This is a genomic window from Streptomyces sp. NPDC060064, from assembly GCF_042736455.1.
Lineage (GTDB): Bacteria > Actinomycetota > Actinomycetes > Streptomycetales > Streptomycetaceae > Streptomyces.
Genome location: NZ_JBHWWF010000025.1, coordinates 56,206 through 113,876, shown reverse-complemented (window position 1 = coordinate 113,876; position 57,671 = coordinate 56,206). Strand labels below are relative to the sequence as shown.

The window sequence follows — 57,671 nt, the reverse complement described above, 5'->3', positions numbered from 1 at the left end:
CGCCACGGCCGGAGCCGGTTCCCTGGAGGCCGCCGGATCCCCGGTGAAGGGCAAGATCGGATACGTACCGGCGCCGGTGGAGAAGACCAAGAGCTCCGGCTGGCTCTACACCTGGGCCTGGGGCATGCAGAAGGCGTCCAAGAAGTCCGACAGCGCCTGGAAGTTCATCTCCTGGGCGTCCAGCAAGAAGTACGAGGCACTGGTCGGCGGCAAGAGCGGCTGGGCCAATGTGCCCGCGGGCAAGCGGGCCTCCACCTACGCCAACCCGGAGTACCGCAAGGCCGCGGGTGCCTTCGCGGACATCACCGAGAAGGCCATCGCGAGCGCCAACCCGGAGAACCCCGGCACCCAGCCCCGCCCCGCGCCCGGAATCCAGTTCGTCGGCATCCCCGAGTTCACCGACCTCGGCACCAAGGTCTCGCAGGAGATCAGCGCGGCCATCGCCGGCCGCCAGTCCGTCGACCAGGCCCTGGCCGCCTCCCAGAAGCTGGCCGAGAAGGTCGGCAAGGAGCAGCAGTGAGTGCCTCCGTCACCACACAGCCGCTGAACCCTCAGGTCCGGTCGAAGCAGGCGCGGCAGCCGAAGAAGCGGAAGGGGGGCGTACGGGCCTGGGCCACCCGGGCCCCGCTCCTGCCGGCCCTCGTCTTCCTGATCGCGGTCACCCAACTGCCGTTCGTGGCAACGCTGGTGATCTCGCTCTTCGACTGGAACTCCCTCAACCCCGACGCGCGCAGCTTCGCCGGACCGTCCAACTACACCTCCGTGGTCACCGACCCCGAGCTGCGCGACTCGGTCCTCACCACCGTCCTGCTCACCGCAAGCGTCGTCGTTGCCACCGTGGTGCTCGGACTGCTGCTCGCCCTGCTCCTCGACCGCTCCTTCTTCGGCCGCGGCATGGTGCGCACCCTGCTCATCACGCCCTTCCTGATCGTGCCCGTCTCCGCGGCGCTGCTGTGGAAGCACGCGCTCTACAACCCGGAGTACGGACTGCTCAACGGGGCACTGACCTGGATCGGCGAGCTGTTCGGCGATACGTCCCCGGCCCAGCCCGACTGGATATCCGGCATGCCGCTCATCGCCGTCGAAGCGGCGCTCGTCTGGCAGTGGACGCCGTTCATGATGCTGATCCTGCTCGCGGGACTGCAGAGCAGGCCCGCCGAGATGATGGAGGCGGCGCGCCTCGACGGAGCGAGCGCCTGGCAGACCTTCCGCTATCTGACCCTGCCGCATCTGCGCCGCTACCTCGAACTGGGCGTCCTGCTCGGCTCGGTGTACATCGTGCAGAACTTCGACGCGGTGTTCACGATCACCTCCGGAGGACTCGGCACCGCCAACCTCCCGTACACGATCTACCAGACCTTCTACCAAGCCCACGAGTACGGACTGGCGTCCGCCGCGGGAGTCGTCGTGGTGATCGGCACGATGATCATCGCGACATTCGCGCTCCGGGTGGTCTCGTCCCTCTTCCGTGAGGAGGGGAACCGCGCATGACCGCCACCACGGCCGCTCCGGCTCCTTCGACACTGCTGCCACCCGCCGCGCGCCGGGCCAGGCGCCGCACCGCAGCGCTCGGCCTGCTGGCCTGGGTGGCGGGCATCGGGTTCTGTCTGCCGGCCGCATGGATGCTGCTGACCTCACTGCACTCGGAGGCGGACGCGGCGACCAATCCGCCCTCGCTCGGCGCGCCCTTGACCCTCGCCGGCTACCGGGAGTTCTTCGGCGCGGGCGGCGGCCCCAGCCCCTGGCCGTCCCTGATCAACTCCCTGACCGCGTCGGCCTTCTCCACGCTGCTGGTGCTCGTCCTCGCCCTCCCGGCGGCGTACGCGCTCTCCATCCGGCGCGTACGCAAGTGGACGGACGTGATGTTCTTCTTCCTGTCCACCAAGATGCTCCCGGTCGTCGCCGGTCTGCTGCCCGTCTACCTCTTCGCGAAGAACGCCGGGATGCTGGACAACATCTGGCTCCTCGTCATTCTCTACACCTCGATGAATCTGCCGATCGCGGTCTGGATGATGCAGTCCTTCCTCGCGGACGTACCCGTCTCCATCATCGAAGCCGCGCAGGTCGACGGCGCCCGGCTGCCGACCGTGCTGGCCCGGGTCGTCGCGCCGGTGGCCGCTCCCGGGATCGCGGCCACCGCCCTGATCTGCTTCATCTTCAGCTGGAACGAGCTGCTCTTCGCCCGCGTGCTCACCGGCGTGGTCGCCCAGACCGCGCCCGTCTATCTGACCGGATTCGTCACCAGCCAGGGCCTGTTCCTCGCCCAGCTGTGCGCCGCGTCCGTCGTTGTGTCCCTGCCGGTGCTCGCCGCCGGTTACGCCGCCCAGGACAAGCTCGTCCAGGGCCTTTCCCTTGGAGCTGTTAAATGAGGGCAGCGATCGTCGAAGCCCCCGGCAAGGTCTCCGTCACGACGGTTCCCGACCCCACCCCGGGACCGCGGGAGGTCGTCGTCTCGGTGGCCTCGTGCGGTCTGTGCGGCACCGATCTGCACATTCTGCAGGGCGAGTTCGCGCCCACGCTGCCGATCCTGCCCGGCCATGAGTTCGCCGGTGAGATCGTGGGCATCGGGAGGGAGGTCACCGAACTGGCCGTCGGCGACAAGGTCGCGGTCGACCCGTCCCTGCACTGTCATGAATGCCGCTACTGCCGGGCGGGACGCGGCAACCTCTGCGACCGCTGGGCCGCCATCGGCGTCACCGTGCCCGGCGGTGCGGCCGAGTTCGCCGTCGCCCCCGTCGCGAACTGCGTACGCCTGCCGGACCACATCGACGTCAGGGACGCGGCGCTGATCGAGCCGCTGTCCTGCGCGGTCCGCGGATACGACGTGCTCAACAGCAGCACCCTCGGCGCCAAGGTGCTGATCTACGGCTCGGGGACCATGGGGCTGATGATGCTGGAGCTCGCCAAACGCACAGGCGCCGCGGGCGTGGACATCCTCGACGTCAATCCGGACCGTCTCGCGACGGCCTCGCTGCTCGGCTGCTCCCGCTCGGCGGCCACCGCCGAGGAGCTGGAGCAGCCGGGCGGCTGGGACTTCGTCATCGACGCGACCGGCAATGCGGGGGCCATCCAGGACGGCCTCGGACGGGTCGCCAAGGGAGGCACCTTCCTGCAGTTCGGGGTCGCCGACTATGCGACGACCGCGGTGATCGAGCCGTACCGGATCTACAACCAGGAGATCACCATCACCGGCTCCATGGCCGTGCTGCACAGCTATGAGCGGGCCGCCGCGCTCTTCGCGACCGGGGTGCTCGACCCGTCCGTCTTCATCAGCGACCGGCTGCCGCTGGACCAGTACCCCGAGGCCATCGACCGGTTCAAGGCGGGCATCGGCCGCAAGATCGTGGTGGAGCCGTGAGCGACGGGCCCGACGGAGTCCTGGTACTGGGCGAAGCGCTCGTCGATCTCGTCCCCGTGCAGAGCGAGCCGGACGTCAGGCGCGCGCAGCCCGGCGGCGCACCCGCCAATGTGGCGGTCGGCCTCGCGCGCCTCGGCACGCCTGTCGCTTTCGCCGGAGCGCTCGGCGGTGACGGCTTCGCGCGGAGCATCGAACGGCGGTTGGCGGACGCCGGTGTGGACCTCACCCGCTGCGCCCGCTCCGACCTCCCCACGGCACTGGCGGTCGCCGATCCGGGGGAGACGGGGACCGGCTACCACTTCCACCTCCAGTCCACGGCGACCTTCCGTTTCCCGGACCGGGCGGCGGACGTCGGCCGCTTCGGCGCGGTGTACGTGGGAGGCCTGGCCGCGGTCGTCGAACCGGCGGCGCAGGCCGTCGCCTCGACCGCGCAGGCGGCCGCCCGGCACTCGCTGCTGGTGGTGGACCCCAATGTGCGCGAGGACCGCACGATCGATCCGCGCCGGGGCCTGGGGCTGCTCCGTGATCTGTGCGCGCTGGCCCATGTGGTGAAGGCGAGCGACGAGGATCTGCTGCGGCTGTGGCCGGACAGGGATCCGGACGAGAGCTGCCGCAGGCTTGCCGGGGACGGGCGCCTGGTGGTGATGACACGCGGCGCCCGCGGCGCCGCCGCCTACACCCCGGCCGGTCCGCCCGTCTCCGTGCCGGCCGTCCCGGTCGATGTGGTCAACACCATCGGCGCCGGGGACGCCTTCATGGCGGGCGTCCTCGCCTGGCTCGGCACCAGGGCCGGCTGGGATCGCACGCTGAGCCAGGACCGTGCGGTGGGCATGCTGGAGTTCGCGGCACAGGTGGCGGCTTCGGTCGTCACCCAGACGGGAACCGAGCCGACGGCCCCTGCCCATGCGTGACCGCTCGCCCCGCCGGATCCCCCTCCGGCGGGGCGAGCCGCTCCCGGTCTCGCCGATGCGTCCGTGTGCGGGGGCGGCCGCGTTCAGCCCGCTGCGGCCACGAGCTCCTTGGTCGTCACCACCGTCGCGAAGCCTCCGCCGTGCAGTGACACGGCCGATGCCTGCGCCAGTTCGTCCGCGGTCCGCCGCCAGCCGAACGGCCCCTCAAGGTCGAACGTGTACGTCGCGTCCAGCGCGAAGAGCACCTCGTACCCAAGGTTTCCACCCATCCGTGCCGTCGTCTCCGCGCACATATTGGTCTGGATCCCGGCCACCACGAACTGCGAGATGCCCTCAGCCCTGAACCACGCGTCCAGGTCCGGCGCCCCGTAGAAGGCCGAATTGACGGTCTTCGTCACAAACAGCTCCGCCGCGGCCCCCTTTCCGCGCCGCTGCTCGACGTACTCCTTGAAGCCGTTCCCCTCCTGTCCCTGCCGCAGCGGCGAGTCCGGCTTCGACGAGTCGTGCCGGACGAAGACGACCGGCCGCCCCGTGGCCTGCCATGCGTCGATGAGCGAGGCGATGTTCTCGTCAGCCTCCGGGTTGTTCCGCCGACCCCAGAAGTCCAGCTCATCGAAGCCCTTCTGTACGTCCACCACGACCAGTGCTGCGCTCTCTGCAATCTTCATGCCCACGATCCTGCCGCCCCGGTCCACTCGGCCCCAGAGGTGCACAAGTCAGCGATCGATGGTTTACTGCCACGGTGTCCGCCAAACCCGTCCCGTACCGTGTCGCCCTGGTCAGCTTCCCGGGCGTACGAGCCTTCGACGTCTCGGTCATCACCGAGGTCTGGGGCACGGATCGCACCGACCGCGGCGTCCCCGCCTTCGACCTGCGCCGCGTCGCCGCCGACACCACGCCCGTCCGCATGCGCGGGGGTCTCAGCCTCACCCCCGACCGCACGCTGGCCTGGCTGGCTCGTGCCGACCTGATCCTGGTCCCCGGCCTGGACGACCATCTCACCCGCGCCCCGGAACCAGTACTCGAGGCCCTGCGCCGCGCACACGTCCGCGGCACCACCATCGCCGCCCTGTGCGGCGGCGCCTTCACACTCGCCCAGGCCGGCCTCCTCGATGGCCGCCGCGCGGTCACACACTGGAACCTCGTCGATCTGCTCCGCGCCCATCACCCTCGCGTCACTGTCGAACCCGACGCGCTCTTCATCGAGGACGGCAGCATCTGGACCGCCGCCGGTACGGCCGCCGGCATCGACCTGTGCCTGCACTTGGTCCGCACGGCTCACGGCGCCGAGGCGGCCGCGACGATCGCCCGCTCAATGGTCACCGCCCCCTTCCGTACCGGAACCCAGGCCCAGTTCATCGAACACCCCACCCCGCGCACCGACCGCGACGCCGACGCCCTCGCATCCGTGCGCGAATACGCCCTCCATCACCTGCACGAACCGCTTGCCGTCGCCGACCTCGCCGCCCACGCGGGCATGTCGGCACGTTCCTTCGCCCGCCACTTCGCCGCGGCCACCGGCGCGACGCCCCTGCGCTGGCTCCTGGACCAGCGCATCGCCGCCGCCCAGAAGCTCCTCGAACACACCGACCTGCCCATGCCCGAGGTCGCCCGCCGTACGGGTTTCGGCAGCGAGATCACGATGCGCCAGCACTTCGCCGCGCGCCTCGCCACCAGCCCGCGCGCCTACCGCGCCTCCTTCGCCGCCCACACGTCGCCCGGACCGCGCACCGAACCCACAGCGCCCGCCCGCGCCTGACGGCTCGCCGCGCCGGATCGTCCTTCCGTGGACGGGGCAGCCGAGCACGTTTCAGCGCAGGGCCACGAGGACGCGGGTGCGCAGGGTCTCGTTCTCGATCGTGTCGGCGTAACGCCAGGCCGCGGCCGTGACTTCTTCGGTTTGCAGATCGACGACATCGGCCGAGGTGCGGAAGAGAAACCGGAAGTCGAAGTGCCGGTGGTCGGGTTCGCCCTTGGCGGGGTTGGCGGGAATGTGGTGGGCGTCGATATGTACAGGGCGGTGTCCGGCAGGGATGACGACCGAGGCGGTGATGCCAGTCTCTTCGGTCAACTCGCGCTGTGCTGCGGCGAGGAGGCTGGTGTCGTCCGGTTCGAGGTGCCCGCCGGGCAGGAGCCAGCGGTTCAGTGCGCGGTGCTTGACGTGGAGCACGCGCCCGGCGGGGTCGGCCAGGATCGCCCCGGCGGTGACGTGACCCCGGAACTCCTTACGGCCGGCGAGGTCGGCGGTGGCGTCGAGGAGCTCCGGGATGGAGGCGAGCCGCCATTTCTCGTCGGGGTGGGCGTCGAGGTACTCATCGAGGGTCTCGCGGATGTGCTCGGCTGTGATGGGCACGGGGTGTCTCCTTACCGGTTGAAGTAGTCGAGCCAGGTCGCGGCGATGGCGGCGCGGTCGGTCGGGCTGATCTCATGCATTCCGGGGTCGAGTCCGCCACGGGCGAGTGCGGCCGAGGCGGCGAGTATCTCGGCCTGGACGAGGAAGATGAACGGGCCCACGCTGGCGCCGTGCAGGAAGTTGACGGCGTTGCCGCCATTGAGCAGATAGAAGTAGTGGCCGGTCGTCAGGTACCGGGTGACGTGCTCGCCGATCGAGGCACGCTCGTACACGTCGGGCAGTCCGGCGAGTTCGAGTTCGTCCTCGCTGCTGGTCACGGTGGCGACATACGCGCCGTTGCGCAGCCGCGGGAAGTCCTCGCCGCGCAGCGAGAGAGCGCCGGTCGCGCAGAGTACGAGTCCGGCTTCCTCAAGCCCGGAGTTGCGGTCGCGAGCCACGGTGAAGCCCTGGGAGAGTGCCTGGGTTCGGCGTACCGGGTCGATGTCGTACACGGTGACGCGTACCCCCTTGGCGTGCAGGAGGCGGGCGATGGAGCTCCCCAACTTGCCGAAGCCGATCACGAGTGCGGTGCGACCGTGCAGGATGTCGCCTCGGCTGCGCATGAGCGCCTCCGTCGAGAACACGACCGACTGTCCGACGAGGAAGTCCTCGGGGTCCTTCAGTGGCGATCGGGCCACCGAGACAACCGGACAGGGCAGCTTTTCGAGGTCGGCGTAGCGCCGGTGGCCGTTCTCGGTGTCCTCGACCACGCCGAATATCCGGCCCGAGAAGCGGTGGCAGAGAGCCTCGAGCGAGGGGGCGAAGTAGCCGCCTACATCGAGGAGAACGACCGGGCGACCGGCGGCTCGCGCCTCGACGTACCGCACGGCTCGGTCAGGGTCGGCGAACAGCTCGCGCGACAGCTTGTCGCAGGCATGCCCGTCCGCCTCAATCTGACGTAAAGCCTCGGCGTGCACGGACTTCGGCTTGGGTAACACCGCGCGCAGTTCGGTCACACCCGCCACGCTCCGGACGAACGCCGGACGCTCCGGCAGTAGATGCGTGATCAGGAACGCGGCAGGCCGCTCGGGCGGAGCGAAGCGCGAGGCGATACGGCCGAAGTAGGCATCCAGACGGGCACGTTCGAAGGCTTCCATTCAGCGGGCTCCTTCTCATGCGGGCGGGATTTTGAATGCGAGCCAGACGGTCTTGCCGACTGCGTGCTCGACGACTCCGTAGTCGTCGGCCAGCTCGTTGACCAGGCGAAGCCCGCGCCCCCTGCTCTCGTCAACGGATAGGTAACGGACCTCGGGGAGCCCGTCACCGCTGTCCCGTACTTCGATTCGCAGGAGTCCATCGTCCGTGGAGAGCTTCACGGAGAACTCCCGGCCCGGCGGCACTGCGTGAAGTAGGGCGTTGGTGGCCAGTTCGGAGACGCACAGCCGTATGTCGTCCTGCCGGTCGGCAACACCCCACTCCGTGACGGTGCCGACAACGAAGGCACGCGCGGCGCCGATGGAGATGCGGGATCGGGGGAATCGTTGCTGCCGGGACAGGGCCACGGTGGGCACCTCCAGGATCAGGGGCTGCAGGCTCGTCGGAACCGTACTGCTATTCATGAAAAGCAGCAAGCTTGTCCCAAGGTGGACACGGTCAGTGATGCGCTTACCGTGTAAAGCAGCAAGGTTCGGAGATCGTCACCTGTGCAGGAGGATGCCGTGGGCGCCAGCGAGTGGGTCAGCACCTCGATGCCCTATCTCACGCCGAGGAAAGAAGGGCAGCCCGACGCCTGGGGGGCCGAGGCAGCGTCCCGAGGACACAGAGGCCGCCAGCGCATCGTTCACGCGGGCGAAGTCGTGGCGCCGCCTGAAGTGGCGGAGCTGCTCGGGGTCGCCGAGGGAACGGATGTCGTCGTACGCCGACGCATCATGTATCTCGACGACCAGCCATACGAATTGACGGATACCTACTACCCTGCGCCTATCGCCCGGGGGACGCGCCTCGCAGGGACGGCCAAGATCCCCGGTGGCGCGGTTACCCTCCTTGCCGAGCTCGGGCACATTGGCGTACGCGTCCGCGAGGACGTGATCGCCCGGATGCCCCGCGCGGAGGAGCGGGAGGCCTTGCAGACCGGGCCGGTTGAGCCGGTCCTGCAGCTGACACGGACCACACTGGACGGCGACGACAGGCCGATTCAGGTGGACAGGATGACCATGCCTGCCGACCGCCAGCGGCTGCGTTACGAGATCAGAATCGGATGACGGTGCCCACGACCGAAGCGAACGCGTTCGACCACCGCTCTCTGCACGAGCGGATTGCCGCCGACCTGCGCGACGAAATCATGAGCGGCGACCTCGGTCCCGGGGCCAAGCTGCCATCGACCGTGCAGCTCAAGGCCAGGTTCGATGCCTCGAACGCCACCGTGCAGAAGGCGTTGCAGCTCCTCAAGGACGAGGGCCTGGTCATCGGACGAGCCGGCGCGGCCGTGACGGTCCGCGAGCACCGGCAGCGGACCATGCGACCCGCGTCGTACATGGCTCCTGCGCCCGCCGGGGAGCCGTACCGCTGGCTCACCGAGGCCGCGAACCACGGCGTGCAGGCGCGGAGCCGGCTGCTCGACGTCGGGGAAGCCGTGCCCCCTGCGGATGTCTCCGCCGCCTTGGACCTCCCCGAGGGCGGTACGGCGCTGCTGCGTCGCCAGGTGCTCATGCTCGACGACGAGCCGGCGGAACTGGTCACGTCCTACTACCCGCTGGACATCGCCCGGGGTACGGCGATGATGGAGCGCCGCAAGATCAAGGGCGGAACGCCGACGCTCCTCGCCGAATTGGGGTACCCGCCTCGGCTGAGCGTGGACAGGATTTCCGCGCGGGTTCCTACGCAGCAGCAGTACACGGCACTTCAACTTCCCAGCGATCTGCCGGTCCTTCGGACCCTGCGGGTGGTGTACAGCGACAATGACCGCCCCATCGAAGCCACCGTCATGGTCAAGGCAGGTCATCTGTACGAGCTTCAGTACGAGTTCACCCCGGAGTGACAGGCCAACCGTTGGGAGCATGCGCGCCAGACCTGGTGACGACTGGACGAGCCACACCTCCCGGCCCTGCTCGGCAAGCTGCCGCGTGAGCGATTCGAGCCCAGCCACGAGCATGCTGAGCTGTCCTCCGAAGGCGGCAGAGTGTTCGCCGTGCTCGGGGGCTCGGTCGGCGCCTACCCCGACCAATCACCCGCGACCACGAAATCGCAGACCTGGCCGCCTCTTGCCCGTGGCCCCTCACCAGGGCGCGACACCCTCTTCCGTGATGAAGGCCCGGTCCGGCAGCTCATCGGGGGCCGCGGTGGCGAAGCGCACAACCGTCCGTGCGCCGTCGCGAACTGTTTTCGTACCCGCGAAGTTGTTCATGTCCGTCGCGACATATCCGGGAGAGACCGAGCAGACGGTGACGCCCGATTCCCTCAGCTGGTCGGCGAGGAGCACTGAGGTCATGTTCAGGGCCACCTTGGACGCACAGTACGGAATGAGGTCCGCTCGTCCCGCCGGACCGCTTCCCGTGGTCCGTGCGAAGGTGGCCAGCGCGCTGGTCACATTCACTACCCGGCCCCCAGCGGTGCGCAGCGCGGGCAGCAACGCCTGCGTGAGCGCGAACGCTCCGACGAAGTTCGTCTCGAGCGTGCTCCTCAGCGTCTCGACGGAAATCTCGTCGAGGGGCAGGCGTTCCCCCCGGACCACTCCGCTCACTCCCGCGTTGTTGACGAGGATGTCGAGACGGCCGAAAAATTCGTCGACGAGCTCGGCGACCGACCGGACCGATTTCTCCTCGGTCACATCCAGCCGTGCGAATCGGATGTCACCGCCCTCGGCCGCGAGTTCGGCCGCAGCGGCTCTGCCCAGCTCGTCGTTCCGGGCGGTGAGCAGAACGCTCATCCCCAGCGCCGCGAGTTGTCGGCTGATCTCCTTGCCGAGCCCCTTGTTGGCGCCGGTCACCAGTGCCGTACGCCGTGGGGTGGCCTCGTGCCGCTCGGAGTCCATCATCCTCGGCTCCGTTCCTCAGCGGCGGGCGACGCCGTCCCGGGCCTGGCAGCGGGGGCGGCCTGCGCTTGCGGCGGCGGGGTGACACGCAGCCAGAACAGGCTGATGAGCAGTGCGACGCCGGCGACGACGGTGGAGAAGGCGAAGACGCCCAGATACGCGTCGAGGTTCGTGCCGCCGCCGTCCTCGGTGCGCTGCTGCACGATCACCGCCAGTGCGGCGATGCCCAGCGCGCCGCCGAATTGCCGCGCGGTGGTGTTCATACCGCTTGCCGCGGCGAACCGGGTGGGCGGAGCGCTCAGCGCCGCCGCAGCCGAGGTCCCCATGGTGGCCGCCCCCATGCCGATGCCGACCAGGCATCCCGCAGGCAGCCAGAAGGTCAGGAACGAGGGGGTGTCGGTGAGCCCGAAGACCATCCAGAGACCGCACGCCACGAAGGCCAGCAACCCGGACAGCGTGGCGCCTCGGGGTCCGCCCAGTCGCGGGGCCAGCCGGCTCATGGCCAGCGCGGCGACGGACGCCGCGACCGCGCCCGGTGTCATGGCAAAGCCCGCCTTGAGCTCGGAGTAGTGCCAGGAGCCGGTCAGGTAGAGCACGCTGACCAGCAGCCACGGGTATTGCGCCATGCCGTACAGAAGCGACACCACGTTCGTGACGGCGAAGGAGCGATTGCCCAGCAGAGACGTCTCGAGGGCAGGCGCCGGATGCTTCCTGGAGCGCAGTACGGCGACGACCGCACCGGCGGCTCCGCCCACCAGGCAGGCCAGTGTCCTGCCGTCCCACCAGCCCCAGGTGCCGCCCTCGGTGACTCCCACGGTCATTGCACCGACCGCGAGAGCGACCAGAAGGGTGCCCAGCGGATCCGGAATCTGCCTCTTGTCCGAGCCGGCGGGACGGGGCAGCAGCCGTACGGCCGCGAAAATCAGCAGGAGACCGAAGGGGAGGTTGACGTAGAACACCGAGCGCCAGCCGAACAGGTCGACCAGCACCCCGCCGACGCTGGGGCCGACCGCCGCGGCGAACGCCGAGGCCGCGCTCCACAAGCCGATCGACTTCACCCGTTGGTCTGCCGGCCCGTCGAGGAGCAGGATCGCCAGCGATGCCGGGATCATCGCGGCGGCGCCCACCCCCTGCAGCCCGCGGGTCGCGATGAGTACAGGGAGGTTGGGCGCAACACCGCACAGCAGCGAGGCCACGGTGAAGATCCCGATGCCGAGAAGGAAGAGACGTCTCCGGCCCAGTACGTCCGACAGCCGCCCGGCCGGCACCAGGAGCGCCGCGAACATCACCGCGTAGGCGCTGATGACCCAGGAGAGGTTGGGCAACGAGGCGGTGGGGAAGTCCTTGGACAGATCCGGCACCGCCAGGTTGGTGACCGTGGAGTCGAGCATCGCGAGGAAGGTGCCCCCTGACGCCGTCAGAGTCACCGCGAGGTATCCCCGCCGCTTGCGGGCCGGTTCGGATGTCGTCACTACTCAGCACTCCCGAAAAAACTGGATGCGGAAAGGCCGGATCCGGCCTTCAGATATGCAGGTTGCGCACCGTCAGACGTCGGCGCCGCCCAGCGTGATCACCTTCTCGACCTGCTCGATCCTGGTGCGGTCGAGATCGCTTGCGATCTTCTCGTCCTGCTCCATGAGGGAGTCGAGATCGTGATGTTCGTAGCCGATGATTCCCATCTCACCGAACGCATGCTTCATCTTCCGTCCGAAGAGGCCGATGTCCTTGAGCGTCGGCACAATGCGGGAGAAGAGATGGCTGCGGAAGGCACGGAAGTGCTCGGAGTTGCGCATGAACTCGATGCACTCGTCCGCATCGATGTCGAGATTGTGCCAGACCTCTTCGCCGACGAACCGCTCCTGCATCTGGTAGCACGCCTCGATGCAGAACTCTTCACGCTCGTCCCGTTCCGCCTGGGTGAGTTCGGGGTAGTACTCGCGAAGCGCGAGCCGGCCGAATGCCACATGCCGGGCCTCGTCCTGCATCACGTAGGTATTGAGTGCCTGGGCGAGCGGCTCCGTGGCGTTGTCCCGGATCAGCCCGAACGCGGCCAGGGCCAGCCCTTCGATGAGAACCTGCATGCCCAGGTATGTCATGTCCCAGCGGGAGTCGGATACGACGTCATTGAGGATGGACTTGAGGCTGGGGTTGATCGGGTATGCCAGCCCCAGTTTCTCTCTGAGGTAGCGCGAATAGACCTCGACGTGCCGGGCCTCGTCCATCACCTGAGTTGCGGCATAGAACTTGGAATCAAGATCGGGCACAGTGTGAACGATCTTCGAAGAGCAGATCAGTGCACCCTGCTCACCGTGCAGGAATTGCGAGAACTGCCAAGAAGCGAGGTGATGGCGAATAACGCCCTTGTCCTTCTGGCTGAGCTTGTCCCATACTCGGGATCCATAGATGGCAATTGTCTGTTCCGGCACGCCCATGGGGTTGCTGATGTCGATGTCGATCGACCAGTCAATCCGCTCGGCCGCATCCCACTGTTTCTGCTTGCCCTTCTCGTACAGACCGAGCAGCCGGTCGCGGCCCTCGTCGTACTCCCAGTCGAACACCGTCGTTCCCCCACCGGGAACTTGCCACCGTGTCTGTTCGACCGGGAGTGCATAGATTCGTGTGCTCACGCGCGTTCCTCCAAACAGCGACAGCCCGCGCACTCGGACGGAGCAGGTGCACGGGTCAGAGGAAGTACGCGCCAAGTCTGGTCCACTCAAGGCTCACTAGGCACTGGGGATAACCCTGGGCAGGGACAGGGGTCGATCAGCCTCGCCCGTGCCTACTTGTCAGCCCGAACTCCCCGGATCCGGATGCCGGCAACCCGGCCGGGCCGGCGGCGCCCCACCGCCGCCGCGTCACGGTGCAGAACAGGACACCCACAATTGATCTCCACTTGTGGCCACCGCGAATCAGCCATTATTTTCGGCAAGTTCAGGTCAAACTCCTCGCCCATGCCGTGCCCTGCGGGGCTCACCCCGCGTGCGATTCGAACACTCCCTGCCTATGAACTCATGTCGAAGACGGCGGTCGGCATGCAGATTGCAGGGGTAATGGCAATATGTGCGTTACATCGAGCACCTGTGCGGTCACCCGCCCTGCTGCTAATGTGCCAAGCGTAGTGTGCGAAGCACGGGGGAGCGGTCCGCACCGACGCGGATGTGCGCCCTACTGCCACGACGGGGGGGCGATGGCACGTACCGGCCGTAATCTACGTCAGTTAGCTATTTCACCCGATTCGGAAATGTGGGATACAGCAGAATCTGCAACCACTCCCGCACAAGCAGAGACTCTCGCCGGACGGCGAGATGTATTGAGTGCGCTGAGCGGCGCCCTCCGTCAGGTAGGGGCGCGGCAGCCGGTTGCCCGGCTTGTCAAAATAACGGGAGACCCAGGCATTGGCAAGACTGCGGTACTGGGCAAGTTCGCCGGCATCGCCCGTTCCGGAAACTCCCATGTATTCACCGGCAGGGTCAATCGACATGATGATGACGCACCATTCGGTCTGATCTCGGACGCGTTCGACGACCAGCATGATCTCGTGCGCGCAGCAGTGGAGGGACTTCCCCCCTGGCAGCGCGAGGATTTGAACACGGTGCTCCGGCTGACCATGGACTTCGACCGAGAACGTGCGGCGGACGCTGTGAAGTCCATGGCGCAGACCGGCTTCCGCGCCGTACGCGAATTTCTGGAACAGCTGTCCGTGCCCAGGCTGGTTCTTGTCCTTGACGACTATCACGTCGCCGATCCGGCCTCCGTTGAACTCCTGGCGAGTCTGTTGCGCAGGCCACCGCGGGCTCCTGTGCTGTTCGTGCTCGCCTATCGGAATCGGCAGGCAACCCCATCGCTGCAGGCGGCCCTCCGCGGCCGGTCCGAGCAGGTGATCGTCGAGCACATACACCTGGAACCGCTTCTGGAAGAGGAAGTGGGCGAGATGCTGGCCGGTGAGGCCACCGCGTTCAACCGCCGGCACCTGTACCGGGAGAGTGGCGGAAACCCGGGATATCTGAAGGCGCTCATCTCCGAACAGCCGGTCTTCACCGCACGTGACGATCTGTCCCGGCTGAACCAGACCCCACGCTTTGGCAACTACGCCCGGTACACCGAGGAACTGGCCCCCCTGCGACCCGAGATGAGGGAGGTGGCGGATGCCGCCGCGGTCGTCGGCCACGAGTTCGAAGCCGGGCTGCTCACTCAGATGCTGGGCCGGAACGAGACCGCGGTGCTGGGCACGATCGGCGAGTTGATCCGGCGAGATCTGGTCCACCCGGTGGTACCCGGCCAGTACTTCGCCTTCCGTCACCCGGTGGTCCACCGGGCCGTGTACAACCACAGCGAACTGAGCTGGCGCGTGGACATGCACCTCCGTGCCGACGAAGCTCTGTGTACGCGTGGCGCCCCAGCCGTCGAGCGCGCCCCGCATGTGGAGCAATGGATCAAGCATGGCGATCTCCCCGCCGTCGAAGTGCTCGACGAAGCGGCCCGCACCGTGGCCTCCACCGACCCCGGTAGGGCATCGGCCTGGCTCGCCACCGCACTGCGCGCCCTCCCGCAGCAGCCCCGCTTCGAGGGCCGGCGGGCCAGGATGATGACCCAGCTCGCAGAGGCGCGAGGGGCGACGGGCCAGCTGCAGGAGTGCCGCGATCTGATGCATGAGGCGCTGAGCATCCTGCCCAGGGAGCCGGCACCCCAACACGCCGAAGCCGTGGCCTTCGCCGCGATGGTGCAGCGGCTGCTCGGACGCCGCGAGGAGACGGACGCCATGCTGCGCCTGGAGCTCGATGCTCTCGGCAGCGAGGACGCCCTGGTCCGTGCATCGCTCAAGTTCGAAATAGCCGCCGGACAGCTGCACAGCGGCGACCCGTTGGGCTGTTATCAGTGGGCGCAAGAGGCGCTGACCGTGGTGGAGCGGCACGGGCACCGCCCCCTGCAGGCGTCCTGCCTCGGCCTCATGGCCATGGCGAACACCGCCAACGGGCGGACGGGACTCGCTTATGAGCTGCTCGGACAGGCGACCACGATCCTGGACGGGATGCTGGACAGCGAGCTCGCGCAGAGCCTGGACGCAGTGATGTGGATCGGCTGGAGCGAGGTGCTGCTCGAACGCTGGGACGAAGCACTCCGGCACTTCGACAAGGGGGTCAGCTTCGCCACGCGCAGCGGTTACCGGCTGTTCATGCCGCACCTGCTGGCCGGCAAGGCGTTCGTACTCCGCGACCGGGGCAAACTCACCGAGGCACAGATCGCCGCCGAGCACGCGGTCTACCTCGCCGAGCGCACGGACAGCCCGGAAGAACTCGTCAACGCCTACGCGGTTCAGGGATACGTGGACATTGCTCTCGGCAATCTCGACGGCGCGCTCCAGAACTCCTTCGCTGCCACGCTGCAGCCCCGGCACTCGGCCAGCAGCTGGAAGGAAGCACTCGCCCTGCGGATTCTGGCTGAAGCCAGGTTGCTCAACGGCGACCCCGAGGGATGCCTGGCTCTGGTTACCGACGCGGGCGGTGCGGACCTGCCGACCGCCGACGCCGGTTCTCGGGTCGCCTGGTACGAGTTGCTTGTCCGGGCGGAGCTCGCCGCGGGCCGGCCGGGGCGGGCGGCGGACTGGGCGCAGCGGGCCATGCACGCGGCGAACCTCCTCGAGCAGCCCGGCCGTATAGCTCTTGCAACTCTGGCCGAAGCGCAGGTGCTGCTTCGCCAGAACCCGGAAGCGGCACTGGCTCCCGCACAGCATGCCGCGGCGGGGCTGGAGGAGGCGGGCCGGGCGATCGACGCACTGCGCGCTCGCGTGGCCGTGGGCCTCGCGCTGTGGCAAAAGGGCCGATTCGACGACGCGGCACAGGAGTTGAAGGCGACCCAGCTTGCCTGCGAGCAGCTGGGAGCCTCCGCTCTGGCGCGAGCGGCGCGCGTCGAGCGCCGCAGGCTGGCCGCCCGCGCCCCACACGCCAGGAGCACCGATTCGGAAAGCAGCGTGATCGCTCTGACCGGCCGGGAGCAGCAGATCGCCGCGCTCGTGAGCGACGGGCTGACCAACCGGCTGATCGCCAAGAAGCTGCATATCGCGGAGAAGACCGTGGAGATGCATCTGTCCAATGTCTTCGCCAAACTCGGTGTGTCGAACAGGGCAGCCGTCGCCGCGACAGTGACCCGCGAGGGCCCGGACTCCCTGCCCGACTCCGTCTCAGGGCACTGACGCGACGGGGTCCCGAGGGACGGACCTGCTTGCCGGTCCGTCCTGCCCGAGGTGTTCGGCCGGCAGGCCACACCTCAGGCAGGACGGGTCATCCGCGCCGGTGGCCGGCCTGTCCTTCCCGTCGGGCACACCCATGCCCGGACCCAGTGGAATCCCGGCAGAGATCCCGATGAGCGTCCGCAACTGTGCGTTCAGACCCTCCCGTGCGTGCGCCATGTGAACAGCAACTCCTGTCCTGTCAGTCCTGTCAGAGTGGAATATTGCTGTGCTTCTTCGGCAGCGGCGCGACCCGCTTGTTCCGCAGGGCGCGCAGCGCCCTGATCACGGAAATTCGCGTCTCGGACGGCGCGATGATGTCGTCGACGCAGCCGCGTTCGGCTGCGGCATAGGGACTGGTCAGCGTCTCCTCGTACTGTTCGGTCAGGGACCGCTCCAGCGTCACGGGGTCCTCGGCCGCGGCGAGATCGCGGTGGAACAGCAGGTCGATGCCGCCGCGTGCGCCCATCACGCCAATCTCCGCAGTGGGCCAGGCGAAGCAGATGTCCGCGCCCAGCTCCTTCGATCCCATCACCGCGTACCCGCCGCCGAATGCCCTGCGGGTGATGACGGTGATCTTGGGCACGGTGGATTCGATGTAGGCGAACCCGAGTTTGGCGCCGCGGCGGATGATCCCCCCGTACTCCTGGACCGTGCCCGGCAGGAAGCCGGGAACATCGACCAGGGTCAGGATCGGAATGCCGAACGCATCGCAGAACCGGACGAACCGAGCGGCCTTCTCCGCGGCGTCGATGTCCAGCGAGCCGGCCAGGTGCATGGGCTGGTTGGCCACCACGCCGATGGTGTGCCCTTCCATCCTGGCGAACCCGCACAGAATGTTCTGCGCGAACTGCGGGTGCACTTCGAGCAGGTCCGCGTCGTCCACGAGCCGTTCGATCACCTGGTGCATGTCGTACGGCTGCTCGGAGACGTCCGGGATCACCGAGTCCAGTTCAAGGTCCCGGGCCGTGCCCGCCGGATCGACACGTGTGGGGTAACTCGGCGGCTCGGCCAGGTTGTTGCTCGGGAAATACGACAACAGGTCCTTGACGTATGCGAGTGCGTCCTCCTCGTCGTCCGCCATGTAGTGCGCGTTGCCGGTCCGCCGCGCATGAACGCTCGCCCCGCCGAGCTCTTCCAGGCCCACCGTCTCACCGGTCACCGAGCGGATCACGTCGGGACCGGTCACGAACATGTGCGAGGTCCGGTTGACCATGACGATGAAGTCCGTCGCGGCCGGGGTGTACACCGCGCCGCCGGCGCACACGCCCATGATGACCGAGATCTGCGGGATCATTCCCGACGCGGTGACCACCCTCCTGGCCACCTGGCCGTACGCGGAGAGGGCCAGCACGCCCTCTTGGAGCCGCGCGCCGCTGGAGTCGTTCATGCCGATCACCGGGCAGCCGATCTGCATGGCGATGTCGAGGAGCTTGCCCACCTTCTCCCCGAACACCTCGCCGACGCTGCCGTTGAAGGAGGTCGCGTCCTGGGCGTACACGCACACCTGACGGCCGTCGACGGTTCCCAGGCCCGTGATCACGCCGTCGCCCATCGGGCGTCGGCTGTCGATGCCGAAGTTGGTCGAGCGATGGCGGGCCAGCGGGTCGGTCTCCATGAAGGAGCCGTCGTCCAGGAGCAGTTCGATGCGCTCGCGCGCGGTGAGCTTTCCCAGTACGTGCTGCCGCCGCGCTGCCCGCGGCGATCCCGGCTCGCGTGCCTGCTGCTGCCGTTCCCTGAACTTCTTGATGCGCTCTGCGGTGGTGTGCCGTACGGCACGTGCCGGCTGAGGTGTGGACTCGGGCCGCGCGGTCATCTGGTTGCCCCCGCCATGGTCTCGCTCGAGCCACCGAACGCCATGGCGAATTCGGTCACTTGCCGGCCGACCGTCAGCAGCTGCGTCTCGAATCGGCGGCCGGTCTCGATGTCGCTCGAGGTCAGAGGATGTTCGGTCGTGTTCAGCGTGACGCCCAACGGGGTCGGCCAGCCGCGCAGCGCGTGCACGATGGACCGCAGCGCGCACAGGGTGGTCCCTGCGGACTGCCACCCGGCGGCGGTGACCACACAGCCGACCGCACGCCCGTCCAGATAGGGCCGGGGGTCGTCACTGAGATCCTCCAGATAGTCCAGCGCGTTCTTGACCAGCCCCGAGATGCCGCCGTGATAGCTGGGGCTGGCCAGCAGCACGCCGTCCGCGCGGGCGAGGGCGTCGAGCAGTTCGAGGGCGGTCTCGCTGCGCTCCGTATGCTGCGGCTGGAAGAGCGGCAGCACGCCCAGAGATCCGGCATCGAAGAGACGGGTCCGGGCACCGGCCTCCGCCGCGCCCTGCAGCGCCATTGCCAGCGCCTTGTCCGTCGTCGATCCAGGTCGTCCCGTGCCGCCGATGCCGACGACCAATGGCTTCAACTCGCTCGGCCACATGGCCAAGTCAATCGTCTCCCTTCCCGGCCGTGGCCGGCGGTTCAGCCGGCGCGCACGCTGCGTGGGCGCAGATCCGTCCACACCTCTTCGATGTGAGCGAGGCAGTCCTCCTTGCTGCCGGAGAACCCCTCTGCGTGCCAGCCGTTCGCCATCGGCAGCGACACGTCCCAGATCGAGTACTGCTCTTCCTCGTTGAGCACCACTGCATAGCTGCTGGCTGCTTCCGGAGTGCTGCCGTGGTCGGCCATGAGCTGCCTCTCCCCCCGCTACTTGCGGGTGTCCTTGACGATGGTGCCGCCCTTCATCACAAGGACGACGCGGTCGGGGTTGTCGAAGAGTTCGGGCTCGGCGAGCGGATCGAAGTCCACCGCGACGAGATCGGCGTACTTGCCCGCCTCGATCGAGCCGATCCTGTCCGCGACGCGCATGATGGAGGCGTTCACCGAGGTGGCCGACATGATCGCCTCCCGCGCACCGAGGATCTTGGCTTTGAGCGCGATTTCCAGGCCCCGCCGGTTCTGGTTCGGCCCGATGAGATCGGAGCCGGAGCCGACGGGGACGCCGGCCTCCCGGGCGGCCAGCAGCCCGTCGGTCATGCCCTGCATCGTGTCGCCGACGCGTTCGCGGATCTGGGGCGGCAGTCCGTGCTGTTCGAAGTTCTCCGTGAGGACCTGCGCGATGGACAGGGTCGGCACGAGGCTGACGTTGCCGGCCGCCATCATCGCGGCGGTTTCCTCGTCGATCCCGGTTCCGTGCTCGACGCACTCCACGCCCGCTTTGACCGCGTTGTGGATGCCCGCGACGTTGTGCGCGTGGACTGTGACGTAGGTGTGCCGGGCCCGTGCCTCGGTCACCGCGGTGGCGATCTCCTCGATGGTGAACTGGGTGTCGTCCAGCGAGTCGGCGATGGACACCACCCCGCCGGTGACTGCCATCTTGAGGAAGCTCGCGCCCTGCCTGAAACACTCACGAGCGGCCTTGCGCACCTCGTCACTGCCGTCGGAGATACGGCCCACGGCGGTCAGCCCGCGCACCCGGAAGTGAAAGGTCTCATCCGGCGGCAGGAACGGCGAACCGAGGTGCCCGTGTCCACCGCACTGCACCAGGGGGGACGCGGACGCCCAGATCCTGGGCCCGGGCACGAGCCCACGGCCCACGGTGCGCAGCACTCCATGGTCGATCCCGCCGCAGTCGCGGACCGCGGTGAACCCGGCTTCGACGGTCTGGCGCAGCGTGCGGAAGATGTCCGCGGCCCGCTCGGCGACGGACAGTTCCATGTTGAGGATGGCCCGCGACTCGCTGGAGTGCCCGAGGTGGACATGCGCGTCGATGAGGCCGGGCAGCAGGGTCAGCCCGCTGAGGTCGACGAGGTCGGCATCGCGCGCCGGTCCCCTTACGTCCGCGTCGGCGATCCGTTCTCCGTCGATCAGCACCGAACCCCGGGGCACCGGGTCGCCGCCCAGTCCGTCGATGACCGTGGCGCCGGTCAGGAGTTGAGGCATGTCTCGTCACTTCTCCGTTCTGTGGTGGTCGCGCCGCCCTCGGGCGCGGGCAGCAGTTGCCGGCGTACGAAGAACCCGAGCATCCGCTGGAAGAAGGAGGCGTCCAGGGCTGGTGCGGGTGCCGGGTTCGGCGTCCGCAGGACGTTTCCGCAGTCGATCGCGGGCATCCGCCGGTCGGGCACATCTCCGAGCATGGCCATCAGCGGTGCCAGGGCGTTGTCCTCGCCCTCACGGTCCACCTGCTCGATGAGCGCCGCACGCCACTCCTCGAAGGGCACGCTGCGCACGGGATACCCGAACTCCCTGATCCTCTGGAAGATGTGGTTCCACTCGAGCGGCTGCGGGTCGATGGTGTGGAACGTCCGGTTCCAGGATTCCGGCCGCTGGGACAGTCCGACGACCAGCTTCGCCAGGTGGTCCACCGTGCCGACGGACAGTTCGTACGCGCGTAGCGGCGCGAGCCCCAGCTGGACGCATCCCTGGATGACTTTGGTGATGTAGTCCTCGCTGTTGGCGGCGCCGTTACGGCTGTCGCACAACACCCCGCCCGCGCGGTAGACGGACACCGGGATCCCGCGCTCCCGGGCAATCCCGACCAGGCCTTCGGCCACCCATTTGCTCTGGCTGTACGAGGTGTCGTGACCGACCGGCGGAGGCAGCGGATCGTCCTCGCGGAGGGTGTCCCGCTCGCCGGTCATCGCACCGGCGAGGACCGCCAGCGTGGAGATGTGATGCACGGGTTTGAGGCGCGACCGGGCAGCCAGCCGCAGAATCTCCTGGGTGCCGAGCACATTGGCCGACTTCAGGGCACGGTAGGGACGTACGAAGTTGACCCATGCGCCGCAGTGGTAGATGGCGTCGACCTCTGTGGCCAGCTCGTCGAAGCCGTCCGGCGTCAGGCCGAGCAGCGGCTTGGCCAGGTCGCCGGTCACCACGCGCAGCCGGTTCCCGGGCACCGCCAGACCGTACGAGTCCAGTGCGGAGCGGACCCGTTCCACTCCCTCCGCCACGTCCGCGGCCCGTACGAGGCACAGGACCGTGGCGTCCGTACGTTCCAGCAGCTCGGCGCAGAGGAAAGCCCCGACGAAGCCGGTGGCGCCGGTGAGCAGCACGGCCCTCGGCGGTCCGTCGTGCGGAGCGGGCAGATCGCCCGCCCGGATGTCCTCGTCGAGCAGCACCTCGTCCTCGAGGACCGGGCCCGACGGCACAGCCGGGGCATCCGTGCCGCCCAGCGCCCGTTCGACCATGGCGGCCAGCGCCGCCACCGTCGGCGCGCGCAGCACGTCCCGGGCGGCGAGGCCGGTGACGCCCATGCGCCGCAGCTGGCGGGTCGCCTGCGTCACCATCAGCGAGTGCGCTCCCAGATCGAAGAAGTCGTCGTCGACTCCGATCCGGTCGACACCCAGCAAGCTGCACCAGATGTCCGCTACTTGGCGTTCCGTCCCGGTGCGTGGAGCCACCTGCCCGTCGGCCTGGTCCCCGACCGCCTCGGGTGCCGCATCCTCGAAGTCCGGCTCCGCCTCGGTGTGCGGCCGGGTCCGCTGCGCCTCGACCCAGTACCGCTTGCCCTGGAACGGATAGGTGGGCAGCTGCACGCGGCGCGGGGCGGCCTCGCCGTGGAAGGCGTTCCAGTCCACGGGGACCCCCTGCTGCCACAACTGGCCGACGGCGGTGACCAGGTGGGCCAGATCGGGCGTCGGGTCGCGCGGCAGTCCCATCGTGGAGACCGCGACCGGAGCCGGCGCCATTCGCTGGGCGGTGGCCAGCGACGTCAGCGCCTTGCCCGGGCCGACCTCCAGCAGCATCCGGCCGGGCCGGTCCAGAACGCTGCGCACCCCGTCGGCGAACCGCACCGGCCGGCGCAGATGCTGCGCCCAGTACGCGGCGGATGTGGCCTCCACCGGAGTGATCCAGGTGCCGGTGACGCTGGAGACGAAGGGTATCTCCGGCTTGGACAGCGCAAGTTGCTCGACCTTGCGGGTGAATTCTTCGAGGTAGGGATCGACCATCCACGAGTGGCTGGCCACCGGCACGCTCACCTTGCGGCAGTCGATGTCGCGAGCGCGCAGATCCGTGAGCAGCGCCGCGATGTCCTCGTCCGGCCCTGCGACCACCGTCAGATCGGGCGCGTTGACCGCCGAGACCGACACTCGGTCGGACAGCAGGGGCAGCAGCTCCTCCTCGGGCAGCTGCACGACGAGCATCCGGCCCGGCGGCATCTTCGCGAACAGCTCGCCCCGGGCGAGGGTGATGTCGAGCGCGCCCGGGAGGGTGAACACTCCGGCGAGGCAGGCAGCAACGTACTCGCCGAGGCTGTGCCCGATCATCGCTGCTGGGCGTACGCCCCAGGCCATCAGCTGACGCGCCAGCGCGTACTCGATGGTGAACAGCGCGGATACCACGCCGGCCCCCTGGCCGCGTCCCATAGTGGCGGCGCCACCGGCGAGTTCCTTGCCGCTCAGCGCGGTGAAGGCGGCGGGGAAGAGCAGCCTGCGCAGGTCGAACCCGAGCCTCGGCGCCAGCAGCTCGGCACACTGGTCCACCTCGGTACGGAACACCTTCTCCGAGCGGTAGATGTCCAGGCCCATGTCCGGGTGCTGCATGCCGCCGCCGGGGAAGGCGAAGACCGCCTCGTGCTTCCCGTCGGGCGCGGTTCTGGTGATCAGCCGGTCCGGCTCCTCGCCCCGCAGCGCGCGCACCGCGTCCGCCGTGTCCGTACAGACCGTGAACCTCCGCAGCCCGAAGCTCCGTCGGCCGTCCTGCAGCGTGAACGCCACGTCGGCCAGGGTCCGGGACGAATCCGCGCGGTCGAGGTGGGCGGCCAGCCGCTCGGTCGCGGCATCCACGGTGGTCCGGTCACGTCCGGAGACGGGCAGCAGCTGCCACTCCCGCGGCTGCGCCGGCGAGGGCTCGGTGGCTGTGGCCGGTGCCTGTTCGATGACGACGTGTGCGTTGGTGCCGCCCACTCCGAATGAGCTCACCCCGGCCCGTCGCGGTCCGCTCGCCGGCTGCCAGTCGCGGGCGCCGTTCGGCACATAGAACGGCGTGTGTTTCAGCCGGAGTTCGGGGTTGGGCCGGGTGAAGTTCGCGGTGGGAGGGATCTGCGCGTGATGTACGGCGAGGGTGGCCCGCATGAGTCCGGCGACGCCCGCCGCCGCGTCCAGATGCCCGATGTTGGCCTTGACCGAGCCCAGCGCGCACTGGCCCACGGCGTCGGCGGACAGCTGGAACGCCTGCGTCAGTGCGGTGACCTCGATCGGGTCGCCCACTTGAGTGGCGGTGCCGTGCGCCTCGAGATAGCCGATGGTGGATGGATCGACGTTGGCAATCGCCAGCGCCGAAGCGATCACCCGGGCCTGGCCGTCGACGCTGGGGGCAGCGAATCCCGCCTTCATCGAACCGTCGTTGTTGACCGCAGAACCCCGGATCACGGCGTAGATGTGGTCACGGTCGGCCAGCGCCTCGGACAGCCTGCGCAGCACGAGCACCACAGCGCCGTTGCCCGGCACCGTGCCGCCGGCCGTCGCGTCGAACGGGCGGCAGCGGCCGTCGCCGCTGAAGAGCCCGCTGTCCGCGACCGGATAGCCGGCCTTCAGCGGCACATTGACCGTCACTCCGCCGGCCAGCGCGACATCGCACTCGTAACTGAGCAGCGACTGGCAGGCCAGGTGGGTGGCGACCAGCGAGGTCGAGCAGGCTGTCTGCACCGTGTAGGCCGGGCCGGTCAGGTCGAGCAGATAGGCGATCCGGGTGGCAAGGAAGTCCTTGTCGTTGAACATCCGTGCCGCGGGGGCCATCGGCGAGCGCAGGAAGCGCGTATTGGTGTTCAGGTTCTGGGCCATGTACTTGTTCATGAACGAGCCTGCGAACACGCCGACGGTGCCGTCGAAGCGTGCCGGGTCGTGACCGAAGTCCTCCATGGCCTCCCAGGCGGTCTCGCAGAACATGCGCTGCTGGGGGTCCATCGTCTCGGCCTCGCCCGCGTTGAAGCCGAAGAACGAGGCGTCGAAGTGGTCCGCGCCTTCCAGATGACCGGAGGCGGGGACGTAGTCGGGATCGGCCAGCGTCTCCTCGTCGATGCCCGCGGCCGCCAGCTCCTCCCGGCCGAACCAGGTGATCGACTCCACCCCGTCGCGCATATTGCGCCAGAAGTCATCGACCGTCCTGGCCCCCGGTACTCGGCAGGCCAGGCCGACGATGGCCACCGGCTCAACGCCGTCCAGCTCCTCGCCGCCCGTCACGCCCCACTCCGTTCCGCTCGCCGCTTCGCCTGCCGGGCGAACGCGTCGGCCCGCCTGCCCGCCGCCTTGCGCACCCGGTCCAGTCCGTCGCCGCCCCCCGCCGCGCCTGCCGGACCCGCGCCGCCTGCCGCACCCGCTGTGTCGAACGCGGCGACCAGAGCCCGCGCCGTGGGGTAGCGGAAGATGTCCACGAGGGACAGCCGATCGCCGAGCACGGGCTGCAACCGCGCCCTGGCCTGCACGGCGAGCAGCGAATTGCCGCCTGCCTCGAAGAAGTTGTCGTCCATGCCGATCCGGTCCGCGTGCAGCACCTCGGCCAGTGCCTCGGCCACGTGACGCTCCTTGTCGTTGTCCGGCGGCCGGTAGACGGCAGCCCGCCGGTTCTCCGGGGCGGGCAGCCTTCCGCGGTCCACTTTCCCGTTGGCCGTCATCGGCAGAGCGTCGACGAGGACGACGTCCGCGGGAACCATGTAGTCCGGCAGCGACTTGGCGCCGAACGTCTGCAGTGCGGGACCGGTCAGGGCGTCCGTTCCGTGCGGGACGGGCACGCAGTAGGCAACGAGGCGGCTGTGCCCGCCGTCCCCGCGCACCGCGACGACGACGCTTCGTACATCGGGATGTGCGCCCAGCGTGTTCTCGATCTCGCCGAGCTCGATGCGGTGGCCGAGGACCTTGACCTGGTGGTCCAGGCGGCCGAGGAACTCCAGCTCACCGTCGGCACGCCGACGCACCAGGTCGCCGGTGCGGTAGAGCCGCGCTCCCGGCTCCGCGGAGAAGGGGTCCGGCATGAAGCGTTCCGCGCTGAGCGCGGGCCGGTCGAGATAGCCGCGCGCGACACCGGGGCCGCCGAGGAGCAGCTCCCCGGGGACGTTGGCGGCCGTCGGCCGCAGATAGGCGTCGACGACATACGCCCTTACGTTGGCCAGTGGCCGCCCGATCGTCACCGGCGTCACCGGCCTGGGACCGCCCACTGACGCCGTCGTCGCCCAGACCGTCGCCTCGGTGGGCCCGTACATGTTGTGCACCCTGCCGGGCAGTAGTGTTGCCAGCCGCTCGGCCAGCGGGGCGGGCAGCGCCTCGCCGCCGACCAGCAGCCGGTCCAGCCCGGCCAGGGCGGCGGCGGCCTCCTCGTCCTCGGCCAGCAGCCCCGCCACAGAGGGCGTGCACTGCAGATGGGTGACCCCGTGCCGTACGAGCTGTGCCGCAATGGGCTCGTCGGCCTGCGCGGTGCGACGCCGGGACTCGCTCAGCTCGCGTGTCGTCGCGAGATGTTCCAGGGAGGCGAGCACTCGCTCGTGCTCGACGCCGAAGTCGATGAGGCAGGCGACCTCGTCCACCTCGATCGACTTGAGCCGGTCGATCACATCGGCGCAGTGCTCCGGTGTGCCCAGCAGCCCCGACGTTTCGAAGAACCGGTCGAAGGCCTGCGCGACGAGGTGGTCGAGCTCGTCCTCGGGCAGCGTACGCAGATCGATCTCTCGCCCCATCGCCCGGCCGAGACCGGTCAGCAGGTCGAAGGAGGACTTGATGTACGCGCACAGGGGCTCGCGCACGGTCTCGCGCACCTCGTCGGTGTCGCTCCCGACGAAGGTGTGGAGCATGACCGTCACCTGGCCGTTGCCCGGATGCCCGGCCTCGCGCCAGGCCTGCCGGTAGAGCTGGATCTTCTCCGCGAGCTGCTCGACGCTGTGCCCGAGCAGATGGGTCAGCAGCCCCGCGCCGCTCTCTCCGGCGAGCTGGAAGGTCTCCGGGCTGCGCGCGCTGGTGACCCACACCGGCAGTTCGTCCTGCAGGGGCGGCGGGAAGATGCGTACGTCCGTCTCGGCGTCGACCCCGTTGCGACGGCGCACGGTCTGCCCTCGCCACAGCCGGCGCAGCTCGTCGAGACCGCTCATCATGGCCTTCTTGCGGTCGGCGTAGGCGTCGGGCGCAAGTACGAAGTCGTCCGGCTGCCAGCCGGAGGCGACCGAGATGCCGACCCTTCCGTGGGAGATGTTGTCCACGACGGACCACTCCTCGGCCACCCGGAGCGGATCGTGCAGAGGCAGGACGACGCTGCCCGCCCGTACGGCCACGCGCTCGGTGATCGCCGCGATCGCGGACGCGGTGACCGACGGATTCGGGTACAGACCGCCGAACTCGTGGAAGTGCCGCTCCGGCGTCCATACGGCCGAGAACCCGTTCCGGTCGGCGAACTTGGCGCCTTCGGTCAGCAGCCGGTAGGCATCGCCCGGCTCGCCTCCCCGGTCGCCGCCGAAGTAGAACAGGCTGAGGTCCACCGGCTGGGCCTGCACGGAGGAGGTGACGGTCGTACCGCCCGCCCCGGCGCTGTGCGCACTCGGCTCGTCGCCACGGATGACCACCCGGTAGCCGTGTGCCAACGTCCACAGCAGTTCCAGCACTGAGATGTCGAAGGACATGCTGGTGACGGCAAGCCAGGTGTTCGGGGAGTCCCCGCCGAGCACCTTGTCCATGCCGCCGAAGAACGTCCGGACATTGCGGTGCGAAATCATCACGCCCTTGGGCCTGCCGGTCGAGCCCGAGGTGTAGATCACATACGCCAGATGCTGCGGCGAGACGGTGCCGGCCGGGCTGGGCCCGGCAGGTGTCACGTCCCGCTCGGGTGCATCGAGCAGCAGCGGCGAAGCGGGCAACCCCGCGATGCGGCGGGCCAGGGACACTCGCGTCACGATCACCGGCGTGCGTGAATCCTCGGCCATGAACGCGATCCGGTCCGCCGGATAGCCGGGGTCGAGTGGCAGATACGCGCCGCCGGCCTTGAGGACGGCCAGCAGTGTGACGACCAGGTCGGGCGAGCGGTCCAGATAGACGCCGACGGGTACGTCCGCGGCGACGCCGTATGCACGCAGCCGGGCGGCCAGCGCCTCGGCGCGCCGGTCCAGTTCGCGGTATGTCATCGCGTCCTGCGGCTGCTGGTCCGCACCCAGCAGCGCCGGGGCGTCCGGCGTCCGCGCGGCCTGCTCCGCAATCAGCTCGTGAACCAATACGTCCGGTACGGGCTCGCTGGGCGGGTTCCAGTCGACGAGGACGTGACGGGTCTCGTCCGGTGACAGCACGGGCAGTTGACGCAGCGGGGTGTCCGGGGCGGCCACGGCGGCGGCGAGGACAGCGCTGAACTGATCGCCGATCGAGAGCGCCGTGTCCTTCTCGAAGAGGTCGGTGCTGTACTCGAGGCGGGCCGACAGCCGGTCGCCGACGCGGGTCAGGCTCAGGGTCAGGTCAAACTTCGCGGTCTCGGTGTCGCCCGGCACCAGCCGTACCTCGCAACCCGGCAGGACCAGGCCGTCCGCATCACCCTCGTGGTAGCTGAACATGAGCTGGAAGAGCGGGTTGTGGGCCGGGTCACGGCTGGGCTGAAGCTCCTCCACCAGCTTCTCGAAGGGCAGCTCCTGATGCGCGACCGCGGACCGGCTCTCGTCCCGGGCGCGAGCCACCAGCTGCTGGAAGGTCGGCTCGCCGGAGACGTCAACGCGCTGCACCACGGTGTTGGTGAAGAAGCCGATGAGCGGCTGCAGGCCGGCCTTGGTCCGTCCCGCAACAGGCGATCCGACGATCACCTCGTCGCCGCCGGCCCGGGAGTGCACCACGGCAGTGAACGCGGCCAGCAGCACCGCGAACGGCGTGGCGCCGCCGGCGCGGGCCAACTCGCCCACCCGCTCCGTGACATCGGGGCCGATGGCGAAGTCCAGATGGTCGCCCAGGTGGCTCTGCGTGGGAGGCCTGGGACGATCCGCGGGCAGCGTCGCGAGGGCCGGGGCCCCGGCCAGCCGCTCCCGCCAGTAACCCAGCATCTCCTCCAGCGGCTCCCCCGTGAGCCGGGCCATCTGGTCCTCGGCGAAGGCTGCGTACTGCCTCTCCACCGGTGCAAGCTCCGGCTCCCGACCGTCCGTGAAAGCCCCGTACAGGGCGGACAGTTCGCTGCCGAGGACGCCGAGCGACCATCCGTCACAAGCGATGTGATGCAGGCTCAGGCAGAACCAGTGTTCGTCGGGCGCGAGCTGCAGCAGCAGGGCCCGTACGGGCACGTCCGAAGCCAGATCGAACGGCCGGCCGGCCTCCTGCCGGCACTCCTGCTCCGCCTCGGCCGCCGGGTCGGGCCGGGCGGACAGATCGCGGACCGGGATGGTCACGGGCTCCGCCGGCCGGACGAACTGGCGCGGCGTGCCGTCCACCGACCGGTAGACCGTACGCAGCACGTGATGTCGGCGCACCACCTGGCCGAGCGCGTGCTCCATGGCGGCGACGTCCAGCGGGCCGCTGATCCGGTAGATCAGGGGGACGACGTAGACGGCGCTGCCCGGGTCGAGCTGGTCGAGGAACCACAGGCGCTGCTGAGGGTAGGAGAGAGGGTAATGGCGCTCCGAGATACGCCGCTTGAGCCGCTCCGCGAGCCGGGCACGCCGGTCGTCGGCCGTGCCGCCGGAGAGAGCGCCGTCCGTCATCGTTCGACCTCGTTCTCAGCCATGTCACGCAAGAGTGCGTTCACCTCGTCGTCGGAGAGTTCGTCGATCCGGTCGAGCAGGTCCTCGTCGGCATCGGTCTCGCCGACGGTGCCGTGGGCCGTGGGCGGCGGGCGGTCGCCGTCGGCGGATGCGAGCGCGGCGTCCACTGCGGACGCGAGGCGCTCCACGGTCGGCGCGCCGAGGAAGTCACGCAGCGGCACGTCCACGACGAACAGTTCGTTGACCCTGCTCATCAGGCGCATCGCCAGCAGGGAGTTCCCGCCGAGAACAAAGAAGTCGTCCGCCACCCCGACTCCGGGGACGCCGAGCATTTCCGTGAGGAGCCCGGCCAGTGTCCGTTCGGTCGCGGTGCGCGGAGGCACGTGGCCGTCGAGCGGCAGCCGGCTGTCGTCGACCGCCGGCAGCGCGGCCCGGTCGACCTTGCCGCTGGCAGTCAGGGGCATCGCCGGCACTTCGGCATACGCGGCGGGCAGCAGATACGCGGGCAACGTCCGGGCGAGGAAGTCCCGCAGCTCTTCCGGGGAAGGCGCGGACCGGCCCGGCGCGCGCGCCACATAGGCGACCAGCCGCCGACCGGACGGGGCGTCGTCGTCGACGACGACCGCGGCCTGGCCGACGCCGGGGTGAGCGCTGAGCGCCGTCTCCACCTCCCCCGGCTCGATCCGGAATCCGCGGATCTTGACCTGGTTGTCGGCCCGGCCGAGGAATTCCACCGTTCCGTTACGGCGGTAGCGCGCCACATCACCCGTGCGGTACATGCGCGCTCCGCCACCGGCGTACGGGTCGGGCAGGAACCGCTCGGCCGTGAGCCCGGGGCGGTTCGCGTAACCGCGGGCCACGCCCGGTCCGCCGATGTACAGCTCGCCCGGCACGCCGACCGGCACGGGTCGCAGGTGCGGATCGAGCACATGGGCCGTGGTGTTGGCGATCGGCCGGCCGATGGGCACCGAGGGCGCACCGTCCGGCAGCGGCTCGATCAGGTGGCACACCGCGAACGTCGTGGTCTCGGTGGGTCCGTAGCCGTTGAGCAGCCGCGTCGGCCGGTCGGCGGCGGAACTGTCCAGCAGCTGCCGTATCCGGCTCACATTCAGCACATCGCCGCCGACCAGCAGATTGGTCAACCCCCCGAAGGTGGCCGGGTTTTGAGTCATCACCTCCGTGAACAGCGCCGAGGTGAGGAACATGCTGGTCACACCATGCTCGCTCAGCGCCGCCGCCAGCCCGCCGGGGGTGAGCAGCTGGTCCGCGTCGATGACGAACAGCGCACCGCCGTGCAGCAGCGCGCCCCACAACTCGAAGGTGAGCGCGTCGAAGGAGGCGTCGGCAACCTGCGCGAATCGCTCGTCCGGCCCGAAGGAGACATAGTCGGCCCCGCACACCAGCCGCAGCACCGAACGGTGTTCGACCATCACGCCCTTGGGCCTGCCGGTGGAGCCGGAGGTGAACAGGATGTACGCGAGGCTGTCGGGTGCGGCCTGCGCGGCCGGCGCGTGTGCCGGGGCGTTCGCCAGCTCCTCGGCCACCTCGTCCAGGACCAGCGTCCGCGCCGCCCCCGGGGCCAGCCGCCCCTTCAGACCCGCGCGTGTCACCACCAGCGGCGCGGCGACGTCGTCGAGCATCGCGGTGAGCCGCTCCGCCGGATATCCGGGGTCAAGCGGTACGTATCCGCCGCCGGCTTTGAGGACCGCCAGCAGCGCGATCACCATCTCGTCGCCGCGTTCGAGCAGTACGCCGACGGGCACGTCCCTGCCGACGCCGCGCGCCCGCAGCAGCTGGGCCAGGCGGTTGGCCCGCTCCTCCACCTGCGCGTAGGTGGAGGACTTCCCGTGGCTGACGAGCGCTGTCGCGTCCGGCCGGGCGGCTGCCTGCTCGGCGAAGAGCTCCGGGACAGTGCGTTCGTACGGGAACGGCGTCGCCGCTCCCCGCGCTCCCCGGAGAATGCCGGCCAGCTCGCCGTCGGTGAGCAGGGGAAGGTGCTCGTAGGAGAGTTCGGGGGAGTCGAGTGCCGCGTCGAGGACGGTCGTGTAGTGCTGGACCATCCGGCGCATGGTCTCGGGGTCGAAGAGGTCGGAGGCGTACTCCCAGATCAGGGTGATGGCCGCGTCGTCGTCACCGACTCCGCGCCCGGCGCGCTGCTCCGCACGCGGGATCACCACCACGTTGATGTCAGTCTTGGCGGAATCGTTGTGCAGCTCCAGCACGGAGCCGCGGATGCCCATGAAGTCCAGGTCCGGGATCTGTGAGTCGTGGAAGCTGAACATGACCTGGAACACAGGGTTGCGTGAGGGATCGCGGGGCAGCGCCAGGGCGTCGACGAGCCGGTCCAGCGGCACGTCCTGCCATTCGTGTGCCCGTCCGACGGTGTCGTGGACGCGCCGGACCAGTGCGTCGAAGCCCGGCTGTCCGGACAGATCGATGCGCAACGGCACGGTGTTGACGACCATGCCCATCATCTGCTCGATCTCTGTGAGTCGCCGGTTGGCGACCCCGCTGCCGACGACCACATCGCACTGACGGCTGTAGCGCGACATCAGCGCCGAGAACCCGGCGAGCATCGTGGAATAGAGGGTGGTGCCGCGGGAGTGGCTGTAGGCGCGCAGTTTGCGGCACAGTTCCCCGGGCAGGTCGATGCGCACCGAGGAGCCCTTGAAGCTCTGCGCGACCGGCCGCGGACGGTCCGTGGGAAGCTCCAACGCGGCCGGTATGCCGTCGAGTTCCTTGGTCCAGTGCGCCACGTACGCGTCCAGGACGTCACCTTGCAGCCACTCCCGCTGCCACAGGGCGAAGTCGGAGTAGCCGATGGCCGGCTCGGGAAGCGGCGACGGCTTGCCCTGCGCCAGACTCGGGTACAGCTCCTGCAACTCGCGCAGGAAGAGCGCGTACGACCAGCCGTCGTGCACAAGGTGATGTTCGACGTGTACGAGTGTGTGGTCGTCCTCGCCGTGCCGGATCAGCACCCAGCGGACCAGCGGCGGTGTGGTGAGGTCGAAGGGGGCCTGCACGGTCTCCCTGATGATGTCCTCGGCGCGCTCCGTCCCCTCGCCGGCGGAGAGGCCGGCCAGGTCGTGCAGCGGCAGCAAGACCTGCGTCGTCGGCTGCGGGAACTGCATGGGCCGACCGTCGACCTCCCGGAACGCGGTACGGAACACATCGTGGCGGCGCACGATTTCGGTGAGGGTGGCGTGCAGTGCGTCGATATCGAGCGGGCCGTGCAGCCGGATCGTGGCCTGCGCGTTGTAGGCGAGGTTGCCCGGCGCGAGCTTCTCCAGGAACCAGATGCGTTCCTGAGGGAAGGACAGCGGAACCGGTGTGCCCCCGTCCCCGCGCGCCCCGGCCCGGATCGGTGGCACGGTCAGCCCGGCGGCGGCCGAGTCGATCAGGAGGGCCATCGCCGCCACGGTGCGCGCTTCGAACACGCGGCGCAGGGGGAGCTCGCGCCCGAGCTCCGAGCGCACCCGGGCAGCCAGCCGCCCGGCCAGCAGTGAGTGGCCTCCGAGGGCGAAGAAGTCGTCGTCCGCGCCGACCGAGTCGAGGGACAGAAGGTCGGCCAGCATGTCGGCGAGCGCGCGTTCGGTGGGGGTGCGGGGCTCCGTACGGCCGGAGGATTTGCGGGATCCCCTGGCGGGCACGGGCAGTCGGTCCCGGTCGATCTTGCCGCTCGGTGTCAGAGGCATCTGCGCCAGAGGCACAACGACGGCCGGCACCATGTGCTCCGGGAGACACTCGGCGAGATGGGCCCGTAGCCCCGCGGCGTCGAGGCCGGCGCCGGTCGCGTAGGCGACGAGCCGCGGCCCGGCCCCGTCGTCACGCGGGATTACCACGGCATCGGTGACCTGCGTGTGCTCGGCCAGCTGCCGGGCAATCTCGTCCGGTTCGATGCGGAAGCCGCGGATCTTGACCTGGTGATCCAAGCGGCCGAGGAACTCCAGGCTGCCATTCTCCCGCTCGACCACGCGGTCACCCGTGCGGTACAGCCGTGCACCGGTCTCGGCAGAGCCGGGGTCGGGGATGAACCGCTCCGCGGTCAGGCCCGGTCGCCCGAGATAACCACGCGCCACGCCCGCCCCGCCGATGAGCAACTCGCCGGGCGTGCCCGCGGGCACCGGCCGCAGCGACTCATCGACGACCAGGGTGCGGGCGCCGCGGATGGCCGTGCCGATGGACGGCTTGCCGCCGTCGGCAGTCAGCTCGGCGACCGTGGCCCACACGGTGGTCTCGGTGGGCCCGTACGCGTTGAACATGCGGCGTCCGGGCAGCCACTGCTCGACGAGGTGCTCCGGAAGCGCCTCGCCGGCGCACACCAGCACGGCCAGGTCGGGCAGCGGGGTCTCCGGCAGCGTGGCCAGCACCGAGGGCGGCAGCGTGAGATGGGTGATGCGACGGTCGCGCAGAAAGTCCGCGAGCCCGGGGCCGGGCGCGATGTCGTCGCGTGGCGCCAGCACCAGGGTGGCGCCCGCGTACAGCGCCATCGTCATCTCGAATACCGAGGCGTCGAAGCTGGTCGGTGCGAACTGCAGCACCCGGCCGTCCGGTTCGACGCCGAAGGTGTCGATCTGCGCGCGGGCCAGATTGGCCAGCCCCCGATGGGTGAGTGCGACGCCTTTGGGACGGCCGGTGGACCCCGAGGTGTAGATCACGTAGGCGAGTTGGCCGGGCGTCGGGAGCGGCCACGGCTCTCCGGCGGCGGGCGTCGTCGGGACAGCGGGACCCGCGTCGGGGCTGATGATCTCCAGACCGTCGTACGCCGGGTCACGGGCGGTGTCGGGATCGGCGACGAGCAGGGATAGCCCGGAGTCGGCGATCATGTAGCGGAGCCGGTCGGCCGGGTAGGCGGGGTCGAGAGGGAGCCAGGCCGCACCGGCGCGCAGGATGCCGAGCACCGCCGGCGGTAGGTGGAGCGACGGGCTCGCCGCGATCCCGACCACACTGTCCCGGCCGACGCCTCTGCGGATGAGCCCCGCAGCCAGCCGGGCCGATCTGTCGTCCAATTCACGGTACGACAGCCGCTGGTCACCGAACTCGACCGCGATCGCTTCCGGCGTCGCCGCGACGTTCCGGTCGAATATCTCACTGAACAGTGGTGTCGTCTCAGGCATTTCTTTGGGCTCCCCGATTGCACTCGACCTGCGGTGACTGACTGAGCCTTTCTGGCATATCCCGCACAAGATCGCTCAGTGCGACGGAGTGAAGCTCCACCGCGCAGTTTCTGCTGATTCGATGACAAGTCGCGAGGTCTCGCCGAATCGGAATTCCCTGGGGATCGAGGATTCGTATACCTCGGGGTCCAGGCCGATCTCGATTTCCGTTACGCGTTCCAGCTGATCGCCGGTCTCCAGCCGGACGGTGAGGCCGGGACCACGCAGTTCATGTACTCCGGGAGCAGTTTCGGCCCCGGTGTAGCCGAAGACCGCGAGCGCGTCGGCGAGGCGTCGGCCGCGCTCCGCGGCAACCGAGATCGTCACGCCGGTGACGTCCCTCATCAGCCGGTTTCCCCCCGCCGGAGCCCCGAGCGCCGCGTCCAGATAGTGCTTCCGGGGCAGCGTCCCGTCCGGTGCCGGCTGGGCGCCGAGGGACTGGAAGTACTCGGGCGTCACCTCGTTGAGGAAGAGCAGCAGCGGGCTGGCCTCACCCAGGTCGACGCTGATCAGGTGGTACCAGGGCTGCTGCTCGTCCGTGCCTTCCACCGAGCGACGTACCAGGTCATGGTGGTACTTGACGTCGCCGGAGGCGTCCAGCAAGGCGCGGGCACGCTGCGCGGAGCCCGGCTCCTCGAACGAGAACACCAGGCCGCCCGTGAGAGGCGACGCGCTGGGTAGATCACTGCCGAACAGCTCGATCAAAGTGTTCTCACCGGCCACTCCGAGCGTGGAGTACTGCCCGGCGACCGAGCTTTCCGCCTCCTTGCGCTTGATCCTCCCGAAGCGCTGCGTCAGGAATCCACTCGCCGACACATCGCGATGCGCTGCCCCGTCGAGCAGCACCATGACGTGGTCGAGGCGAGGCACCGGCCTCCAGTTCGCTGCAGATCCACTCGTCAAGCGTCTGCTCCGATCCCGTCCGAATTGGCGGTCCGACGAATAGTCAATGTGCACCGCATAAACGCGGTTGTTCTCGGCGGACTCCGGAGCCAGGAGTCTTGCATCCGTTACCCCTGTAAGGCACCGGGGGAATCCCTGGGCACCCTGGGGGAGCCCCTGGGGTGCCCCCTGTACCCGCCAGAACTGCCTTGACACTCCCTCTGCCACACGACAACTATTGGCGTCTGAACAATTTGATCAACGCGAGATCGCGGTAGCCGCAAATCGGACGCCATTGCGATGCCGCCGACTGGACGCCCGACGAGTCGAATTGACTTAGGAGTGTCGTGCACATCGAAATTCTTGGCACCGTCTCCGTCACAGTGGGCGGTCACGAACGCGAAATCCGCGCGAACAAGGTACGCGCCATGTTCGCCACCCTGGCGCTGGAACCCGGACGGGCGATCTCCCATCTTGAACTGGCCGACGAGCTGTGGTCCGGTCAGCCTCTCGGCAATGTGCACAACGCACTCCAGGCGCATGCCGCGCGCTTGCGGAAAATCCTTGACGGCCCTTCTCAGGGGCGCGCGGACGGGACCGTGCTGCGCGCCGTGCACAACGGCTACGTACTGGACATCCCGCGCGAGTCCGTGGACGGCAACCGATTCCTCGACCTCGCGGCGCGGGGCTCGGCGGCCTTGCGCCGCGACCCCTACCGGGCACTCGAACTCCTGGAGTCGGGGCTGCGGTTGTGGCGCGGACCGGCCCTGCTGGACGCCGGAGACGGCCTGCGGTGCAGGGCGGCGGCCGCCCTGTTCGACGAGCGCCGGCTGACCATGTGGGAAGACCTCATCACTGCCAGACTGGCCGTCGGCGATGTCCGCCAGGCAGCCGCCGAACTGCGCCGACTCGTCGCCCAGCACCCCCTGAACGAGCACTTCTGCGCGCAGCTGATGATGGCCCTGTACCGCTCGGGACGACAGGGCGAGGCGCTGACCCTGTACCACCGCACCCGTCATCGACTGGATGAGGAACTGGGTGTACAGCCGGGCGTGCCCCTGCAACAGCGCTACGCCGAGATCCTGGCCCAGGACCCCGCGCTCACGCTGACCGGGGTCAGCCGACCGTCAGCCATCGGTCGGATCGCATGAACACGGTGAGCCTGCCGGGCATGCCCAACGTGTTGAACATGCCGAGTCGTGAGCAACCTTCTTCACCAGGATCTCGGGGGAACACGATCGTGGTCATACGCCACCTCGGCCGACCGGTGCCGGCCGTTCCTCGGCACATGGGCGACATCCAATGACCCGGGCCGCGGTACTCACCGGCATCGGCGGCTGCCTGCCGCCCCGCGCGGTGTCCAACGAGGAGATCGCCGCGGTGTCCGGTGGCTCCGACGAGTGGATACGGTCCCGGACCGGCATCCGCCAGCGGTACTTCGCCGCGCCCGGAACGGCCACCTCGGATCTCGCGGTCGGGGCCGGCGAGCAGGCGCTCAAGTCCTCGGGCGACCCATACGTGGACACCGTCGTCGTGGCGACGTCCACGCCCGACCGGCCCTGTCCGGCGACCGCGCCCACGGTGGCGACGCGGCTCGCGCTGTCCGGCGTGGCAGCGTTCGACATTTCCGCCGTGTGCACGGGATTCATCTACGGTCTCGCCAACGCCGCCGGGCTGATCGCGTCCGGCTCGTCCACCCGCGCCCTGGTCATCGGGGCGGACACGTTCTCCAGCATTCTCGACCCGACGGACAGGACGACGTCGGCGATCTTCGGTGACGGCGCGGGCGCGGTGGTGCTGCGCGCGGGGGAGCCCGACGAACCGGGCGCCATCGGCCCGTTCGACCTCGGCAGCGACGGGGAGGGCCGCGATCTCATCACCGTGCGTGCCGACGGCTCGGAGCAGCGCCTGACCGGGCTGCCCGCCGAGGCCGCGGACCGCTACTTCGCGATGGCCGGCAAGGAGGTCTTCCGGCACGCGGTACAGCGCATGGCGAAATCCTCGACCACGGCACTCGACCGGGCCGGCTGGCGCCGTTCCGACGTCGACTGGCTGGTCGCCCACCAGGCCAACGCGAGGATCCTCAACCGGCTCGCCGACGAACTCGACATCCCGCGCGAGCGCGCCGTCAGCAACATAGCCGAGGTCGGCAACACCGCGGCCGCGTCCATCCCGCTGGCCCTCCACCACGCGCATGCCACCGGGATGCTGCGCCCCGGTGACCAGATCCTGCTCACCGCTTTCGGCGGCGGTCTCACCTGGGGCTCGTCCGTACTGACGTGGCCGGAGACCGGCCTGTCGTGACACCGGCCCGGCGTGACACCGGGGGCGGTGCCACCGCCCTGGCCCGTGCGCACCACCAAAGGACAGCACCACCGGAGAAAGGGAATCCGTGATGACAGCCATGTACGACACCCTCGCCGACATTCTGGTCAACCGTTTCCAGGTCGAGCGATCGGAGATCAAACCGGACGTGACTTTCGAGGACCTGGAGATGGACTCGCTCTTCCTCGTGGAGCTGCTGCTGGTGGTGGAGAAGGAACTGGGCGTAAAGATCAGCGACGACGCCGCGTCGCCCCGCGACACCATCGGGCGGGCGGCCGAGGTGATCGAGGAGCAGGCGGCCGCGGCCAAGACGTCATGACCGTTGCTCCCGTCGCCGTCACGGGGCTCGGCCTGGTCACCGCCGCGGGCATCGGCACCGAAGCGAGCTGGCGAGGCGTGTGCGAAGCCCTGCCGACGGCCAAACGCGATCCCGCCCTCGAAGGCCTGCCGGTCGATATCTCGTACACAGTCCCGGGGTTCAGTGCGGCCAAGCTCGTCGGGCGCCGCAGTACCCTCGTGCACGACAGGTTCGTCCAACTGGCCATCGTCGCCGCGCGTGAGGCCGTTGCCGACTCCGGCCTCGACCCCAAGACGTGGGACGGCGCGCGCGTCGGCGTCGTCATGGGCTGCGGGCTCGGCGGCGTCTCGACCTGGGAGCAGCAGCACCGGACCCTGCTCTCCGAAGGGCCGGGCTCGGTCTCCGCGCTGCTGATCCCCCTGCTGGTGCCGAACATGGTCGCGGGTCATCTCGCCATGGAGTTCGGCGCCCGCGGACCCAATTTCGTCACCGCGACGGCCTGCGCCTCGGGGGCGACCGCGATCGGAGTCGCGACACAGCTGCTGCACGACGACCGCTGCGATGTGGTGATCACGGGCGGCAGCGAAGCGGGTGTGAGTCCGCTGATTGTCACCGGGTTCGCGCAGATGGGGGCTCTGTCCCGACGGCTGGACGAACCGGCCGCCGCGTCCCGCCCGTTCGACGTGGATCGTGACGGCTTCGTCATCGGCGAAGGAAGCGGCGTACTGATCCTGGAACGGGAGACGGACGCACGGGCCCGTGGGGCGCGCGTCCGCGCCAGGATCGCGGGGTACGGAGCCTCCGCCGACGCCCACCACATGACGGCCCCGGACCCGCAGGGCACCGGCGCCCGACAGGCCTTGGAGGCGGCGCTGGCCTCGGCCGACGTGTCCCCGGGCGACGTCGACCACGTCAACGCGCACGGCACCTCGACGCCGCTGAACGACGCGGCCGAGTCCAAAGTTCTGCACCAGGTGCTGGGCACGCGTGCGACGGTGACGTCCGCCAAGGGCGCGCTCGGTCACTCCCTCGGTGCAGCGGGCGCGATCGAGGCGGCGCTGACCGTGCTCACCCTGGAGAACGAGACCGTGCCACCGACGGCGAACCTGGAGAACCTGGACCCGGAAATCGAGCTGGACATCGTCGAGAAGGGCCCCCGAGCCCAGCACATCGATGTGGCAGTGAGCAACTCGTTCGGCTTCGGCGGCCAGAACGCGGTCCTGGTCTTCACCTCGGCGTAAAAGCCCCCTCACCCAAACCCGACGACCCGTCAACGGAGGTCGGCCCGTGGCCGAATCGCTCAGCAACGGTCCCTTCGACGTCATCGTCGTGGGCGCCGGTTCCGCCGGTTGTGTCGTAGCGCGACGGCTGATGGACCAGGGCGCGAACGTCCTGCTTCTGGAAGCCGGCGGCCAGGCCACCAACCCGGCCATCGACGACCCGCTGCGGTTCGGTGAGCTGTGGTTCAGCGAGCAGGACTGGGCGTACCGCACCACGCCTCAGGAGCACGCGGCCGGCCGCAGACTGCACTGGCCGCGCGGCCGGGTGCTGGGCGGGTCGAGTGCGCTCAACGCGTTGATCTACGCCCGGGGCGCGGCGCTGGACTATGACCACTGGGCCTATCTCGGCAATGACGGCTGGTCGTGGCGGGACGTGTTGCCGGTCTTCCGGACCATCGAGGACTACGACACCGGGGCGGACGAACTGCACGGCTCGGGCGGGCCGCTGCCGGTGCTCACCAAGTACCACGCCGATCCGATCCACGACGCGCTGATCCAGGCGGCGTCGGAGACCGGTATCCCCTGTCAGCCGGACTACAACTCAGGTAGCCCTGAGGGGATTTCGAAGGCCCAGTTCACCATTGCCGACGGCCGCCGGTGCAGCGCGGCCGCGGCCTATCTCGACCCGGTCGCCCACCTGCCCGGCCTTACCGTGATCACCGGGGCCCGCGTGCGGCGCGTACTCCTCGAAGGCAGCCGATGTGTCGGCGTGGAGTGGCTGCGGGAGGGGATCGTCGAGAAGGCCACCGCCCGCGCGGAGGTGGTGATCAGCGCAGGCGCGATCGAGTCGCCCCGGCTGCTGATGCTGTCCGGCATCGGCGCCGCCGCCCAGCTGCGCTCCGTGGGAATCGATGTGGTCGCCCATCTTCCGGGCGTCGGACGCAACCTGCACGACCATGTTCTGGCACCCGTCATCTTCAGCACAGAGCGCCCCGTCGGCCGGCCCTCGCCGGGCCTCGGCCCCGCCCAGACGCATCTGTTCTGGCGCAGTCGGCCGGGGCTGCCGGTGCCGGACCTCCAGCCGCTGCACTTCCCGGTCCCCATGTACCAGCCGGGGATGACAGGGCCTCCCAGTGGCTTCACCCTGCAGGCCGGGATCGTCCGGCCCACTTCCCGGGGGTCGATCCGGCTGACCGGCGCGCAACCGGAGGACGAGCTGCTCATCGACCCCGCCACACTGCGTACGGGAGCGGACGTGGACAGCCTGGTGGCCGCCACGGTGTTGTGCCGGGACATCGGACGCTCGGCGGTCCTGCGTGAGGAGTGGGGCGCCCGTGAGCTGTACCCGGGCCCCGACGTGGGCGAAGTCGTCGGCGACCCGGAACTGCGCGAATATCTGCGGCGCACGGTGACGACTTATCACCACCAGTCAGGCACCTGCAAGATGGGCGTGGACGCCGATGCCGTCGTCGATCCGCGGCTGCGGGTGTACGGCATCGACGGACTGCGGGTCGCAGACGCCTCCGTGTTCCCGGCGATCACGACGGGCAACGTCCATGCGCCTGCGCTGATGGTCGGGGAGCAGGTCTCCCGGTTCATCGCAGCCGACCACGGGACGGCCTGGGCCGCCTACGCCGCCTGAAGCGCATCGACGCCGACCGGCCTACCCGCCCAGTGCCAGGGCGTCACCGTGCCGGCCGGCGGCGCCTGCATCAACGCCGGGCTCATTGTCCCGCACCACAAACGTCCCGGTCGGCCGCTACTGGCGGGCGAGGAGGCGGACAACGCCGCCCATCGCTAGGCCCGGGAACACGCTTCAGGCCGGAGCCGCCCCGAGCTTGCTGGGCGCGTGCCGCTCCACGAACTCTTCGAGCTCCGGCACCGTCAGGTCCATGGGCGGTACGACGACGAGCCGATCCACTCCGAGTTCGGCGTACCTGCTCACCGTGGCGACGTCCAGCGGCCGGGCCGGGGCCACGGAGATCTTGAGCGGTCTGTCCTGCCGTCCGGCGCGGTCGGAGAGCTCCTTGAGCGTGCGCACCTGTTCCGCGGTGGAGCGTACGCCGACGAGATAGCCGAACCACTCGTCGCCGTGGGCGACCGCGCGCCGATGTGCCGCGGCACTGTGTCCGCCGATCGCCAGCGGCACCCGGCGCTGCAGGGGCCGCGGGCGGGCGTCGACGCACTCGAAGTCGGCATGCGAGCCGTGAAAGACGGGCTTGTCCATGTACCACAGCGCGTTGATGGCCTGGAGGTACTCATCCGCCCGTGCGCCGCGGCCGGCCATAGGGACGCCCACCGCGCTCATCTCGGGCTCCAGATAGCCGACAGCGGCCCCGAAGATCAGGCGGCCCGCGCTGACCACGTCCAGGCTGGCCAGTTGCTTGGCCAGTACCACGGGGTTGCGCTGCGGAAGGACGACGCAGCCGGTGCCCAGCCTGATCCGCTCCGTGTGGGCCGCCAGATGCGTCAGGGCCACCACGGGATCGAGCAGTGGGGTGTCCGGCTCCAGCGGCGACTCCTCGGTACGAGGGCGGGGCAGGACGACATGGTCGGCCGCCCACAGAGAGTCGTAGCCGAGCCGTTCGGCCTGCTGGGCGATGCGGGCCGAGACCGCCGGATCCGCCGCGGCGTTCATATTCATCCCGAACAGGCCAACGGTGGGGGTGGTTGATGCCATGACGGTCATGCTAACCACGCCCGACGATCGTTGCCGTTCCAGCCGTCGGGCCGCTCTGCCGTGCGAGGAACCTTTCGACCACCGTGCGAAAACGGACGGGTTCCTCGAGATGCGGCATGTGGCTCGACTCCTCGAAGAGGACCCACTCGGCCTGGGGTACGCCGCGTTGGATCTCCTCGACGGCGCGGGGCGTCACTTCGTCGTGCCGTCCCGATACGAGCAGCACGGGAACCTGCACCCGGTCGAGTCGGTCGCGGATGTCCCAGCTCCGCAGTGTTCCGGTCATGGTGAATTCACTGGGCCCCATCATGGCTTCGTACACCGTGGGATTGGTTCCCACGTACTCAAGGGTGCGACGGAGTTCACCGGGCACGGGACGGGCGCGGCACACATGACGTCCGTAGAAGGCCCGTACCGCCGCCTGATACTCCGGCGAGCCGGTGGTTCCCGCCGCCTCGTGGCGCTCGATCGGCTCCCGTACGTCCGGGGGAAGTTCACTCAGTAGCCGGGCGACTTCCTCGCGGTAGGTCCACGACGACGCGAATCCGTCGGCGACGACGATCGACCTCAGCCCCGGCGGCCGCCGGACGGCCAGCTCAAGCGCCAGCATCCCACCCCATGAGTGTCCCAGTAGGTGAAAGTCGTCTGCCATGCCCAAGTGACCGATCAGTACCTGAAGTTCGCCCACGAACAACTCGGGCGTCCAGAATTGGGCAGGGGCGTCCCCGTGGTGCTCGGAGCGCCCGTTGCCGACCTGGTCGTACAGCACGCAGGTCCGCCCCGTGCTCACGAGCTCGGCGACCGAGGTGAGGTAGTCGTGGGTCAGCCCCGGGCCGCCGTGGCAGATCACCAGCGGAGCCTGCTCGGGACCCTGGCCGGAGCCAGGGTCGGGCAAACTCACCACGCGGTACCACGTCTTGTGCCCCTGCCACTCCACCATGCCCTCGGTCACGGTTGCGCCGTCCAGTGCCGTCAAGGCTGCCTCCACGTCCTCGGATGTTCCGGGCCCCGCACCATCGGCGGGTGGGCATACGTGGCGCATCGTCGCCGCGCCTACTGACAGCTCGCTGACGCCGGGCTGACCGCTCGGCCGGACCGGGGCGGGAGCCCGGCGCGGTCAGCAATCGGTCAGTCACCCGTCAGCCCACAGGGCCAGGCTGATCCGTGACCGGTGACAGGCAGCCCTCGCGCGCCGGGTCACGCGACCACAGTGCGATGCCGTATGGAGGCAGACCCTTGAGCGATGCGCAACCGACCCAGGCCACGGAGATCGCAGCGGCAGTCAGGCAGGTCCTCGGCGACTCGCTCGGCTACCTCTACCCCGCCGCACTGCGCGTGGCCCTGCGTAACGACATCGCCGACCACCTCACCGACGGCCCCAAGACGGCCCAGCAACTCGCCGAACTCACCGGCGTACACGGCCCCTTCCTCCACCGGGTACTGCGTTTCCTGGCAACCCGCGGCATCTTCAGGGAAGACCAGTCCTCGGCCTTCCACCTCACTCCCGCCGCACATGTCCTGCGCGCCGACACCCCCTACTCCGTACGTTCCACGGCCCTGCTGCTGACCGATGAGATGTACTGGCAGTCGACCGGACGCCTCGAGGACACCGTCCGCGAGGGCAGCACCGTCTTCAACGACATCTTCGGCGCCCCCCTCTTCGACTATCTCGACCAGAACGAGGAGAGCGCAGGGACCTTCCATACCGGCATCGCCGATCTGTCGACCATCGAGCAGGGCGGCATCGCGGGGAGTTACGACTTCCCGGAGACCGGGAAGATCGTCGACGTCGGCGGCGGCCCCGGCGGCTTCCTGCGCACGGTGCTTGCCAACAACCCCGGCTTGCAGGGCGTGTTGTACGAGCAGGACGCGGTGCTCCAGCAGCATCAGCTCGACGACGAGGCGATCGAGGGCCGTTGGGAGACGGCCGAGGGGAACTTCTTCGACGTCGCGCCCACCGGCGGCGACATCTACGTCCTCAAGCGCGTTCTGCACGACTGGAGCGACGACGACAGCCTTCGGATTCTTCAGGCCGTCCGGAAGGCCATGTCCGACCAGGCCCGCCTCCTGGTCATCGACGCCGTGGTGCCGCCTGGCAACGATCCGCACCCGGCCAAGCTGTACGACGTGGCGATGATGACGATCTTCGACGGCAAGGAGCGCACCGAGCCGGAGTTCAAGGAACTCCTCGGTGCCGCCGGCCTCCGGCTGGTCCGGGTCGTCCCCACTCCGGGGACGGTGTCAATCATCGAAGCGGTGACGGCCTGAGCGGCCGACAGCCAACTGCTCATGAACAAGACACAGGGAGACGAACCCTTGAGCGATGCGCAACCGGCCCAGGCCACGGAGATCGCAGCGGCAGTCAGGCAGGTCCTCGGCGACTCGCTCGGCTACCTCTACCCCGCCGCACTGCGCGTGGCCCTGCGTAACGACATCGCCGACCACCTCACCGACGGCCCCAAGACAGCTCAGCAACTCGCCGAACTCACCGGCGTACACGGCCCCTTCCTCCATCGCGTACTGCGTTTCCTGGCAACCCGCGGCATCTTCAGGGAGGACCAGTCCTCGGCCTTCCACCTCACTCCCGCCGCACATGTCCTGCGCGCCGACACCCCCTACTCCGTACGCTCCACGGCCCTGCTGTTCACGGATGAGATGTACTGGCAGTCAGCCGGACGCCTCGAGGACACTGTCCGCGACGGCAGCACCGTCTTCAACGACATCTTCGGCGCCCCCCTCTTCGACTACATCCAGGGCGAAGGGGAGCGCGAGCGGCTCTTCAGCGATGCGATGGACACCATGTCCATGACGGAGCAGAGCGGCATCGTCGCCAGCTACGACTTCCCTGAGACGGGAACGGTCGTCGATCTCGCCGGCGGTCTGGGCGGCTTCCTGCGCACCCTGCTCACCAAGAACCCCGGTCTGCACGGCGTCCTTTTCGAACGTGAATCTGTCCTCCAGCGGCACAAGTTGGACGACGCCGCGATCGAGGGGCGCTGGAAGACCGCGGTGGGGGACTTCTTCGAGGCCGTACCGCCCGGTGCGGACTTCTATGTCCTCAAGCGCATCGTCCACGACAAGAGTGACGCCGACAGCCTGCGCATTCTGCGAACCGTACGCGGCGCCATGACCGAGCGGTCGCGCCTCCTGATCGTCGACGCGGTGCGCCCGCACGCGGACATCTCGCCGTCCGTCACCATCTCCGACATGTTGATGCTGACCGTGTTCGAGGGACGAGAACGCACCGAGCAGGAACTGGAGGAGCTGCTCGCCGCCGCTGACCTCAAGTCGCTCAAGGTCATCTCCACGCCGGGAGCACTGTCCATCGTGGAGGTCGCTCCGGTCTGACCTGGAAGTGGCTGATTCTCCCTGCCGAGGATGATCCCCACTGTTACCGTCCAGAATTCGGCTCGTCCCAGCACACCTCGGAGGCAGGCATGACCCAGCACGAGACGACCGTGGAGCGCGGCATCGTCGAACCCGGCTACACGCACTTCGACGAGCTCGATTCGATGGGCTTCGTGCACAACGCCCGCTACATGGTGCTGGTGGAACGGGCGTTGACCACATTCTGGGCACGCAAGGGATTCGCGTTCACCGACGGGAAGTACACCCACCCCGACGTGTTCCTGGCTGTGGCGGAGTTCTCGATCAGTTACCGGGCACCCATTCGCGGCACCGGTGAGATCGGCATCCACCTCTGGATAGACAAACTCTCCGACTCCAGCGCGGTGTACGGATTCCGCGTACTGTCCGCGGACGGCGGCGTCGTGCATGCCGAGGGGCAGCGAGTGCACATCCGGCTCGACCCCAAGACGCTGCGCCCCACGTCATGGAGCCCTGCCTTCCACGAGGTTGCAGAGACCCTGCTCTGATCGTCGGCCGCCGGGCGCCCTGGTACGCGGGCTGATCAGCGGTGGAGATGTCGCATTACGGCCCCGGGCTTGTCGGCCCGGGGCCGTAGGCATGTCCACGATGCGCCATCGGGACGGTGTCAACGCCGTGTCAGCGTCCGGTCAGCCGCCCGGACCAAACTGTCCGTATTCACACGTCGCACCAACGGCACCGCTGTCGGCCAGGTCTACGGCAGGGGGCCGCGATGCGCGCCGTATCGCCCGTTCGAACGCTTCCAGCAGGGTCCTGGGCGACTCGAGACGCCCGGTCACGTGGTGATCGGCCGTGCCGGCTCATAGGACCGGGCATACGCCACCCGACCGAAAGGCCACGATGATCCCTGAAGCCCGGTCCGCCCCTGCCACCACCCCTCCGCCGGACACGCTCGCCGAACCGGTCACGCGGGTCGGCCGAAGGTTCGTGGGCGGCATCGCGCTCGTCAGTCTGGGCATGTGGACCGCGTTGTACACCCCGATTCAGGTACTGCTCGCCCAGCAGCTGGAGACGATCGACCCGGGCCACAAGGAGTCGGCACTCGGTCTGGTCACCGGGCTCGGCGCGGTGATAGCACTGGTCGCCACCCCGATCGCGGGCGCCCTGTCGGACCGCACCACCTCGCGTTTCGGCCGCCGCAGGCCCTGGCTGGCCGGCGGCGCGCTGGGCACAGCGCTGGGCCTGGGGATCCTGGCCCCGCAGACCACGGTGACAGGCGTCGCGCTCGGCTGGTGCCTGGTGCAGCTGTCGCTCAGCGCGATGCTCGCAGGCCTGGTCGCCGAGGTGCCCGACCATGTCCCGATCGCGCAGCGTGCCGTCGTGAGCGCGTGGGTGGGAGCCACTCAGCCCCTGGCCGTCGTGCTCGGTACGGTCCTGGTGACCGTCGCTGTGAGCGGACCCCACAGCGGATACCCCCTGGTCGCCGCCGTCGTGGTCCTGTTCGCCGTGCCGTTCGTGTCGTCGGTCAAGGACGCCCGGCTGCCGGGCTCCGCGGTGCCCGCCGTGGGCTTGTCGCGATTCCTGGCCGGGTTCTGGATCAGCCCTCGTCGCCACCGCGACTTCGCCCTTGCGTGGCTGACGCGACTGCTCGTACAGCTCGGCAACGCCACAGGAACGCTGTACCTGCTCTACTTCCTGCGCGACGAGGTGCACTACGAACAGCGGTTTCCCGGGCGCGAGGCCGAACAGGGGCTGCTGACTCTCGTCGTCCTCTACACCGTCGGCATCGTGCTCACTGCGTTCATCGGCGGTCTGGTGTCCGACCGGCTCGGCCGGCGCAAGTCGCTGGTCACGGCGTCCGGTGTGGTGATCGCGCTCGGCTCGGCTTTGCTGGCGATCTGGCCGACATGGCCGACCGCGCTGGTGGCCGCGAGCCTGATGGGCCTCGGTTACGGCGTCTACGTCTCGGTGGACCAGGCGCTGATCACCCAAGTGCTGCCCACCGCGGGCGACCGAGGACGGGATCTCGGTGTCATCAACATCGCGAACTCCATCCCGCACGTGCTGGCACCGGCCATCGCCGCCGTACTGGTCACTCACCTCGGAGGCTACCCGGCGCTCTTCGCGTTCACCGCCGCCCTCACGCTGTTCGGCGCTGTCCTGGTGCAACGGATCCGGAGCGTGCCCTGACGGCAGCAGGACCGGACCTCGAGCGCCGGGGTGACGACCCACGCCCGGGCCGACGCCTTCCGTCATTCGACGCCCCGGGGCAGGGATGACTCAGCACCGAACGCCTGGAGTTCGATGCACGGCTCGTCGGTCGTCGGGCAATGCGCGGTGACGTGGACACGGTGCACGCCGTCGACGGGGATGATGGGCACCGAGATGTCGTTCACGGAACCGTCGGCGGTTGGAGTGATCCGCGCCAGCGGTAATGGGGCAGGGGAATCGAGCGCGAGCTCTATCCAGGCACCGCCACCCGATGGCCCCGCGAGCCTGGCGTGGGCGAGCGTGTCCCTGCTGGAGAAATCGACACGGTCGTAGCGCAGGAGGGAGGAGCTTCCCAGGACACGGGTGCCCGCGCCGGAGCCGGCAGTTGTCCCGCGCTGGAACGTGTACGCATCAGCAGGGACGCGGTCTTTGGCGCGGAACGTGGGGGGAGCCGGTGCTGCGGGCGACGGAGGGTCGTCGGGCGCAGGCGAGGACCGGGACGCGGACGGCGGATGCCCCTGGGCCCCGCGCTGCTGATCGCAAGCGGCCAGCGCGCCCGTGCCCACGCCGACGCCGGCCAGGAAGCCGATGACCGCGACAGCGGCTCGGGAACGACGAAGGACCCGCGGGGACGCTGCCCCCGCTCCTGCCCGGTGACGCGGGGCGGTGGCCGCCGGTGCCCGGCGCACGCTCGAGCGCTGTGCTTGGGTTTCGACCCGGGCTCGCTCCATCAGCCTCGTCAGGAACGGCGGATCGTCCAGTGGCACGGGGATGACCGCTTTCGCACGCAGGTACTCCTGACCCGTCCACCACCCCAACAGTCGTACGGGCAGCTGCGCTTCCAGCTGTCCGTCGAGCCGGGACACATCCTTGAAGACATCCATGCATGCCGGACAGACGCGGAGATGGTCCGCGACCTCCTCGGTCGGCAGCGCCTCGGGCCGCAGGGCCAGCCGCTTGATCACCTCCCTGCAGTCCTGACGCTCCAGCCGCTCGAGATACAGGTCTGTACGGGCCTGGCGCAGCGCGCTTCTGGCTTGGTCACACCGGTCCTTGACCGCACGGCGGTCCAGCCCTGTGATGCGGGCCGTCGACGCGGGATCGTCCCGGTCCACCACCGAGTGCCACAGCAGACACTGTGGGGTGGCCGGGAGGCGCTGGAACGCGAGAGCCAGCTGGCCGTCCTCTCCCCAGGGCCACCGGCCGCCCGCCGCGACCCAGGCCCGGAAGTCCGGCGACAGCGCTTCGCGCGCCCGATGCCAGCTGGTGATCGCCGTGCTGCGAACATTGCCCAGTAACTGGGGTCGCAGGCAGCCCGGATAACGTTGTCCGACGAAGCCCTCGCCGGACACCATCCGTTGCAGCAGTTGCGCGAAGACTTGTGATGTCACCTCGTGCGCATGCAGTGGACCCGGCATGCATTGGGAGGCGTAAGCCTGAACGGCGGCGTAGTGGCGGCGATAAAGATGCCGAAAGAGTTCGACTCGGCCTTTGCGTACCGCATGAATCAGAGCAGCATCGGAAAGAGGCTGCCGTGCCGGCCGCGAACCCAAGACCACATGCATGGAGGAACCTTCCACTCAAATCCGGTGTGACAGCCATGGGTGACGGCCCTCATGGCGTCACCGGCCTGCCGGCCGACGTCTTACTCCCGAGCCGTATTCCGGGGAGCTCAGCCGGAGGTGAATCCGGTGATGCTGACGCAGGAATTGCCCGTGGTGCAGCACGCCGTGAGATACACCGTGTGGACACCGACGGTGGGACGCACGGCCGCATGCACCCAACGTGGCGAACCCGCTTCGGGGATGGGGATCGTGGCCACCGCCGGAGCGTCAGGCCGGTCGAGGCGGACGGCGATCTCCGCGCCGGGCGGGCCGTGGGCCATGAGGCCGAGCGTGATGTCGGTTCTGGCGTCGGCTCGGGCCTCCAGCGCCCGGTACGCCTCGCGCGGAGCGGTGCGGGACAGCTCCGCGAAAGCCCCGAATTCCTGCACGGACAGCGGCCATATGTCCCCTGCCGCCGCCCAGTTGCGGAATTCGTCCGCCATGTCCCACGGCGCCGGCGCGTGGTTCCACTCGCGCAGCGCCGGCGTGCGCGCGGTGATCAGGAAGCAGGTGTGGAGACAGGTGACGACGGCGGGCCAGTGACGCACCACGACGGTCTGAAATGCTGCCGTACTGCCGTGTCGTACCAGCTGTCCGATCTCCGCGTCGCTGAAGCGCTGATGGAGGTGGTGCGTGAGGACACTTCGGACCATCGGGTCCCCCGTGATGTGGTCGTGTGTACAGACGGTCACAAGGAGGACTGCGCTCGGCGGCGGCCATCCCGCCACTTTGCTAACACTTTGCTAAATGGCCCGTGCGACTGGATGGTGTCGCACGGGCCCCGGTCAGTCAGTCACTTGACGTCGACGCGGTAGCGGAGCCGTGGGGCGTTGTAGTAGTTGTACGTGAGCACGACGGGGGCGTCCTTCTCCGGCGGCGGATCGTTCCCTTCCCACCAGTCCAGCATGCCGAGTTGCATCTCGTCCCAGGGCTTGCCGTCCTCGAGTTCGGCGCGCACCAGGTAGCTGCCGTCGCTCTCGCCCCACCACGGGTCGAAGCGGAACAGCTGTCCGTCGCCGACCGCGCGGCAGGGTCCCATCCTGATCCGCATGTTGGCGGCGTTGTCGTACACCTCCTGGGTGCCTCCGAGGTAGTCGATGCAGTCGCCAGTGGCGGCATTGCGCAGCCAGGTGTAGTCCTTGTTCTCCTTGAACGAAAAGGTCTCCCAGACCTGGCCCTTACCGTCGTCGCACGGGTTCTGGACGACACTCGTGCCGGCCGGCTCGACGCACATGGCAGTGACTCCCGCGTTGCGGAGGCTGCCCGACCATTTGACGGGCCCGAGGTCGGCCCCGGTGGGCGATGGCTGCGCCGGTTCCTCGGATGCGGGACCTGACGCTGTGGCGGAGTGCCCGACCTGGCGCGCCGAAGCGGCCTGGGAGGGCGTGGCTGTGAGCGTGACGGGCGGCGGATGCTCGGAGACCGAAATGGGCGGCTGTCCTGACCGCGCAGGCGGCGAGCTCGCAGGCCCCTTCCCGTCGTCACCGAAAGGCATCGGCGCGACGAGGACTGCGATCCCGATGGCGGCGACGACGGAACCGGCGACCGCGCCCGAGGACAGCGGGGCGTCCTTGGCCTTGGCCCACCACCCCGTACCGCCGTCCAGGGGGACGGAGCCGTGCGGTGCGGCGGGTGCGACGGCCATACCACCGGCACTCGCGCCCGCTTCCGCCAGCCGCGCCGCCACATACGCCGAGCCTCCCCACAACAGCACTCCGGCCGGCAGCACCGAGCCCAGCCGCTCGTTGAGTTCGGTGAGTTCGATGAGCGCGCTGCGACAGCGCTCACACTCCGCAAGGTGCCGGTCGAGGTCCTTGTTCGTACGGCGGCCGGTGCGGCGAACGGCGGCGCCGAGCAGGGAGCTGTAGCGGCGGCACTCGTCGGTGCCGGAGGCGTTCTCTCCGTACGCCGCCAGATAGGCCTCGCGCAGACCTTCCCGGGCGCGGGAGGCCAGCGAGCTGACACCGCTCGCGCCCAGGCCGAGCAGGGGGCCGACCTTCGTGACCGGTTCCTCCTCGACGGCGGTGTGCCAGAGGACGGTCTGCCAGCGCTCGGGCAACGAGCGGAACGCCCGTAACACAAGGCTGTTCTCCTCCAGGCGGAGCATCCGCTCCTCACCGCTCTCCGCCTCGGGGCTGTCGGCGTTGGCGAGCCACTGCTCGAAGTCGGCTGACAGTTCGGTGCGGCGAGCTGTGCCCGCCCAGTCGGAGGCGGTGCGGCGGACGATGGTGAGGAGGTACGGGCGCCAGGCGGCCTCCGGACCGCCGCCGGACCGTACGGCTTGGAGTGTGCGGGTGAAGGCTTCCGAGGCGAGGTCTTCGGCGGTGTGCCGATCGCGGCAGCAGGCGAGTGCGTAGCAGAGAACGGCGGACCGGTGCCGGCGGTACAGCTCGTCCACCGGGGCTCCGGACTCCAACTCTCTGATCGCTGCGGTGAGTTCGGCGTCAGATGGGGACGTCTCCTGGTCATCGGGCATGCGTCACCGAGGCCTTCCACATGGGGGAAACGGCATTCTGGCCGATGTTCGAATCCCGACGGAACCGTCTCGGGTGATTTGGCTCGAGGAGCAAAACGCCGAAGACTCTTGGCACATCCGGAGTGTGAGAAATCGGAAACGAGGACGTTACATGGCATGCCTCGGGATCGGCTGCCGCCGTCAACGCAATGCGGGCCCCGTACAACGCGGACCCCGTCTGCGGGATTCGACGAGGGCGGTGGCTGAGCACTCGCTCCTCGACGGGCGGTAAGTCGGTCGGGGAGGTACTCATCGGACTCCCTCAAGGACCGGCGGCGGCCGACGTTGATCGATCGGAGCGTCTGGCCAGTAGAAGACTGTCGCGTCGACTTGTCCATCGCCACCACACTCTTCTCGCACCCCACACATCACTTATTCTTTGGCGAGGCGTCCAATATATTGCCACCCAACCACGCTTGAGGCCAACAAGATACGCAAGTGGTCCAATAGATGGCGCAGCATGGCTGATTTGCCATGCCAAGGGCGCGGAGATCGAACCTATGCTGGGAGCGTGATCATGAAGGCAGAGGGCGACCAGGGGCAACGGCGCTCACTGGCCGAGCGGTTGAACACCTTGTTCGCGGTGTCGCGATTGATCGATACCCACGGCCGACAAAGGGAGTACTCGACCGCCGAAGTGGCCAAGGCGGTCACCGCCGACACGTCGCATCCGGCGACCCTGTCCCGGAGTTACCTGGCCATGCTCCGTAACGGGTCTCACACCAACCCGACGTTGAGCGTGCTCGAGGGTCTCGCCAAGTTCTTTGACGACCACCGCCCCTCGGGAACAGCACCGATCACAGTGCAGTCACTGGTCGCCCAGGACGATCCCGAGGATGAGCTGTTGCGGCAGCGGCTTGCCGATCACCAGGTGCGAGCGATCGCGATGAGGGCGGGCGCGATGACACCAGCCATGCGCAAGCAACTGCTCATGATGATTGCGGTCTTCGATCAGGACGACACTCCCGACCCGGACACTGGATAGCAAGAAGGCAGATAGTGGTCGTACGCGAACGCGAACTACGCCGGCACTGCAAACAGCTGCTGCGAAAACTCGACATCCAACCTCCGCTGCACCTGGATGACCTGTGTCGCAGACTCGGTGAACATCTGGGCAAACCCATCCGGCTGATTCCCTGGGCGCTGCCGGTCCCGGGACCGTTCGGATTATGGATGTCCCGGCCGAACGAGGAGGTCATCTTCTATCGGGCGGAAACCACCCGTGTTCACCAGGATCACATCATCTTGCACGAGATCGGCCATATTCTCGCCGATCACCAGGACGACGGTGACCCGGACGGGGAATTCCCCGATTTCGGCCCGGACTTCCCCCGTGACCTGATCATCCGGGGCTTTCGTCGCACCTGCTACACCAAGGATTACGAACGCGAGGCAGAACTGGTCGCAACGATCATCCAGGAGTGGGCGATGGTCATCGACTATGTGAGTGCCCGCACGCCCGAGGACCCGGCCCTGGATCCGCTGGGTGCGGCACTGAACCCCCCGTGGGGGTGGGCGTGATGTTCCAAGTGCCGCTGATCATCCTGCTGGGTGTCGGGGTACTGTGGAAGGGCATAGACCTGGCACGCGCCCCGCACGACCGGGTGCTGCGCTTCCTTGTCGCCTCACTGGTCCTCCTGATGGCCGGGGAGATCCTCAGCTTCCCCGAGGCCAACGAGTCGATCGACACGGCCACGGCCGTCGGCCTCGGCAAGGTGGCGTTCAACGGGCTCTACATGTCCGGCCTCTTCGCCCTCGTCCTGGTCTTCGTCTCCGCCATGCGTGGCGCGGAAGCCTACCGTCGGCACCTGCGGATCAACACCGGCCTGCTCGTCGGTACCCTGACCGCCCTGGTCCTCGCCGTGATCGCCACACCTGCGGGGATGCGCGGCCACTCCTTGAGCACCCCGGACATGGCACATCCGGCCATCGCCTCGTTCTACCTCGTCGGCAACGCCTACTTCGTCTACGCCTACCTGGCGTCCGGCCTGTGGGCCCTGCACTATGCGCGCAGGGCGTCCCGGAACCTCGGGCTGGGGCTGCTGACCATGGCCCTGGGACTTATCGGACTGACGATCACGTCGGTCAACCGAATGATCCTGGTGGCTCTGCGCGTCGACGAACCCGGGTCGCACGAGGCGTTCAACACGGTGAACTGGTCGCTGTCCGACTGGGCCATGGGCATTGCCCTCATCGGAATCTGCTACTCGGGCGGCGTGCAACTGATCACCCGCCTGCGGTCGGTCGTGCACCACCGCCGCAGGTATCACGAGCTCGCCGCACTGTGGACGGCGTTGACCGCCGCCTATCCGGAACTCGTCCTGAACCGGCCGCCGGACAGGTCCAGATGGCAGCGTCTCCGCCGGCGTCGCGCCTACGAGCGGCGGTTTTATCGTCGGCTCATCGAATGCCGTGACGGACTGGTGCGCTTGAGTCCCTACCTGACTCGTGTCGCCCCCGATGCCGATCTTGCCCGTGGCCCGGCCGATCAACTTGCGCAGCACATCAACGAGGCGCTGGCGCTGAAGCCGGCTGCCGAGTCCCCTCACACGGAACTGTCCGCCGCTCTTGTCGCGTCGCCCGCCGCCAACGACCTGGGCGCCGACGCCGACGAACTGATCGCTCTGTCACACGCCCTGCGTGAAAGGACATCATGAACAAGGTACTGATCATCGCGGACCGCGTCATCGCTGGGCCTGCGGATCAGGTGACCGTCGACGGCGCCGTATTCGTCGAGTCCGGCATGGTCGCCGCCGTCGGTGCCGCCGCCGACTTGGACGCGGTGGTCGATGCACAGGTGCCTCGGTTGCGGTGTCCCGGGGCGACGGTGATGCCCGGAATGACCGACTGCCATGTCCACCTGGCCTTCGACGCGGGTCCGGATCCGATCAATGCGGTGGCCGAGGCAGACCCGGGCGAGCTGTCCACCTCCATCGCGGAGCGCGCCGAACAGATGCTGGCCGCCGGGGTGACGACCGTACGAGATCTCGGTGACCGTGACGCGCTCACCGTGGCGTTGCGTACCTCCATCGACTCCGGGGCCAGAGTCGGGCCACGTATCGTCGCCGCGACCGCACCGTTGACCTCACGCGGGGGCCATTGCGGCTTCCTCGGCGGAGAAGTGAGCACGGACGACGACATCCGCGCACAGATCGCCCGCAACGCGGCAGCGGGAGCCGATCTGATCAAGGTGATGGCCTCGGGCGGAGCGCTCACCCCGAGCGGCCCAAGGATGTGGGAGGCGCAGTTCACGCCCGGTCAGCTGCGCCTGATCGTCGAGGAAGCCGATCGCCATGGCCTGGGAGTGGCCGCGCACGCGCACGGCTCGGAGACCATTACCCATTGTGTGGATGCCGGTGTCCGAACGCTGGAGCACTGTTCCTGGCGCACTGCGGAGGGCATCGTCCACGATCCGGCGGTCATACGCCGCATGGTCGAGAACGACGTGGCCGTCTGCCGCTGTGTCTCCGGGGACTGGCGGCTGTTCCTCGATCAAATGGGGCCCGAGCGTGCGAAGGCGATGGCCGAGGTCATCCTGGAAATGCGGGAGGCCGGTGTCCGTTTCATCGCCGGCACCGACGCGGGCGTGCCAGGAGCACGGTTCGGCGACTACGTCGGCATGCTCGAATTCTTCGCCTCGCTCGGTTTCACCCATGCCGAGATCCTCGACATGGCCACCGTCAACGCCGCCCATGCCCTCGGACTGTCCGACACAGGCACCCTCGCTCCCGGCATGCGCGCCGACCTCATCGTCGTCGACGGCAACCCGTTGACCGAGTTGGGCGCCCTCCGCGAGATCCGACAGATCTTCACGGCAGGTCGCCCGGTCACCAGGTGAGGAGCGCAGAACCTTCGCGGGCATGCGTCACGCGCGAACCGCACGCCCGAACCCGGCATTTGTAGACTGGCCACAAGGAGCAACACCCCTTCAGGCTCCGCTCGCAGCGCCTCCGGCTCCTTCAGTGCACTGCCGCTGCACGGATGGCCACCCCTTGGCCACCCCCGACCCTACTGATACTGACCCGATGATCAGCAGAAACCCCAAGAAGTAGCAGTTCAACGGCCTCTCCCGGGATCACAAACGCATCGACGATCCCAGAGAGTGGAACCTTGACCTACGCATTCCATGCACAGCCGACACGAGCCCTCTGACCGCACATTCCAAGGTCGATAAAACGAAGAAACCGCAGGTCAAAAGCTTGACCTGCGGTTTCCCATGGAGCCGCCTTCGGGATTCGAACCCGAGGCCTGCGCATGACGAGTGCGCAGGCCCCCGGATCACGCCGCCCTTCGTGCCCTTCGCGACGCGGCGCGGATGATGTCCGCGTAGCGCTGCCCGCTGCCCTTGATGGTGCGGCGCTGCGTCGTGTAGTCGACGTGGACAAGGCCGAACCGCTTGTCGTAGCCGTACGCCCACTCGAAGTTGTCCAGCAGCGACCAGGCGAAGTAGCCGGCGACCGGCGCGCCCTGGCGCGCGGCCCGTCCGCAGGCCGCCAGGTGCTCCTCCAGGTACTGGACGCGCTCGGGGTCGTCGATCGTCCCGTCCGCCCGGACGACGTCCGGATAGGCCGAGCCGTTCTCGGTGACATGGATGCGCTGCGCGCCGTATTCCTCGGTCACTCGGAGGAGGAGTTGTTCCAGGCCGTCCGCATGGACCTCCCAGTCCATGGCGGTGTGCCGGACGCCCGGCAGATAGATCTGTTTGGCGTACGGCACGGGGCCGGTCGGGTCGGCGGTGACGATCTGGCGGAAGTAGTAGTTCAGCCCCAGCCAGTCCAGCGGCGCCGCGATGGTCTTCAAGTCGCCTGCATGCTCCGGAAGTTCGACGCCGTACAGCTCGAGCATGTCCTGCGGATAGCCGCGGCCGTGGATCGGGTCGAGCCACCAGCGGTTGGTGTGGCCGTCCGCCCGGACGGCGGCGGCGTGGTCCTCCGCGCGATCGGTCGCCGGCTCGATCGGGCTGAGGTTGTTGACGATGCCGACGCGCGCGTCGGACGAGGCCGCGCGGATCGCCTGGACGGCCAGACCGTGGCCGAGGTGCAGATGGTACGAGGCGTGCACCGCGGCCCTGAGATCGGTCAGGCCCGGCGCCATCCGGCCCTCCAGATGGCCGATCCACGCCGAGCAGAGTGGCTCGTTGAGCGTCGCCCAGTCCTTGACCCGGTCGCCGAGCCGTTCGGCGACGGCGGAGGCGTACATCGCGAAGTGCTCCGCGGTCTCGCGGGCCGGCCAGCCGCCCCGGTCCTGGAGCGTCTGCGGCAGGTCCCAGTGGTAGAGCGTCGCGAACGGCGTGATGCCCGCGTCGAGGAGAGCGTCGACCAGCCGGTCGTAGAAGGCGATGCCCGCCCTGTTCACCGGCCCGTCTCCGCCGGGCACGATCCGCGGCCAGGCGATCGAGAACCGGTAGGCGTCGATGCCGAGTTGCTTCATCAGCCCGATGTCTTCCGGCCAGCGGTGGTAGTGGTCGCAGGCCACATCGCCGGTGTCGCCGCCCGCGACCGCTCCCGGCGTGTGGGAGAAGGTGTCCCAGATCGACGGGGAGCGGCCGTCCTCGGCCACGGCCCCCTCGATCTGGTACGCGGCGGTGGCTGCGCCCCAAGTGAAGTCGGCCGGAAGGGCGTTGAGGTCGTTCACGGACTGCCTTTCTGCTGGGGTCGGGGGACGGATCACTTGACGGCGCCCGCGGTGAGGCCGGCGACGAGATAGCGCTGGAGCAGCAGGAACCCGGCGACGACGGGCACGCTGACGACAAGCGAGGCGGCCATGACCTGGTTCCAGTAGACGTCGTTCTGGGTGGCGTAGCCCTTGAGCCCGACGGAGAGCGTGCGGGTGACGTCGTTCGTCATCACGGAGGCGAACAGGACTTCGCCCCAGGCCGTCATGAACGCGTAGACGGCCACGGCGACGATGCCGGGGACAGCTGCCGGCACCACGACCCGGAAGAGCGCGCCGAGCGGTCCGCAGCCGTC

44 protein-coding genes and 1 tRNA gene (2 of these 45 only partly in view) are annotated in these 57,671 nt (G+C 68.9%); 22 read left to right on the top strand and 23 right to left on the bottom strand.

Annotation, left to right across the window (positions count from 1 at the left end; translation table 11 throughout):
• The 5 genes in view from ACFWDI_RS27405 to ACFWDI_RS27385 are tightly spaced (at most 23 nt apart) and all read left to right on the top strand, a layout consistent with a single transcriptional unit that may run on beyond the window.
• A protein-coding gene (locus ACFWDI_RS27405; protein WP_385307704.1) for an ABC transporter substrate-binding protein crosses the window boundary here: on the top strand, positions 1-520 show its end. Its footprint begins 839 nt before the window's first position; only the last 520 of its 1,359 coding nucleotides appear in the window; the start codon falls outside the window, past its left edge; it ends in the stop codon at positions 518-520.
• A 23-nt stretch (positions 521-543) separates the two neighbouring features.
• Complete coding sequence (locus tag ACFWDI_RS27400; RefSeq protein ID WP_385307745.1) at positions 544-1,491, top strand: carbohydrate ABC transporter permease; 948 nt, start codon at positions 544-546, stop codon at positions 1,489-1,491.
• Positions 1,488-2,369, top strand: coding sequence for a carbohydrate ABC transporter permease (locus ACFWDI_RS27395; RefSeq protein WP_385307703.1), 882 nt, complete (start codon positions 1,488-1,490; stop codon positions 2,367-2,369). The genes ACFWDI_RS27400 and ACFWDI_RS27395 overlap by 4 nt, the downstream gene beginning before the upstream one ends.
• Positions 2,366-3,358, top strand: coding sequence for a zinc-dependent alcohol dehydrogenase family protein (locus ACFWDI_RS27390; RefSeq protein WP_362683211.1), 993 nt, complete (start codon positions 2,366-2,368; stop codon positions 3,356-3,358). Before ACFWDI_RS27395 ends, ACFWDI_RS27390 begins: the two co-directional genes overlap by 4 nt.
• Complete coding sequence (locus ACFWDI_RS27385; protein ID WP_385307702.1) at positions 3,355-4,269, top strand: PfkB family carbohydrate kinase; 915 nt, start codon at positions 3,355-3,357, stop codon at positions 4,267-4,269. Before ACFWDI_RS27390 ends, ACFWDI_RS27385 begins: the two co-directional genes overlap by 4 nt.
• A gap of 83 nt (positions 4,270-4,352) precedes the next feature.
• Here ACFWDI_RS27385 and ACFWDI_RS27380 read toward each other — a convergent pair whose 3' ends face one another.
• Positions 4,353-4,937 (bottom strand): cysteine hydrolase family protein, encoded by a 585-nt coding sequence (locus ACFWDI_RS27380; protein WP_385307701.1) that lies wholly within the window; start codon positions 4,935-4,937, stop codon positions 4,353-4,355.
• A gap of 74 nt (positions 4,938-5,011) precedes the next feature.
• On the opposite strand from ACFWDI_RS27380, the gene ACFWDI_RS27375 reads away from it, so the two are divergent.
• Complete coding sequence (locus ACFWDI_RS27375) at positions 5,012-6,028, top strand: GlxA family transcriptional regulator (protein ID WP_385307700.1); 1,017 nt, start codon at positions 5,012-5,014, stop codon at positions 6,026-6,028.
• A 51-nt stretch (positions 6,029-6,079) separates the two neighbouring features.
• Here the strand turns inward: ACFWDI_RS27375 and ACFWDI_RS27370 are convergent, their stop codons facing one another.
• Genes ACFWDI_RS27370 through ACFWDI_RS27360 form a run of 3 tightly spaced genes read right to left on the bottom strand, consistent with a single transcriptional unit; the run spans position 6,080 to position 8,220 of the window.
• A complete protein-coding gene (locus ACFWDI_RS27370; protein WP_385307699.1) occupies positions 6,080-6,622 on the bottom strand; it encodes an NUDIX hydrolase in 543 nt (180 codons plus the stop codon).
• Between the two features lie 11 nt (positions 6,623-6,633).
• The gene (locus ACFWDI_RS27365; RefSeq protein WP_385307698.1) at positions 6,634-7,758 is read right to left on the bottom strand and encodes an adenosylhomocysteinase; all 1,125 of its coding nucleotides are present in this window, start codon (positions 7,756-7,758) and stop codon (positions 6,634-6,636) included.
• A gap of 15 nt (positions 7,759-7,773) precedes the next feature.
• The gene (locus tag ACFWDI_RS27360) at positions 7,774-8,220 is read right to left on the bottom strand and encodes an ATP-binding protein (protein ID WP_385307696.1); all 447 of its coding nucleotides are present in this window, start codon (positions 8,218-8,220) and stop codon (positions 7,774-7,776) included.
• 99 nt (positions 8,221-8,319) lie between these two features.
• Here ACFWDI_RS27360 and ACFWDI_RS27355 point away from each other — a divergent pair, with 99 nt between their 5' ends.
• Both ACFWDI_RS27355 and ACFWDI_RS27350 read left to right on the top strand, forming a co-directional pair.
• Entirely contained in the window at positions 8,320-8,862 is a 543-nt protein-coding gene (locus ACFWDI_RS27355) for a GntR family transcriptional regulator (RefSeq protein WP_385307694.1), read from the top strand.
• Positions 8,859-9,638 carry a GntR family transcriptional regulator gene (locus ACFWDI_RS27350; protein ID WP_385307692.1) on the top strand — a complete coding sequence of 260 codons (780 nt, stop codon included), beginning with the start codon at positions 8,859-8,861 and terminating at the stop codon, positions 9,636-9,638. The genes ACFWDI_RS27355 and ACFWDI_RS27350 overlap by 4 nt, the downstream gene beginning before the upstream one ends.
• 237 nt (positions 9,639-9,875) lie before the next feature.
• On the opposite strand, the gene ACFWDI_RS27345 is transcribed toward ACFWDI_RS27350, so the two are convergent.
• The 3 genes from ACFWDI_RS27345 to ACFWDI_RS27335 form a co-directional block, all read right to left on the bottom strand.
• Positions 9,876-10,634, bottom strand: coding sequence for an SDR family NAD(P)-dependent oxidoreductase (locus ACFWDI_RS27345; RefSeq protein WP_385307690.1), 759 nt, complete (start codon positions 10,632-10,634; stop codon positions 9,876-9,878).
• Positions 10,631-12,103 carry an MFS transporter gene (locus tag ACFWDI_RS27340; protein WP_385307688.1) on the bottom strand — a complete coding sequence of 491 codons (1,473 nt, stop codon included), beginning with the start codon at positions 12,101-12,103 and terminating at the stop codon, positions 10,631-10,633. Before ACFWDI_RS27340 ends, ACFWDI_RS27345 begins: the two co-directional genes overlap by 4 nt.
• A 72-nt stretch (positions 12,104-12,175) precedes the next feature.
• A complete protein-coding gene (locus tag ACFWDI_RS27335; RefSeq protein WP_385307687.1) occupies positions 12,176-13,258 on the bottom strand; it encodes a diiron oxygenase in 1,083 nt (360 codons plus the stop codon).
• A 431-nt stretch (positions 13,259-13,689) separates the two neighbouring features.
• Here ACFWDI_RS27335 and ACFWDI_RS27330 point away from each other — a divergent pair, with 431 nt between their 5' ends.
• The gene (locus tag ACFWDI_RS27330) at positions 13,690-16,821 is read left to right on the top strand and encodes a helix-turn-helix transcriptional regulator (RefSeq protein ID WP_385307685.1); all 3,132 of its coding nucleotides are present in this window, start codon (positions 13,690-13,692) and stop codon (positions 16,819-16,821) included.
• 247 nt (positions 16,822-17,068) lie between these two features.
• Here the strand turns inward: ACFWDI_RS27330 and ACFWDI_RS27325 are convergent, their stop codons facing one another.
• The 8 genes from ACFWDI_RS27325 to ACFWDI_RS27290 all read right to left on the bottom strand — a co-directional run bounded on the left by ACFWDI_RS27325 (position 17,069) and on the right by ACFWDI_RS27290 (position 35,510).
• Positions 17,069-18,673: an acyl-CoA carboxylase subunit beta gene (locus ACFWDI_RS27325; RefSeq protein ID WP_385307683.1), complete on the bottom strand. Its 1,605-nt coding sequence runs from the start codon at positions 18,671-18,673 to the stop codon at positions 17,069-17,071.
• Complete coding sequence (locus tag ACFWDI_RS27320) at positions 18,670-19,278, bottom strand: NADPH-dependent FMN reductase (RefSeq protein WP_385307743.1); 609 nt, start codon at positions 19,276-19,278, stop codon at positions 18,670-18,672. The genes ACFWDI_RS27325 and ACFWDI_RS27320 overlap by 4 nt, the downstream gene beginning before the upstream one ends.
• Before the next feature lie 41 nt (positions 19,279-19,319).
• The gene (locus ACFWDI_RS27315; RefSeq protein ID WP_385307681.1) at positions 19,320-19,526 is read right to left on the bottom strand and encodes an MbtH family protein; all 207 of its coding nucleotides are present in this window, start codon (positions 19,524-19,526) and stop codon (positions 19,320-19,322) included.
• Positions 19,527-19,544: 18 nt separating this feature from the next.
• Positions 19,545-20,780, bottom strand: coding sequence for an amidohydrolase family protein (locus ACFWDI_RS27310; protein WP_385307679.1), 1,236 nt, complete (start codon positions 20,778-20,780; stop codon positions 19,545-19,547).
• Positions 20,765-25,021, bottom strand: a complete 4,257-nt coding sequence (locus tag ACFWDI_RS27305; protein ID WP_385307677.1) for a type I polyketide synthase — start codon at positions 25,019-25,021, stop codon at positions 20,765-20,767. Before ACFWDI_RS27305 ends, ACFWDI_RS27310 begins: the two co-directional genes overlap by 16 nt.
• Positions 25,018-29,484: a MupA/Atu3671 family FMN-dependent luciferase-like monooxygenase gene (locus ACFWDI_RS27300; RefSeq protein WP_385307675.1), complete on the bottom strand. Its 4,467-nt coding sequence runs from the start codon at positions 29,482-29,484 to the stop codon at positions 25,018-25,020. Before ACFWDI_RS27300 ends, ACFWDI_RS27305 begins: the two co-directional genes overlap by 4 nt.
• Positions 29,481-34,601, bottom strand: coding sequence for an amino acid adenylation domain-containing protein (locus ACFWDI_RS27295; RefSeq protein WP_385307673.1), 5,121 nt, complete (start codon positions 34,599-34,601; stop codon positions 29,481-29,483). Before ACFWDI_RS27295 ends, ACFWDI_RS27300 begins: the two co-directional genes overlap by 4 nt.
• A gap of 75 nt (positions 34,602-34,676) precedes the next feature.
• The gene (locus ACFWDI_RS27290; protein WP_385307671.1) at positions 34,677-35,510 is read right to left on the bottom strand and encodes a DUF5829 family protein; all 834 of its coding nucleotides are present in this window, start codon (positions 35,508-35,510) and stop codon (positions 34,677-34,679) included.
• Positions 35,511-35,869: 359 nt separating this feature from the next.
• Here ACFWDI_RS27290 and ACFWDI_RS27285 point away from each other — a divergent pair, with 359 nt between their 5' ends.
• From ACFWDI_RS27285 to ACFWDI_RS27265, 5 genes are all read left to right on the top strand, one after another.
• On the top strand, positions 35,870-36,673 hold the full coding sequence (locus tag ACFWDI_RS27285; RefSeq protein ID WP_385307669.1) for a BTAD domain-containing putative transcriptional regulator: 804 nt from the start codon (positions 35,870-35,872) through the stop codon (positions 36,671-36,673).
• Positions 36,674-36,824: 151 nt separating this feature from the next.
• Entirely contained in the window at positions 36,825-37,826 is a 1,002-nt protein-coding gene (locus ACFWDI_RS27280) for a beta-ketoacyl-ACP synthase III (RefSeq protein WP_385307667.1), read from the top strand.
• A 91-nt stretch (positions 37,827-37,917) separates the two neighbouring features.
• On the top strand, positions 37,918-38,166 hold the full coding sequence (locus tag ACFWDI_RS27275) for a phosphopantetheine-binding protein (RefSeq protein WP_327327363.1): 249 nt from the start codon (positions 37,918-37,920) through the stop codon (positions 38,164-38,166).
• Complete coding sequence (locus ACFWDI_RS27270) at positions 38,163-39,386, top strand: beta-ketoacyl-[acyl-carrier-protein] synthase family protein (protein WP_385307665.1); 1,224 nt, start codon at positions 38,163-38,165, stop codon at positions 39,384-39,386. Before ACFWDI_RS27275 ends, ACFWDI_RS27270 begins: the two co-directional genes overlap by 4 nt.
• 46 nt (positions 39,387-39,432) lie before the next feature.
• Entirely contained in the window at positions 39,433-41,007 is a 1,575-nt protein-coding gene (locus tag ACFWDI_RS27265) for a GMC family oxidoreductase (protein WP_385307664.1), read from the top strand.
• A gap of 174 nt (positions 41,008-41,181) precedes the next feature.
• On the opposite strand, the gene ACFWDI_RS27260 is transcribed toward ACFWDI_RS27265, so the two are convergent.
• On the bottom strand, positions 41,182-42,045 hold the full coding sequence (locus ACFWDI_RS27260) for a TIGR03619 family F420-dependent LLM class oxidoreductase (RefSeq protein ID WP_385307663.1): 864 nt from the start codon (positions 42,043-42,045) through the stop codon (positions 41,182-41,184).
• Positions 42,046-42,055: 10 nt separating this feature from the next.
• Entirely contained in the window at positions 42,056-43,021 is a 966-nt protein-coding gene (locus tag ACFWDI_RS27255) for a proline iminopeptidase-family hydrolase (protein ID WP_385307662.1), read from the bottom strand.
• Between the two features lie 260 nt (positions 43,022-43,281).
• Between ACFWDI_RS27255 and ACFWDI_RS27250 the strand changes: the two genes are divergently transcribed.
• The 4 genes from ACFWDI_RS27250 (at position 43,282) to ACFWDI_RS27235 (ending at position 47,562) form a co-directional block, all read left to right on the top strand.
• Positions 43,282-44,313 carry a methyltransferase gene (locus ACFWDI_RS27250; RefSeq protein WP_385307660.1) on the top strand — a complete coding sequence of 344 codons (1,032 nt, stop codon included), beginning with the start codon at positions 43,282-43,284 and terminating at the stop codon, positions 44,311-44,313.
• A gap of 48 nt (positions 44,314-44,361) precedes the next feature.
• Positions 44,362-45,393 (top strand): methyltransferase, encoded by a 1,032-nt coding sequence (locus ACFWDI_RS27245; protein WP_385307658.1) that lies wholly within the window; start codon positions 44,362-44,364, stop codon positions 45,391-45,393.
• Positions 45,394-45,482: 89 nt separating this feature from the next.
• Positions 45,483-45,920 (top strand): hotdog domain-containing protein, encoded by a 438-nt coding sequence (locus ACFWDI_RS27240; protein WP_327327370.1) that lies wholly within the window; start codon positions 45,483-45,485, stop codon positions 45,918-45,920.
• A gap of 352 nt (positions 45,921-46,272) precedes the next feature.
• Positions 46,273-47,562, top strand: a complete 1,290-nt coding sequence (locus ACFWDI_RS27235) for an MFS transporter (RefSeq protein ID WP_385307656.1) — start codon at positions 46,273-46,275, stop codon at positions 47,560-47,562.
• A gap of 62 nt (positions 47,563-47,624) precedes the next feature.
• On the opposite strand, the gene ACFWDI_RS27230 is transcribed toward ACFWDI_RS27235, so the two are convergent.
• The 3 genes from ACFWDI_RS27230 to ACFWDI_RS27220 form a co-directional block, all read right to left on the bottom strand.
• A complete protein-coding gene (locus ACFWDI_RS27230; protein ID WP_385307654.1) occupies positions 47,625-48,974 on the bottom strand; it encodes a hypothetical protein in 1,350 nt (449 codons plus the stop codon).
• Between the two features lie 281 nt (positions 48,975-49,255).
• Positions 49,256-49,840 carry a hypothetical protein gene (locus tag ACFWDI_RS27225; RefSeq protein ID WP_385307652.1) on the bottom strand — a complete coding sequence of 195 codons (585 nt, stop codon included), beginning with the start codon at positions 49,838-49,840 and terminating at the stop codon, positions 49,256-49,258.
• A 140-nt stretch (positions 49,841-49,980) separates the two neighbouring features.
• Positions 49,981-51,663 carry a sigma-70 family RNA polymerase sigma factor gene (locus ACFWDI_RS27220; RefSeq protein WP_385307650.1) on the bottom strand — a complete coding sequence of 561 codons (1,683 nt, stop codon included), beginning with the start codon at positions 51,661-51,663 and terminating at the stop codon, positions 49,981-49,983.
• Between the two features lie 556 nt (positions 51,664-52,219).
• On the opposite strand from ACFWDI_RS27220, the gene ACFWDI_RS27215 reads away from it, so the two are divergent.
• From ACFWDI_RS27215 to ACFWDI_RS27200, 4 genes are read left to right on the top strand one after another with little or no spacing between them, the layout of a single operon-like run.
• The gene (locus tag ACFWDI_RS27215) at positions 52,220-52,687 is read left to right on the top strand and encodes a hypothetical protein (protein ID WP_385307741.1); all 468 of its coding nucleotides are present in this window, start codon (positions 52,220-52,222) and stop codon (positions 52,685-52,687) included.
• A gap of 14 nt (positions 52,688-52,701) precedes the next feature.
• Positions 52,702-53,223 (top strand): hypothetical protein, encoded by a 522-nt coding sequence (locus ACFWDI_RS27210; RefSeq protein WP_385307649.1) that lies wholly within the window; start codon positions 52,702-52,704, stop codon positions 53,221-53,223.
• The gene (locus ACFWDI_RS27205; protein WP_385307647.1) at positions 53,223-54,359 is read left to right on the top strand and encodes an MAB_1171c family putative transporter; all 1,137 of its coding nucleotides are present in this window, start codon (positions 53,223-53,225) and stop codon (positions 54,357-54,359) included. Before ACFWDI_RS27210 ends, ACFWDI_RS27205 begins: the two co-directional genes overlap by 1 nt.
• A complete protein-coding gene (locus ACFWDI_RS27200; protein ID WP_385307646.1) occupies positions 54,356-55,540 on the top strand; it encodes an amidohydrolase family protein in 1,185 nt (394 codons plus the stop codon). The genes ACFWDI_RS27205 and ACFWDI_RS27200 overlap by 4 nt, the downstream gene beginning before the upstream one ends.
• 379 nt (positions 55,541-55,919) lie before the next feature.
• Here ACFWDI_RS27200 and ACFWDI_RS27195 read toward each other — a convergent pair.
• The 3 genes from ACFWDI_RS27195 to ACFWDI_RS27185 all read right to left on the bottom strand — a co-directional run.
• Positions 55,920-56,013: transfer RNA gene (locus ACFWDI_RS27195), tRNA-Ser, on the bottom strand.
• Entirely contained in the window at positions 55,981-57,336 is a 1,356-nt protein-coding gene (locus ACFWDI_RS27190; RefSeq protein WP_385307644.1) for a GH1 family beta-glucosidase, read from the bottom strand. Before ACFWDI_RS27190 ends, ACFWDI_RS27195 begins: the two co-directional genes overlap by 33 nt.
• A 32-nt stretch (positions 57,337-57,368) precedes the next feature.
• Positions 57,369-57,671 carry the 3' portion of a carbohydrate ABC transporter permease gene (locus tag ACFWDI_RS27185; RefSeq protein ID WP_385307643.1) on the bottom strand. 561 nt of this gene lie beyond the right edge of the window, so only the last 303 of its 864 coding nucleotides appear in the window; its start codon lies beyond the right edge, outside the window; its stop codon occupies positions 57,369-57,371.

Coding starts and splice junctions, on each gene's coding strand:
- ACFWDI_RS27295 (WP_385307673.1), bottom strand. CDS start 34,601: ATGCCTGAGACGACACCACTGTTCAGTGAGATATTCGACCGGAACGTC.
- ACFWDI_RS27205 (WP_385307647.1), top strand. CDS start 53,223: ATGTTCCAAGTGCCGCTGATCATCCTGCTGGGTGTCGGGGTACTGTGG.
- ACFWDI_RS27395 (WP_385307703.1), top strand. CDS start 1,488: ATGACCGCCACCACGGCCGCTCCGGCTCCTTCGACACTGCTGCCACCC.
- ACFWDI_RS27300 (WP_385307675.1), bottom strand. CDS start 29,484: ATGACGGACGGCGCTCTCTCCGGCGGCACGGCCGACGACCGGCGTGCC.
- ACFWDI_RS27330 (WP_385307685.1), top strand. CDS start 13,690: ATGTGCGTTACATCGAGCACCTGTGCGGTCACCCGCCCTGCTGCTAAT.
- ACFWDI_RS27275 (WP_327327363.1), top strand. CDS start 37,918: ATGACAGCCATGTACGACACCCTCGCCGACATTCTGGTCAACCGTTTC.
- ACFWDI_RS27240 (WP_327327370.1), top strand. CDS start 45,483: ATGACCCAGCACGAGACGACCGTGGAGCGCGGCATCGTCGAACCCGGC.
- ACFWDI_RS27345 (WP_385307690.1), bottom strand. CDS start 10,634: ATGATGGACTCCGAGCGGCACGAGGCCACCCCACGGCGTACGGCACTG.
- ACFWDI_RS27260 (WP_385307663.1), bottom strand. CDS start 42,045: ATGGCATCAACCACCCCCACCGTTGGCCTGTTCGGGATGAATATGAAC.
- ACFWDI_RS27310 (WP_385307679.1), bottom strand. CDS start 20,780: ATGCCTCAACTCCTGACCGGCGCCACGGTCATCGACGGACTGGGCGGC.
- ACFWDI_RS27225 (WP_385307652.1), bottom strand. CDS start 49,840: ATGGTCCGAAGTGTCCTCACGCACCACCTCCATCAGCGCTTCAGCGAC.
- ACFWDI_RS27320 (WP_385307743.1), bottom strand. CDS start 19,278: ATGTGGCCGAGCGAGTTGAAGCCATTGGTCGTCGGCATCGGCGGCACG.
- ACFWDI_RS27270 (WP_385307665.1), top strand. CDS start 38,163: ATGACCGTTGCTCCCGTCGCCGTCACGGGGCTCGGCCTGGTCACCGCC.
- ACFWDI_RS27220 (WP_385307650.1), bottom strand. CDS start 51,663: ATGCCCGATGACCAGGAGACGTCCCCATCTGACGCCGAACTCACCGCA.
- ACFWDI_RS27215 (WP_385307741.1), top strand. CDS start 52,220: ATGAAGGCAGAGGGCGACCAGGGGCAACGGCGCTCACTGGCCGAGCGG.
- ACFWDI_RS27350 (WP_385307692.1), top strand. CDS start 8,859: ATGACGGTGCCCACGACCGAAGCGAACGCGTTCGACCACCGCTCTCTG.
- ACFWDI_RS27315 (WP_385307681.1), bottom strand. CDS start 19,526: ATGGCCGACCACGGCAGCACTCCGGAAGCAGCCAGCAGCTATGCAGTG.
- ACFWDI_RS27360 (WP_385307696.1), bottom strand. CDS start 8,220: ATGAATAGCAGTACGGTTCCGACGAGCCTGCAGCCCCTGATCCTGGAG.
- ACFWDI_RS27390 (WP_362683211.1), top strand. CDS start 2,366: ATGAGGGCAGCGATCGTCGAAGCCCCCGGCAAGGTCTCCGTCACGACG.
- ACFWDI_RS27200 (WP_385307646.1), top strand. CDS start 54,356: ATGAACAAGGTACTGATCATCGCGGACCGCGTCATCGCTGGGCCTGCG.
- ACFWDI_RS27235 (WP_385307656.1), top strand. CDS start 46,273: ATGATCCCTGAAGCCCGGTCCGCCCCTGCCACCACCCCTCCGCCGGAC.
- ACFWDI_RS27380 (WP_385307701.1), bottom strand. CDS start 4,937: ATGAAGATTGCAGAGAGCGCAGCACTGGTCGTGGTGGACGTACAGAAG.
- ACFWDI_RS27365 (WP_385307698.1), bottom strand. CDS start 7,758: ATGGAAGCCTTCGAACGTGCCCGTCTGGATGCCTACTTCGGCCGTATC.
- ACFWDI_RS27325 (WP_385307683.1), bottom strand. CDS start 18,673: ATGACCGCGCGGCCCGAGTCCACACCTCAGCCGGCACGTGCCGTACGG.
- ACFWDI_RS27280 (WP_385307667.1), top strand. CDS start 36,825: ATGACCCGGGCCGCGGTACTCACCGGCATCGGCGGCTGCCTGCCGCCC.